We start from the raw sequence: 56,927 nt of genomic DNA on the forward strand, positions 1-56,927 counted from the left end.
CTTAAGTTGAACGACGCCGCGCTGGCGCGGTGTTCGTGCCGAACGACGTGTTAGATTGCATGACGCACCTTCGCGTGTTCATAGCCGACAATGGGGACTGCCGTCAGTATGAAGGCTCCATGAGCCGCCTGCTCATGCTCAATATTGCGCACTGCCCGTTCGTTGTTTTGCCGTGCTTCATCGATTGTGCACAGTGAATTGATGCCGTCCCAAATGCAATCGATGCGTGCCTCAAAACCAGGTGAGTGCCAGATGCCACCTTCCACGCGAACAATCACCAATCCGTAACTCGCAGCCTGAGTGCATACAACACGTGCCGCTGCAGGGGTGAGCTTCAACCACGAGCTTCCCTCCATTTCGAAGAATAGCTCCGGTTTGTCGTGAAGTGAGGCGCGGTCGACACTCATGCTATCTAACGATTTAAATGACCCGCGCCGAAGGCGTCGGTGTCGAATGGCGAGTTAAGTTCGCATACAGGGGATACACGCACACAATCGCCTTGAAAGGTACCATCATCATATTGTGATGACAAAAAAAGCTCATTGATATCGGCAGATAATCGCAGCACCTGATGGCCTTTATCGACATAGTCAAAGCAGATGTGTTTTCCGACCAATCCTGTCCAGTAGGAATGCGCACTGACATCGATGTGTTTTGTTACCCCGCCAGGCGAGAAAAATGACTCAGACCGGACCTCAATTGAGTATTGAAGCGGCTCGTTCCCCCACGAGACAAATTGTGATGTTCCATCAGCCATGTCCAGACGTACTTGCCCGTCGAGCTGATGCCATCCTGATGCCTCGTCGGCAGCAAAATACAGCTCCTCGAAGGGAAGCAGCTCGTAAGTAACGTGGCTCAGTATCATGCGAATTTAACTTGTTATAAATCGCAAAATGCCAATTTAACATGGCGAAGTGTCGTTTAACACGGCGATGTTGAATTAACGAAAATGGCTTGCCAGCTTGGGTTGTCATTTATATACTGTATTTATGTACAGTATTAACAAAAACACGAAATACGACAAGCCACCTTTGGTCTCGTCCAAACTACTGGATCAGCTTCGCGAGCGGCTGCGCTACCTGCATTACAGCCTACAGACAGAAAAGAATTATGTGTATTGGGTGCGCTGGTTTATCCGCTGGCATGGCATCCGCCATCCGAAAGACATGGGCGGCAAGGAGGTGGAAGCTTTTCTGTCCATGCTTGCTAATGAACGGAAGGCAGCTCCCTCTACTCACCGGCAGGCATTGAGTGCCCTGCTGTTTCTCTACAAAGAAGTGTTGGACATGGAGTTGCCTTGGATGCAGGACATCGGGCGCCCCATTCCAACCAAACGGATTCCCGTCGTCCTGACACCTGCGGAAGTCAAACAGGTTTTGGGATTGATGGATGGAGTTGCCGGTTTGCTGGCACGCTTGATTTATGGCACTGGCTTGCGCCTGCGGGAAGGCTTGTCATTGCGGGTAAAGGACATTGATTTCGATCGACGTGTAATCATTGTCCGCGAAGGGAAAGGCGGCAAGGACCGTGCGGTCATGCTGCCGGAGGTATTGAAGCCCGCTCTGAAGGAACAGCTCGCGTACGCGCGTGCAGTATGGGAAGCGGATCGGCAAGCCAACTTTCCGGGCGTGTATTTGCCGCATGCCCTGGAAGTCAAATATCCTCGGGCCGGACAGAGCTGGGCATGGCAATGGGTGTTTCCGTCGCCTACCGTGTCGCGCGATCCCCAAACCGGAATCATTCGGCGTCACTATTTGTATCCCGAACGCTTGCAGCGCGCGCTCAAGCATGCCGCTATTCACGCAGGCATTCAAAAACAGGTCAGCGTCCATATCCTGCGGCATTCATTTGCCACGCACTTGCTGCAAAGCGGGACTGACATCCGGACAGTGCAGGAACTCCTTGGCCACAGCGACGTGAGCACCACGATGATTTATACGCATGTGCTCAAGATAGCAGCTGGAACAACGAAGAGTCCGCTCGATACCCTGTCTTGATTCATGGCCTGAACGATAGATCAGCCATCGTTCATCCGCGCGGATGATGCTTCTCGTGCAGCTTCTTCAAACGCTCGCGCGCCACATGCGTATAAATCTGCGTGGTCGAAATGTCGGCATGGCCGAGCAGCAGTTGCACCACGCGCAGGTCGGCGCCGTGGTTCAGCAAATGCGTGGCAAAGGCATGGCGCAAGGTGTGCGGCGACATGGGCGCATTGATGCCGGCCTTGAGCGCGTATTTCTTGATCAGGGTCCAGAACATCTGGCGCGTCATAGCGCCCCCGCGGCCGGTGACGAACAGGGCATCGTCGGCCTGGCCCCTGAGGATGGCGGGGCGTGCCTGCTTGAGGTAGCGCTCGATCCAGCTGCGTGCTTCCTCGCCGAAAGGGACGAGGCGAGTCTTGCTGCCCTTGCCGGTGATGCGCAGCACGCCTTCGTTCATGCCGAGTTCGATCGACTTGAGCAGCACCAGTTCCGACACCCGCAAGCCGCTGGCATACATCAATTCCAGCATGGTGCGATCGCGCAGGCCGAGGGGGGTGTCCACATCGGGTGCGGCCAGCAGCGCTTCCACCTGCGCCTCGCTCAGGGTTTTCGGATGGCGCGGCGGCTGCTTTGCCGATTTCAGCCTGAGGCAGGGATCAGCGCTGATCTTGTTCTGGCGCAGTGCGAGCTGATAGAAGCGCTTGAAGGCGGCAAGACGACGATTGGCCGAACTGGCCTTGGTGCTGGCGTGCTTGGCGGCGAAGTAGGCATTCAGGTCGGCCGCCTCGGCCTGGTGCAGGGTCTTGCCGCGCTCGGCTTCCAGCCATCGCGCGAACAGGGTCATGTCGCGCCGGTAGGCATCGAGCGAGTTCTTCGCCAGCCCGTCTTCCAGCCAGAGCGTGTCGCAGAATTCGTCGATCTGGCCCTGGCTGGCAAGTACTGCTTCTGTCATCGGTATCCCTCGACGCCTTCATGGGCGAGCAGCCAGCGCTTGACGCCGAGATGAAAGCCGGTCTCATCGTCATGGTTGGCAAAGCCGCCAAGGCCGCCGGATGCGGTGACGCGGTGGCAGGGAATCACGAGGGGGAACCAGTTGGCGCCGCAAGCTTGGCCGACGGCGCGCGGGGCGGAACGAAGCATGCGCGCGACTGCGCCGTAAGTCAGCACTTCACCACGCGGAATGGAAGAAATGACATCCCAGACCCTGCGTTGGAAGGAAGTACCCACCTCGGCCAACGGCAAGTCGAATCGGAAGTCGGGTTGCGTGAAGTACTGTTCGAGCTGCCGCGCCGCTTGTTCGGCCAGCGGGTCCGTAGGTGCCTTTTCATCAAAATGCGGCGGCAGGTACACCAGTTCGCGCAGCAGGCCGGCTTCGGTCCGGATGCCGACAGCGCCGAACGGCGCCTTGACGATGGCGGAAAACAGGTCGCTGCGGGAGGAAGTGTTCATGGCGATAGGATAAAACAAAACCTGCCGGCCATGACAGCCCGGACAGGTTCTGCGCTGCATCCGGACGCACAAAATAAAAAAGCGCATCTCACGACGCGCCTCAAATTGCTGCATGTGTGTCCGGTGCCGCTTGTGTGGTTTGCAGACCGAGTCTGCAGCGGCTTTTTGGAACACACGTCTCCATTGCGGACGGTATCAATACCGTTTCTCGTCCCCTCCAATATCCTCCTTCAACGGAAGGCCGCAGCCTTTTGCAGGTCTGCGGCCTTAAAGTGGACTCATTTTATAAAATGAATTTTCACTTGTAAATCATGTTCGGCAGCCAGAGCGAAATCTGGGGCACGTAGGTGATCAGCAGCAGGAACACGACCATCGTCAGCAGCCACGGCATGACTGCCACCGTTAGTTCGGTAATGCCCATCTTGGTGATGCCCGAAGCCACGTACAGATTCAGGCCCACCGGCGGATGGCACATGCCGACTTCCATGTTCACCACGATCAGGATACCGAAATGGATCGGATCGATGCCGAGTTTCATTGCCACCGGGAACAGAATCGGCGCCATGATCAGAACGATTGACGACGGTTCCATCACATTACCGGCGAGCAACAACAGGATATTGACCACCAGCAGGAAGCCGATCACGCCCAAGCCCCGATCCGTGATGAATTGCGCCATCGCCTGCGGGATGTTTTCGCTAGTCATCAGGAACGAGAAAAGCACGGCATTGGTGATGATATACAGCAGCATGGCCGACATCGATGCCGAATCCAGCAGGACTTTCGACACCTGCTTCAAGCTCATGTCCTTGTAGACGAACACGGCGATGAAGAAGGCGTAGACGGCCGACATGGCGGCGGCTTCGGTCGGCGTAAAGGCGCCGGAATAAATGCCGCCCATGACGATCACGATCAGCAGCAGGCCCCAGGCGCTCTGGCGGAAAGCGCGGAAACGCTCACCCCAGGATGCCTTCGGCAGACGCGGATAGTTGTTCTTGCGTGCCAGGAACCAGGTTGTCATTCCGAGCATGACCGCCAGCATCACGCCCGGCACGACACCAGCCATGAACAGCTTGCCCACCGAGGTGTTGGTCGAGACCGAATACATCACCATCACGATCGATGGCGGGATCAGGATGCCGAGCGCGCCCGAAGTAGTAATCACACCCGCGCCGAAGCGATTCGGGAAGCCCTGCTTCACCATGGCGGGCAGCAGGATCGATCCGATCGCCACCACCGTTGCCGGACTGGAGCCCGAGACCGCGGCAAACAGGGCGCAGGCCAGTACGCCTGCCAGCGCCAGACCGCCGTGCCAGTGACCGACCATCGAGGTTGCGAAGTTGATCATCCGGCGCGCTACGCCACCATGCGTCAGGAAGTTCCCGGCCAGGATGAAGAACGGAATCGCCATGATCTCGAAGTTCTCGATCCCGGTAAAGAGCTTCAAGGCGACCGATTCGATCGGTACCTGGGTCATGGTAAACAGGAAGGTCAATACCGTCAGGCCGAGCGAAATCGAGATCGGCATGCCAGTCAGCATCAGCACGATCAGCAGAATGAAGATAATGGCGGCGTTCATGCGCGGTTTCCTTTGCGTTCCAGTTCTGCGATCTCTTCCTGCACTTCCTGCTCATCCAGTCCTTCCACGTGAGCGTGGTCGTGCTTGGGCAGTTCTCCGGTACGGATGAATTGCCAGGTCACTTGCAGGAAGCGGAACGACATCAGGTAAGAACCGAGAGGAATGGCCAGATAGACGATCCACATCGGCACCTCGAGGTCGGCCGATACCTGTTCGGTGTGCGCGATGGACCAGACGAACTTTGCGCCCAGGGTGCCGACGATCGCGGTGAACACTGCGCCAGCCAGCAGGCCGAACACGATGAACTTGTTGCGCCACGGTGTATTGAGTTTGTTGATCAGCACATCGACGCCGACGTGGATACCGGTGCGCACGCCGTATGCGGCGCCGAACTTGGCCATCCAGACGAACAGGTAAATCGTCAATTCCTGCGCCCAGCTGGTGTTGAGCTGGATGAGCTCGTCCTGCAGGACAGGAATTGGCAATCCCGATGCATAGCGATGCAGCACCGCGACAAAGGTGATGAGAGTGGCCAGTGCGATCAGCGTTGCGATCAGCCACTCCTCCAAATGATCCAGAAACTTCACGAAATCCCCTCGATATATCGGAACAGGAAAGACCCCTGCCGGCTTTCTCTGCCCCTGATGGTGCAGCGGCTTGCGCAGCGTTCCCGCCCGCAAGCCGCGTCATGTCAGGAAATTACAGCGCCGCATCCGCGTTGGCGTCGGATGCAGCGCCCAGGCATCAGTTCTTGAGCGATGCCGTTTCCTTGTTGATGGCGTCGATCAGATCCTTGCCAACACGGCTTGCCATCTGCTTCTGGACAGGCAGCAGGGCCTTGCGCCATTCAGCCTGTTCCTTTTCGGTCGGCTGATAGATCTTGGTCTTGCCGCTCTTGCGCACTTCTTCCAGCGCCCAGTCATTTTCCTTCTGGGCGATGTCGTTGGCGTACGTGGTCGCTTCCTTCATCGCGCCTTCGAGCGCGGTGCGGATGTCGGCCGGCAGTCCATCCCAGAACTTCTTGTTCACGATCACCGCATAGCCGAGGTAGCCGTGGTTGGTCATGGTCAGGTTAGATTGCACTTCATGCATCTTCTGGGTGTAGAAGTTGGAAGGCGGGTTCTCGGTGCCGTCTACCACGCCGGTCTGCAGCGCCTGGTACACCTCGGAGAAAGCCAGCACCTGCGGGTTGGCGCCCAGAGCACGCATCTGCGCATCGAGCACCTTGGACGACTGGATACGTACCTTCAAACCCTTGAGGTCGGACGGAGAATGCAGGGGCTTGTTGGCGGACATGACCTTGAAGCCGTTATCCCAGTAGGCCAGGCCAGTAATACCCTTGGATTCCAGCTTCTTGAACAGTTCCTTGCCAACCGGACCTTCCGTCACCTTGTACAGTGCCTGCTTGGTCGGGAAGATGTAGGGAATGTCGAACACTTCGAATTCCTTCACGCCGAGCGGGCCGAACTTCGCCAGCGACGGTGCCAGCATCTGCACTGCGCCCAGTTGCAGTGCTTCCAGCTCTTCCTTGTCCTTGTACAGCTGGCTGTTCGGGTAGACATCGACCTTTACGCGGCCCTTGGTGGCCTTTTCGGCGAGTTCCTTGAATTTCTCGGCACCCTTGCCCTTGGGCGTATCGGGTGCCACCACGTGGCTGAACTTAATTACGATGGGGGCCTCGGCAAATGCATTCGCGCTTACCAGTGCAGCAGCCGACAAAGCCAGCAAAACAGCTTTCAATTTCATTATTGACTCCGGAATGGTCGTTGAAACAAGGTCTTGCAATTTCGCGGTGTATTGTCATGATCCGAACAGGCATGCAACAAGTGTGGATAACCACAATTTCCGTCAGATGCATGAAATGGTCCGGCACTCGGATACACTAGCGCCACGATGATGGATTCAAGACCCGACAGATCATTTCGGCCACGCTGGCGCGGCCGCCGGCAGATATGGCGCTGGCTGCTGCCAACTTCGCTGGTCCTGCTGTTCTTGTCGACGCTGCTGTGGCTCCCCTGGCAGGCGCAGCGCATGGAAGCAAATGAGCGCCAGGAGCAGCTGATTGCCGATACGCTGTGGGTGGAGCAGGCGATCCGCTTCCAGCTCGGCCGCAATGAGGAAAGCCTGCGCCTGGTCGGCGCCGAAATCACGGCGGGCAGACTGCCGCCTGCCAAGTTCCAGGAACATGTCGCGACGCTGTTGCGCAATGACCGCGAAATCGAGTGGATCACCTGGCTTGACAAGAATGGCAAGCCGGTGGCGGCAAGCCACGACTTCCCCGCTTCGCTGGCCGACTATCCGGCCCCGTCGCAGGACACTTCCGAACAAGCTCGCACGAGGAAATCGCCGCAGTACAGCCAGCCGACCGCAGCACCCAGCAAATCCGAAGCAAAGTCCATGCACTATCATCTGCCGCTGTTCGTCAGAGACAGGTACATCGGCAGTCTGGTGACGAGTTACTCCCTGTCCAGCATCCTGGATGAAATGGTGCCATGGTGGTTCGCCCAGGATAATGAAATCGCATTGACCGATGCCGAAGACAACGTCCTGCAAAAGCGCGCAGCCGGCGGCCCCGGTCGCAATATCTATACGCACGGCAGAAGCCTGGACCTGCCCGGACTGACGCTCATCCTGCGCACCAATAGCGTAAAGAGCGCACCCAGGCTGCTGCCCAACCTGCTGGTGGGATCGGTGATCGCACTGAGCCTTGGCCTGCTGTGGAGCTTGTGGGCGCTGTGGCGGGACATCAACCGCCGCCTCGCGGCCGAAGGCGCCTTGCGCAAAGAAGTCGCCTTTCGCAGCGCGATGGAAAATTCGCTGCTGACCGGCCTGCGGGCACGCGACCTGGAAGGCCGCATCACCTATGTGAATCCCGCGTTCTCCGACATGGTCGGCATTCCCGCAGAGGATTTGGTGGGCAAGGCACCGCCCATGCCCTACTGGGCGCCAGAGGGCATGGAGGAATACCGGCTCCGCTTTTCCCAGGTCCTGTCCGGAGTAGCGACGCCGCAGTATGAAACGGTTTTCCAGCGCAGCAACGGGGAGCGCTTCCCGGTACTGATCTTCGAATCGCCGCTGGTCGATGCAAGCGGCCGGCAGACCGGGTGGATGGGTTCGATCCTGGACATCTCCGATCGCAAGCGCGTAGAAGAACTGAACCGGCAACAGCAGGAAAAACTGCAGGCGAGCGCCCGCCTGGCGACGATGGGCGAAATCGCGTCGACGCTCGCACATGAGCTGAACCAGCCGTTGGCAGCAATCTCCAGCTATACCACCGGGGCGCTGAACATGATCCTCCACGCTTCGTCGCAATCGCGCAGCATCGATGCAAGCATGCTGCAGCCTGCGCTCGAAAAGGCCAGCGCGCAGGCGCAGCGTGCCGGGCACATCATCCGCAGCGTGGCCGCCTTCGTGAAGAATCGCGAGCCCCTGCGCGAGGCGGTCACGATCGCCGCCGTGATCGACCGGGCGATGCCGCTGATCGAAATGCAGGCGCAGCGTTTCTTCGTGTCGGTCACCACCCACGTCGCACCCGACCTCCCCAGCGTGCGCGCTGACCGCACACTGCTGGAACAGGTATTGCTGAACCTGACGCGAAACGGCATTGAAGCCATGCAGCACGTGCCCCCTCTGCGCCGCATCCTGCGCATCACGGCGGAGCTGGAACAGGGGGACGACACGCAAAACGTGGTGGTGTCGGTGGTCGACCAGGGGCATGGCATCCCGGAGGAAGTGGCCAAGCGCCTGTTCTCGCCCTTCTTTTCGACCAAGGCGGAAGGGATGGGCATGGGATTGAACATCTGCCGCACCGCGGTCGAGTTCCACGGCGGCACGCTCGAGCACACCGAGAATCCGCAGGGCGGCACCATCTTCCGGTTCTCGCTGCCCGCGCTCCATCAGCCTCTGCCCAAGAAGAAATCGAGGCCAACAACTGCCGCAACAAGCTAGCTAGCCAATGCCGGCTGCGTTCAACTGATACAATCGATTTCCTGCCAGGGTGGACAAGGCGTCTTCCGGCAGGCCTGACTGATTAGATTGGCTGGAAACTGAATGTTGCACATAGTCGATGACGAAGAGGCGATCCGCGATTCCCTCGCCTGGCTGGCCGAGTCGAGAAAAATTGCCGCCACCGCTTACGAAAGCGGCGAAGCGTTCCTTGCGATGCTCGAGCACAAGGCCGCTTTCGATCCGCTGGGCGAGTGCATTCTGCTCGATGTGCGCATGCCCGACGTGAGCGGCGTCGCCCTGTTCGATCTCCTTGCGTCACGCGAACTGACCCGGCAGTTGCCCGTCATTTTTCTCACCGGCCATGGTGATGTGCCGATGGCTGTCGATACCCTGAAGCGCGGGGCTTTCGATTTCTTCGAAAAGCCATTCAACGACAACACGCTGATGGACCGGGTAGAGGAAGCCCTCGCCGCTTCGCAAAAGGCAAGCGCGAGTGCCGCGGTGCAGGCGCGCCTCGCTGCCCTGTCCGCCAGGGAGCGGGAAGTCCTCGATCTCATCCTCGAGGGCAACATGAACAAGGTCATCGCCGACAAGCTCGGCATCAGCATGCGTACCGTCGAGGTGCACCGTGCGCACATATTCGACAAGATGAATGTGAAGACGGCGGTGGAGCTGGCGCGAATGCTGAAATAAGCCGGACGCGCGAACAATACTCCGGCAGTGCCTGCGCAGAATCAGGAACGCCAGTAACATCTTCGGGTTTCCATTTTCTCCACTGCATCTCCATGTCTCTCGCCGCCATCCTCTTCCCGGACTTCACCCTGATCCTGCTCGGTTTTCTTCTCATGAGGATCACCGACTGGGGGCAACCTTTCTGGTCCGGCCTGGAGAAGCTGGTCTATTACGTCCTGTTCCCGGTGCTGCTGTTCTACTCCACTGCTCGCACACCGTTCGACTTCGCCAGCGCGGGCAAGCTGCTGCAGGTTGCACTGTTTGCAACGGGTTGCGGCATTGCGCTCGGCTGGCTGGCCAAGCCCCTGTTCAGGAGCGGTCCCATGGTATTCGAATCCGGCGTGCAGACGGCCTTCCGCTTCAATTCCTACATCGGCCTTGCGATCGCGTCGCGCCTTGGCGGAGAACAGGGTACCGCACTGATGGCGCTGATCGTGGCTTTTGCCGTCCCGCTCTGCAATTTCGCCGCGGTACATGCGCTGGTCCACAAGAGCGGCGGCCTGTTGGCGGAACTGGTCAGGAATCCGCTGATCGTCGCAACCGCAAGCGGAGTCCTGTTCAATTTGCTGGGCCTGCATTTGCCTGAAGTGGTCGCGGCGACGATGTCGCGCATTGCAAATGCGTCGATTGCAGTGGGATTGATCGCGGTCGGCGCCGGGCTGCGCCTGTCGGGCCTGCATGAGGCAAAGGGACTGGCAGCCTATTTCATTGCAGTCAAGCTGCTGGCCTTGCCGCTGATTGCTTATGCGGCAGGCAGCTGGGTCGGATTGACAGCCTTGCAAATGCAGATCGTCATCATGTTCTGCGCCCTGCCGACTGCGTCGACTGCCTATGTGCTCGCGGCCCGGATGGGCGGGAACGGCCCCTTCGTCGCCTTCCTTATTTCGGCCGGCACTGCGTTGTCGGCCGTGACGCTGCCGCTGTGGCTCAGCCTGGTGCGCTAGCGCCTGTCATTGTTTGTGGTGCTGGGCGAGCGCCCACGCCACATGCTCCCTGACCAGCGCGGATTCATGATCGGCGCGTGCCCCGAGCGCTGCCACGATTGCTTCTGAATCCGGTGCCCCGTGCGCCGCATTGCCCAGTCCCACTGCGAGATTGCGCAGCCAGCGCTCATGGCCGATGCGCCGGATCGGGCTGCCTTCCAGCTTGCGGTTGAACTCATCCTCCGACCACGCGAACAGTTCCACCAGGCTGGCGCTGTCCAGGCCGTTGCGCGCATCGAAATCCGGAATTACGGCGCGCTGCGCAAACTTGTTCCAGGGGCAGATCAACTGGCAATCATCGCAGCCGTAGACCCGGTTGCCGATCAGCGGCCGCAACTCGACCGGGATGCTGCCCTTGAGTTCTATCGTCAGGTAGGAAATGCAGCGACGCGCATCGAGCCTGTAGGGCCCGACGATAGCCTGCGTCGGACAGACATCGATGCATGCGCGGCATTGGCCACAGTGCGCCGTCACCGGCTCGTCCACCGGCAAGGGCAGGTCGGTGAACAACTCGCCGAGGAAAAACATCGAGCCGGCTTCACGGGTCAGCAGCAGGGTATGCTTGCCGCGCCAGCCGAGGCCGGATTTGCCCGCCAGCTCTTCTTCCAGCACCGGCGCCGAATCGGTGAACACGCGGTAGCCGAAATCGCCGACTTCGTTCCGAATGCGTTCGGCCAGCTGCTGCAGGCGCGCACGCAATACCTTGTGATAGTCACGCCCGCGCGCATATACGGAAATGACGGCCGCCGACGGATCCTGTATGCGCTTCAGCTCGCGCGCGCGCCACTCGTCCCCGGCATCACGCGGCAGGTAATCCATGCGCGCCGTGATCACGCGCACCGTTCCCGGCACGAGTTCCGCCGGTCGCGCACGCTTCATTCCGTGCGCTGCCATATAATCCATCTCGCCGTGATGTCCGGCATCGAGCCATGCTTTGAGGCCGGGCTCCGCATGTGCCAAGTCCACATCGGTGATGCGAACGTCGGCAAAGCCGAGCTCGCGCCCCCATGCCTTGATCGTCACGGCAAGTGCAGATAAATTGTCATTCATAAAAACCAAGTTCCCGCAAGGGCAGGAAGCGCGCAGGCGCATTTGCGGTACAAAGCACCATTTTACGAGATGCAGCACTTCAAGACCCACCTCCACGACGAAGCTGGCACGGCCGCCATGGGCGCAGCGCTGGCGCGCGCGCTGGTGCCGGGGCTGGTGATTTACCTGCACGGTGAACTCGGCGCCGGCAAAACGGCACTCACGCGCGCCCTGCTGCATGCCGCCGGCCATGCGGGTGCGGTCAAGAGCCCGACCTATACGCTGGCCGAGCCCTATACCGTGAGCCTCGCGGGCCAGCCCCTACATGTCATCCATTTCGACCTGTATCGCATGGCCAGTCCGGAAGAATTCCTTGATGCCGGATTTCGCGATCATTTCAATGAACAGAATGTATGCATCGTAGAATGGCCGGAAAAGGCCGCTCCGGTGTTGCCCTCGCCCGACGTCGATGTGTTCCTCACGGTTGCCGGTGCAGGGCGTGATATAGAATTGCAAGCGTTGTCCGAACAAGGAACTCGATGCCTCGACCGACTGAATTTCGCACCCAACCTCTGACATCCCGGGCGCGCCGTACTCTCCTCAAGGCCGGCGGCACACTTCTCGTTTCCGTATTTGCATCGCTCCCGGCGCGCGCTGCGCAAATCCTTGCCGTGCGCGTGTGGCCGGCGGATGACTATACCCGCGTGACCCTCGAGAACGACACCGACCTGAAGGTCAATCATTTCATCATCAAGAATCCGGAGCGGCTGGTCGTCGACATCGAAGGCATCGACCTGAATCCGACCCTGAAGGAGCTGGTTGCGAAGATCCAGCCGAATGATCCGTACATCAGACAGGTGCGAGTCGGCCAGAACCGGCCGAATGTGGTTCGCCTGGTATTCGACCTGAAGGAAGAAGTCGATCCCCAGGTGTTTACGCTGGCGCCGATCGGTGAGTACAAGCATCGCCTGATATTCGACCTGTATCCGGTCAATGCGCTGGACCCGATCGCCGAGCTGATCAAGAAGGGCGAATGGGCGCGGGATGACGGAATGACGGTCAAGCCGCCCGCAGTGGTGGCTGAGCCGGAACCGATGCCAACCCAGCCGGATCTTCCCGCATCAAAAATCGGGCGGGCCGACAAGCCATCCACCTTGAGCCGCATGATCACGATTGCGCTCGATCCCGGCCATGGCGGCGAAGATCCGGGCGCGCTGGGACGCGGCGGCAGCCGCGAAAAGGACGTGGTACTGGCCATCGCCAAGCGACTCAAGGCGAAGATCGAGCAGCAGCCGAACATGCGCGTGATGCTGACTCGCGACGGCGATTATTTCGTACCGCTCAATGTGCGGGTACAGAAGGCGCGCAAGGTCCAGGCCGATCTGTTCGTCTCCATCCATGCCGATGCCTTCGTTGAAGCCCGCGCGCGCGGCTCCTCGGTATTCGTGCTCTCGGAAAAAGGCGCCAGTTCCACCGCCGCCCGCTGGCTGGCCAACAAGGAAAACGCGGCCGACCTGATCGGCGGCATCAACATCAAGAATCATGATCGCCAGCTCGCGAGCGTGCTGCTCGATCTGTCGACCACGGCGCAAATCAATGACAGCCTGAAGCTGGGCAAGGCTGTGCTGAACGAGATCGGCGGCATCAACCGCCTGCACCGGGGAGATGTTGAACAGGCAGGTTTTGCTGTTCTGAAGGCGCCGGACATTCCCAGCATCCTCATAGAAACCGCCTTCATCTCCAACCCGGAAGAAGAGGCGAAACTGACGGACGAGAGCTATCAGAACCAGATGGCGGATGCGGTGCTGAATGGCATCAAGAAGTATTTCGCGAAGAATCCGCCCCTGGCAAAGAACAGGATGACCTGACGCCACTGGCGGCCAAGGGCATCACGCACGCCGGACCAACAAAAAAGCCCGCATTCTTGCGGGCTTTTTTTATGCTCATGGTGAGGATTCACCCGGCACGGCGCGGCCACATCCGCCTGCACAGCTTCCACACCGCTCCGAGTGCGAGCGGTATCACTGCAGCGCCGACACCTACCAGCACGATGGTATTCAGATGATCGCGGATGACAGGGATATTGCCGAAGAAGTACCCCCCTGCCACGAGGCCGACTACCCAGACCACTGCGCCGATGATGTTAAAGAACTGGAACTTGGCGAAGGTCATTGCCGATACGCCGGCAACAAACGGGGCAAAGGTACGCACGATCGGGATGAAGCGCGCAAGGATGATGGTCTTCCCGCCGTGATTTTCGTAGAACGCATGCGTTTTTTGCAATGCCGCCTTGTCCAGCCACTTGTAGTCATGGGTGAACACCCGCTGCCCGATGGCTCTGCCTATCCAGTAGTTCACGGTATTTCCGGACACAGCGGCAATGATCAGCAAGGCCATCAGCAACCACACATTCATCGCACCGGATGCACAGAATGCTCCTCCGATGAACAACAGCGTATCCCCGGGCAGAAAGGGCAGCACTACCAGGCCGGTTTCACAGAAGACGATGGCAAACAGCACGATATACACCATCGTTCCGTACTGGGCGATCACGGTGCCGAGATATTTATCGACATGCAGGATCATGTCGAAGAATTGCATGAAGTCCATTGCCTCTCCAGTGAATTTCCGGTCGCATCATACACTAGGAACTTGGCGGAAATATGTATGGCGCGCAAACAAAGTACGAAAGCCCGCGAATCGTTCTCATGCCGTATTGCGTCGCTTACCGGTCAAGCAAGGCCACTCGCGCCACGGCTCAACGCCTTAGATGCGTGAATCATCCGCGATGTAAGCCGGAAGATGCCCAGAGCCACATGCCGACGGGCGTTATAATTTCTCGATGAACGCGCGCCAGAATCCCCATCGCCCCATCCAGGCCCTGTCCGACCAGCTGATTTCGCAGATCGCAGCGGGAGAAGTCGTCGACCGCCCGGCCGCAGTCGTGAAGGAATTGCTGGAGAACGCACTCGATGCCGGCGCCACTCAGATTACGGTACGCATCGAGCAGGGTGGGATCAAGCGGATCGCAATCACCGACAACGGGCGCGGGATTGCACCGGAACAGTTGCCGCTTGCATTGGCGCGGCACGCCACGTCGAAAATCGCTTCCCTGTCCGACCTGGAAAACGTGGGCACGCTCGGGTTTCGCGGCGAGGCGCTTGCATCGATTGCATCGGTGGCGCAGCTTACCCTGACGTCGCGCACCGCCGATGCGGCGCACGCCTGGGAAATCACGGGCGACCACACCAGCCAGCCAACGCCTTCGTCCGGCGCGCCCGGCACCACGGTGGATGTGCGCGACCTGTACTTCAATACTCCGGCGCGCCGCAAATTCCTGAAGTCGGAACAGACCGAGTTCGGCCATTGCGCCGAAGTCGTGCGCCGCATCGCGCTCTCCCGCCCTGACGTGGCATTTTCACTGTCGCACAATGGCAAGACGGTCGAACACTGGCAGGCCAGCCCGACCGACAAACGCAGCTCGCACATCCTCGGCAGCGAGTTTGCCAATGCGCGTCTGGCATTGGATGAAGCCGCAGGCCCGCTGCACCTGCACGGGCATATCGGTCTGCCGACCGCCTCCCGGACGCGCGCCGATTCGCAATATTTTTATGTCAACGGCCGCTTCGTACGCGACAAGCTGCTCACGCACGCGGTGCGCGCGGCTTATCAGGATGTCTTGCACGGTGACCGCTATCCGTCGTATGTGCTGGCCCTCGATCTCGATCCGGCCCTGGTCGACGTCAATGTGCATCCCTCGAAGATCGAAGTGCGTTTCCGCGACAGCCGTGCCGTGCATCAGTTCGTGTTCCACGCCGTCAGCCGGGTGCTGGCCCAGACGTCCGCCACAGCGCACGGCACGGCGCCGGCACCACTGCCGCCCAACCCGGGTGCGCTGCCCTGGATGCGCGAACAGAAACAGGCGTCTTTCGGCGCGCAATTCACGGCCGCCCCCGGAGTAGCGCAAACGCTCGCCGATTACGGAGCACTGTTTACCGGCACCGCGTCTGCAACGCCGGAAGCTTACCAACCGGCTTCCATGCCCCTTGTTCAGGCAGGCACCACCTCACCCTCGCCGGCAGAAGAATTCCCGCTCGGCTTCGCCCTGGCGCAATTGCACGGCATTTACATCATTGCGCAAAACACCAAGGGCCTGGTCCTGGTCGACATGCATGCCGCGCATGAACGCATTCTTTACGAACAGCTCAAGAATGCGCTGGATGAAGGCGCAATGCAGGTCCAGCCTCTGCTCATCCCGGTCACCTTCCATGCAGATCCGGTGGAAGTCGGCACCACGGAAGAAAACCAGGCTGCACTGCAATCGCTCGGATTCGACATCAGCGCCCTGTCGCCGACCACACTTGCGGTGCGTGCCATACCGGTACTGCTGAAGAATGCGGATGCGCAGACCCTCGCGCGCGATGTTCTGCGCGACGTGCGCGAATTCGGCGGCTCGCGGGTGCTGGTCGAGCGGCGCAATGAATTGCTCGGCACCCTGGCCTGCCATACTGCCGTGCGCGCCAACCGGTCACTGACCGTGCCCGAGATGAATGCCCTGCTGCGCCAGATGGAAGCTACCGAGCGGGCTGACCAGTGCAATCACGGCCGGCCGACCTGGGTGCAGCTGGCACTGTCGGATCTCGACAGGCTGTTCCTGCGCGGACAATAAGGCGTGCTGCTGCATCAATTACCGAAATGAGCGCACAGAAAAAACCCGTGGCGATCGCACTCATGGGACCGACCGCGTCCGGCAAGACCGCGGCCGCGCTGGAGATTGCCCGCCACCTGCCGGTGGAAATCATCTCGGTCGATTCCGCCCTGGTCTACCGCGGCATGGATGTCGGCACCGCCAAGCCCTCGCTCGAGGAACGCGCCGCCGCGCCCCATCATCTGATCGACATCCTCGATCCGACCGAAGCTTATTCGGTGATGCAATTTCGCGAAGATGCATTGCGACTGGTGAGCGAAATCAGCGCACGCGGCAAGCTGCCCTTGCTGGTGGGCGGCACCATGCTGTATTTCAAGGCCTTGCAGGAAGGCTTGGATGCGCTGCCGCCGGCGGATCCTGACATTCGCAGGCAACTGGATGAAGAAGCGGCCGCAGTGGGAATGCCAGCCATGCATGCCAAATTGGCCACCATCGACCCGGAAACGGCGGCACGGCTGAAGCCGAACGATTCCCAGCGCATCCAGCGCGCATTGGAAATTTTTGCATTGACCGGCCAGCCGATGTCCGAGCTGCTGGCAAAAGCGCCCAAGGCCGAACTGCCCTTCGACCTGGTGTCGATCTCCCTTGAACCTTCCGACCGCAGCGTACTGCACGCGCGCATCGCGCAGCGCTTCGATGCCATGCTCGATCCTGTCACAGGCGGGCTGCTCGACGAAGTGCAGGCATTGCGTGCCCGCGGCGACCTCCACCTCGGCCTGCCTTCCATGCGCTGCGTCGGTTATCGCCAGGCATGGGAATATCTCGATGGCGCTTACGACCGGACCGCCTTGCGCGAAAAAGGCATTGCCGCGACGCGCCAGCTGGCAAAACGGCAATTGACCTGGCTGCGCTCCATGCCGGGGCGGCTCATGGTCGACTGCACCGGCAACGATCCGGTTCGCGACGTCATGGCCGCGCTCAACAAGGCGTCTGGCGGGCTTTGAGACGGCAAGCGGCCGGGGCAAAGGGTGCCATCAGTCAAATCTTGACAGCGGTAACGAAAAAAAGCATAATACGCGGCTCTTTTGGTGATATAGCTCAGCTGGTTAGAGCACAGCACTCATAATGCTGGGGTCGGTGGTTCAAGTCCACCTATCACCACCAAGAATTCGATGGGCTACGAATGACTTCGTAGCCCATTTTGCTTTTTGACCGCGTGCCAAAGCAATTGCCCTGAGGGATCGAGTGATTGGCAACATGCAAAACCGCTCGCTCTCATTCCTTCTCGCACGTCCGGCATGTGCCTTTTCCGCGCATGCCGGATGGTATAATTTCGAGACTTTTACACCGTCCCCGGCAGCATAATCAAGGCGAAATCAGGCCGGACTTGATTCAGCGCGAGACGGAGCATGCGGCTCCTTCTTTCAGGACGGTGGACAATGCGCATGCAACCTCTTCACTCGCGGCATTTTTTGCAATTTCCTTCCTGTTCAGAAACGGTGCTCAAGATGCGGATCCAGCGTTTTCTTATTGCTATTTTGTCTGCGGCCATCATGCTTCCGGCTTTGGCCTTCGAACGTCCGTTTCCGGCAGGCGCCAAGCGCGGCAAAATGACGCCGGCCATGTATCCGTCAATCATCATGGATGGCAAGACGCGCCGCCTGTCAGCTGGTGCGCGTATCTGGAACCAGAACAACACCATCGACATGCCGGCATCGCTGCGCGGAAATAATCTTGTTGTCAATTACACGGAAAATGCCCAGGGCGAAATCGACCGTGTCTGGATATTGAGCCCGGAAGAGGCGCGCAAGCCGGCGCCGAAGCCGGTGAACGCTTCCCAGTAAAGCCATGCCGAAAAAAGTATTCATCAAGACCTTCGGCTGCCAGATGAACGAGTATGACTCGGACAAGATGGCAGATGTGCTCAATGCCTCCGAAGGCCTCGTCAAGACCGAAACACCGGAAGAAGCGGATGTGATCCTGCTGAACACCTGCTCGGTGCGAGAAAAGGCACAGGAAAAAGTTTTCTCCGACCTCGGCCGGCTGAAAGAACTGAAACAGAGCAAGCCCGATCTGGTGATCGGCGTCGGCGGCTGCGTCGCGTCGCAGGAAGGTGCCGCGATCGTCAAGCGCGCGCCTTATGTCGATGTGGTGTTCGGCCCGCAAACCCTGCACCGCCTGCCGGAACTGATCCACCAGCGTCGTGCCACCGGCCGCTCGCAGGTCGACATCAGCTTCCCGGAAATCGAAAAGTTCGACCATCTCCCGCCGGCGAAAGTCGAAGGCGCCACCGCTTTTGTATCCATCATGGAAGGCTGCAGCAAGTACTGCAGCTATTGCGTCGTGCCGTATACGCGCGGCGAGGAAGTGTCGCGCCGTTTCGAGGATGTGCTGACCGAAGTGGCGAGCCTTGCCGATCAGGGCGTCAAGGAAATCACCCTGCTTGGCCAGAACGTGAACGCTTACCGCGGCGAAATGGCGGATGGCGAAATTGCGGACTTTGCCCTGCTGATCGAATACATCGCCGAGATCGACGGGATCGAGCGCATTCGCTTCGTCACCAGCCATCCGAAGGAGTTCACCCAGCGCCTGATCGATACCTATGCCAAGGTGCCGAAGCTGGTCAACCATCTCTACCTGCCGGCGCAGCATGGTTCTGATCGCATCCTGATGGCAATGAAGCGCGGTTATACCGCCCTCGAATATAAATCCGTGATCCGGCGCCTGCGCGACGTGCGGCCGGATATTTCTGTCTCCAGCGATTTCATCGTCGGCTTTCCCGGCGAGACCGAGGCCGACTTCGAAGCGCTGATGAAGCTAATTAACGACATCGGCTATGACAACAGCTTCAGCTTCATCTTCAGCCCGCGCCCCGGTACGCCGGCCGCCAATTTGCCGGACGACACGCCGCATGAAGTGAAGCTGCGCCGCCTGCAACACCTGCAAGCCACCGTGGAAGCCAATGCGCAGAAGATCAGCGAAGGCATGGTCGGCACCACGCAGCGGATCCTGGTTGAAGGTCCTTCGAAGAAGGATCCGCAGGAGTTACAGGGACGCACCGAAAACAACCGGGTTGTGAATTTTGATCCCGGTCAAGATGCGGCGCACCTGATTGGCCAACTCGTCGATGTCAAGATCGCAAAAGCATTTCATTATTCGTTGCGCGGAGAACTTGTTGGCAAACAATGAATCTCATGGCGAAACGACACTAAATCCATTTTGAAAACACCCTCCCAGACCTTTCATTTCATTCCCGAGCCGGTAGACAACAAAAGGCTCGCGCACCTGTGCGGGCCGATGGATGAAAATCTCCGGCAAATTTCCGCCGCGCTCGATGTCACCATTTTCCGGCGCGGTGAGAAATTCGTGGTAAGCGGCGACAACGCCGCACGCGCGCTCGAACTGCTCGAACAGTTTTACGAAATCGCGGACGACCCGATTTCCGTCGAAGACATTCAATTGGCCCTGGTCGAGCAGAGGGCGGTTTCGGAAAGCGACGACCGGCCTGAATCGGAAGCCGAGGAAGCGCCGGAAGAACAGGCGCCCGTCCTGAAAACCCGACGCAACGATTTGCGCGGCCGCACACCGCACCAGACCCAGTACATCAAGTCCATCCTCGAACATGATGTGACTTTCGGCGTCGGCCCGGCCGGCACCGGGAAAACCTATCTCGCCGTTGCCTGCGCAGTCGACGCTCTCGAGCGCGATGCGATCAAGCGCATCGTGCTCACGCGCCCTGCCGTCGAAGCCGGCGAACGTCTCGGCTTTCTGCCGGGCGATCTGGCCCAAAAGGTCGACCCCTATCTGCGCCCCCTGTACGACGCCTTGTACGATCTGCTCGGTTTCGACCGCACGCAGAAGATGTTCGAAAAGCAGGTAATCGAGATTGCGCCACTGGCCTACATGCGCGGCCGCACCCTGAACCATGCCTTCATCATTCTTGATGAAGCACAAAACACGACGCCGGAACAGATGAAAATGTTTCTGACGCGCATAGGCTTCGGCAGCAAGGCGGTAGTGACAGGCGACATCACGCAGATCGACTTGCAGCACAACCAGAAGAGCGGCCTGATCGACGCGCTGCAGGTGCTCGGCAATGTGCGCGGCATCGCTTTCACCCGCTTCACCAGTGCCGACGTGGTACGACATCCGCTCGTCGCCCGCATCGTCGATGCCTATGAAGCGGCCAATCCTAGCCAGCGCGCGCTAACCAGACATGCCGGCAAAAAGAAATAGCCTGACCCTGTCTGTCCAGTATCCGGACCCGCGACTCAAGGAAATCATCCCGCGCAGCAAGTTGCGCCGCTGGGTGCAGGCGGCACTGTTCGCGCCGGCCGAGCTGGCGATCCGCTTCGTGGATGCAGAAGAAGGCCAGATGCTCAACCGCGATTACCGCGGCAAGGATTATGCGACCAATGTCCTGACCTTCGCCTACACCGAAGACGAAGACAGCGAAGTGACGCAGGCCGACATCATCCTGTGCACCGACGTGCTGCAGCGCGAAGCGACGGAACAGGGCAAGCCGCTGGAAGCGCATGCCGCCCATCTCGTCGTGCATGGCGTACTGCATGCACAAGGCTATGATCACGAGGACGAGGACGAAGCGGCCGAGATGGAAGGGCTCGAAGTTGACATCCTGGAAAAACTCGGCTTCGCCAATCCCTATGCTGTGCATTGATCCTGATGAAGGCTGCCGCTTTTTTGAGCTTCCCTGCGCATTGTTGTATCCTATTATTTGGTAGATTACTTTTCCGACAACGGCTTTTTGCCATATGCAAGATCACCCTAGTAGCGTCAAGCTAATTGACGCTAAACCCCAAAGGTCATTGTTTGAAAAACTGACCGCCCTCATTTCCCCTGAGCCTGAAAACCGCGCCGAACTGCTCGACATCCTGCATGACGCGCATGAGCGCAAGCTGATCGATGCCGATGCGCTTTCGATGATCGAAGGCGTATTCCAGGTATCCGACCTGACCGCACGCGACATCATGGTGCCGCGCCCCCAGATGGATGTGATCGACCTGACCAAGCCGATCGAAGAATGGATGCCATACGTGTTGAAAACCGCGCATTCGCGGTTTCCCGCCATCGAAGGCGACCGCGACACGGTGGTCGGCATCCTGCTGGCGAAGGACTTGCTGCGCTATTACGCCGAAGAATCCTTCAATGTCCGCGACATGTTGCGCCCTGCCATCTTCATCCCGGAATCGAAGCCCCTGAACGTGCTGCTGCGCGATTTCCGTGCCAACCGCAATCACATGGCGATCGTAGTGGATGAATACGGCGCGGTTTCCGGCTTGCTCACCATCGAAGACGTGCTCGAACAAATCGTCGGCGAGATCGAGGACGAATACGATCTGGATGAAGACAAGGACAACATTCTTCCCGTCAGGGATGGCAAACTGGGCACGCGCTGGCGCGTCAAGGCCCTGACCGAAATTGACCAATTCAACGAAACCTTCGGGACCAGTTTTTCGGACTCCGATGTCGTCACCATAGGTGGCCTGGTCGCCCACGAACTCGGCCGAGTGCCTCGCAAGGGCGACGTGTTCGAGATCGACGGCTTCCGCTTCGAGGTGGTCCGCGCCGACGCCCGGCAAGTGCATGTTCTCCTGGTAGAGAAATTGCCGGAGATGCCGGCGCAGCAAGCTTCCTGACCCGGGATCTATCCGACAAGAATCTCCAGGCGGACAAACCGCCTGGATTCCGGCATGCGACAATTGCTGCCGTTTCCCTGATGCCCTATTGACTGCGTGAATATCCGCCCATCCGCCCCATTGCCGCTCACCTTGCTCCTTGCACTGGCTCTGGGCGCGCTGAATGTGTTCGCATTCGCTCCCTTCAATTTCTGGCCCCTGCAGATCGCAACGCTCGCACTGGTCTGCTGGATGCTGCTGCGCGCGCCGTCGCCGAGAGCGGCCGCGTGGATAGGCTGGGCTTATGGGAGCGGCTGGCTCGTCGCCGGTGTGCACTGGCTGTACATCAGCATGCACCGCTACGGCGGCATGCCGGGATGGATGGCAGTTCTGGCCGTCGTCATTCTGGGGGCCGGTTTGGCCAGCCTCTGCGGGCTGGCAACGGGTGGCACCGCATGGCTGCGGCAGCGCTGGTCGCTGTCGCCAGCCGTGACTGCCCTGCTGGTTTTTCCTTCTGCCTGGGCCCTCTCGGAATGGACGCGCGGCTGGATATTCACCGGCTTTCCCTGGGTAAGCTCGGGTTATGCCCACAATGTCGGGCCGCTCGCGGGCTTTGCGCCTGTCATCGGCGTCTATGGACTGGCCTGGATTTCCGCATTGGCCGCGGGATGCCTGGCCCTGCTGCCATATCGAAAAGCCGCCATCGGATTGCTCGCGCTCATTCTGGCCGGCGGCATCGGGCTGAAATCCGTCGCATGGACCGAGCCGAATGGCGAGCCGATTTCGGTACGCTTGCTGCAAGGCGACGTGCCGCAGGAAATGAAATTCGCGCCCGAGCAGATCGAAGCGACCCTGAAGCTGTATTACGACATGATCAGCGCGGCACCAGCCGATCTGATCGCCACGCCGGAAACCGCAATTCCGCTGCTGTCGAGCCAGCTGCCGCCAGATTACCTGGGTGCGCTGCAAGACTTCGCGCAGAAATCGAACAGCCATCTGGTTCTCGGCCTGCCCATGCGCGATGGACCCCAGCAATATTCGAACAGCGTCCTCGGCCTCTCGCCGCAAGCAGCCGCCGGCGCGCCCTACTATCGCTATGACAAGCACCACCTGGTGCCCTTCGGCGAATTCATTCCGCTCGGCTTTCGCTGGTTTGTCGACATGATGCATATTCCGCTGGGCGATTTCCATCGGGGCGCATTGCTGCAGCAGCCATTTTCGGTGCGAGGCCAGTGGATCATGCCGAACATCTGCTACGAAGACTTGTTCGGCGAAGAAATCGCGGCCCAGCTGGCTGTCAGCCGCTCGCCCGGCGTGCCGCAAGCCACGATACTCTTGAACGTTTCCAACATCGCCTGGTTTGGCGATTCGATCGCCTTGCCGCAGCACTTGCAGATTTCGCAAATGCGCGCGCTCGAAACCGGCCGCCCCATGCTGCGCGCCACCAATACCGGCGTCACTGCCGTCATCAATCCCGAGGGCGAGGTGGTGAAGCAGCTGCCGCCTTTCCAGCGCGGGACGCTGAGCGCGCTGGTACAAGGCTACAAGGGCTTGACGCCCTATAGCCGCTACGGCAATGCCCCCGTCATCACATGGGCGCTCCTGATGATCGTACTGGCGGGACTATTGCGCCGCACCAAGGACGGCAAACCGCATCAGCACGATAAAACCCGTTAAAATCTCGGGTTTGGCGAACCACTCCAACTCCTTGCCGCCCTGGCGCCGGGACGGGAACACAACATGCTCACATTTCAACAAGTCATTCTCAAGCTGCAAGAGTATTGGGATGCGCAAGGCTGCGCCCTGCTCCAGCCCTACGACATGGAAGTCGGCGCAGGCACGTCCCACACCGCGACCTTCCTGCGCGCGATCGGCCCGGAGCCCTGGCGCGCCGCTTATGTGCAGCCCTCGCGCCGACCGAAGGACGGCCGCTACGGCGAAAACCCGAATCGCATGCAGCATTACTACCAGTACCAGGTGGTGCTGAAGCCGGCGCCGGAAAACATCCTCGACCTCTACCTTGGCTCGCTGCAAGCGCTCGGACTGGACCTGAAGCAGAACGATGTGCGTTTCGTGGAAGACGATTGGGAAAATCCGACGCTGGGCGCCTGGGGTCTTGGCTGGGAAGTCTGGCTGAACGGCATGGAAGTGACGCAGTTCACGTATTTCCAGCAGGTCGGCGGCCTCGACTGCAAGCCGGTGCTTGGCGAGATCACCTACGGCATCGAGCGCCTGGCGATGTACTTGCAGGGCGTCGAGAATGTCTACGACCTGGTATGGACCGAATGGGAAGAACATGGCGTGACCCGACGCCTGACCTATGGCGACGTATTCCACCAGAACGAAGTCGAGCAATCGACCTACAACTTCGAGCATTCCAACACCGAATTCCTGTTCTCGCTGTTCGGCAACTACGAAGCCGAGGCCAAGCGCCTGATGGAAGTGTCGCTCCCGCTGCCAGCCTATGAAATGATCCTGAAGGCAGCACACACCTTCAACCTGCTGGACGCGCGCGGCGCGATTTCGGTGACCGAGCGCGCCGCCTACATCGGACGCATCCGCAATCTTTCACGCGCGGTGGCGCAGGCCTACTACGAGTCGCGCGAAAAGCTGGGCTTCCCGATGTGCGGGGATGCGCGCCAGGCGGCATGAACGAGATCAGAACTCCAGGAATAACAACAAAGCCCGGTAAGGACGGGATAAACGCAGATTAAACATGAACCAGACACTGCTAGTCGAACTGCTTACCGAAGAACTTCCGCCCAAGGCGCTCGCGAAGCTGGGCGATGCATTTGCCTCCGCAATTTTCAATGGCCTGAAATCGCGCGACTTTGTCGAAGGCGATTCGGTGGCGACCGCCTATGCCACACCACGCCGCCTGGCAGTTTCGATTACCCGGGTGAGGCCTGTGTCGCCGGACAAGACCATCCGCGAAAAGGTCTTGCCGGTCGCAGTCGGCCTGAATGCCGAAGGCCAGCCGACTGCGCCCCTGCTGAAGAAGCTTGCCGCGCTGGCACAGGCTGCACAGCGCGCCGAAATCAAGCCGAGCGAACTCGAACGTGCCATCGACGGCAAGACGGAAAGCCTGTTCTTCACCTATACCGCGTCCGGCATCGCCCTGCATCTCGGGCTGCAGGCCGCACTGGATGACGCGCTTGGCAAGCTGCCGATTCCGAAGCTCATGAGCTATCAGCGCCCGGACGGCAGCACGGTGCAATTCGTGCGCCCTGCGCACAAGCTGATTGCACTGCATGGCAATACCGTCGTGCCGGTCGCAGTCCTCGGCCTGAGCGCAGGCATGACGACGCTGGGGCACCGTTTCCTGGCGCCGGGCGAGTTGTCCATTGCGCAGGCGAACGAGTATGCGCCGACGCTGGAAGCCGAGGGCAAGGTCATCGCCAGCGTGGCAGCGCGCAAGGAAAGGATACGTGCAGCCTTGCTCGACAAGGCCGGTGCCGACCAGGTATTGATGCCGGAATCCCTGCTGGACGAGGTCAGCGCGCTGGTGGAATGGCCGGTGGTGTATGAGTGCCATTTCGAGGAAGCATTCCTGTCGGTGCCGCAGGAATGCCTGATCCTGACAATGCAGACCAACCAGAAATATTTCGCACTGACCGACGCCAATGGCCGCCTGCGTTCGCGCTTTTTGATCGTCTCCAACCTCGAGACTGCCGATCCGCAGCACATCATCGGCGGCAACGAGCGCGTGGTGCGCCCGCGCCTGTCGGATGCGAAATTCTTTTTCGAGCAGGACAAGAAAAAGAAACTGGCAGACCGCCTGCCGGGTCTGGCCAATGTCGTCTATCACAACAAGCTCGGCACCCAGGCGCAGCGCACGGCGCGCGTGCAGGCGCTGGCTGGCAAGATCGCCGCTGCACTCGGTGCCGACGTCAAGCTGGCCGAGCGTGCCGCACTGCTGGCGAAGGCCGACCTGCTGACCGACATGGTGGGCGAGTTCCCGGAACTGCAGGGCATTATGGGCACGTACTATGCGCGCCATGACGGCGAGCCCGAAGAAGTGGCGCGTGCGATTTCCGAACATTACCAGCCGCGCTTCGCCGGCGACGCCTTGCCGGCTACTCAGAGCGGCACCGTCGTCGCGCTGGCCGACAAGCTGGAAACCCTGGTCGGCATCTGGGGAATCGGATTGCAGCCGACCGGCGAAAAGGATCCGTTCGCATTGCGCCGTCATGCGCTCGGCGTGCTGCGCATGCTGATCGAAAAGCGCCTGCCTCTGGCGCTGTCCGGCCTGCTGCGCGACACCGCCCAGCTGTTTGCCGGCAATGCCAGCTTCAAGGATCCGACTGCCGAGCTTGCCGCCTTCATGCTGGACCGCCTGCGCGGCCTGCTGCGCGAACGCGGCTTCGCGCAAAATGAAATCGAAGCCGTCGTGGCGCAAAGCCCGGACCGCCTGGACAACATCATCGAACGCCTGGATGCGGTGCAGGCCTTTGCCGCCCTGCCGGAAGCCGAGTCGCTGGCCGCGGCCAACAAGCGCATCACCAACATCCTGAAGAAGACCGAAGGCGTGGCTGGTGCGGTGCAGCCCGGCCTGTTGAAGGAATCCGCCGAGGAAAGTCTGTATGCAGCGATGCTGCAGCTGAAGCCGCAGGTGGATGCAGCGTTTGCGAAGGGCGACTTCACCAGTACGCTGAAGATGCTGGCGCACTTGCGCAATCCGGTCGACGCCTTCTTCAACGACGTGATGGTGATGGCCGAGGATGAGCAATTGCGCAACAACCGCATCGCGCTCTTGTCCGGCCTGCATGGAATGATGAACCAGGTGGCCGACATCTCGAAGCTGGCCGCCTGACGTCTTTGAGCTGCAATGAAACTGATCATCCTCGATCGTGACGGCGTCATCAACCACGACTCGGACGCCTTCATCAAGAGCCCGGATGAATGGATTCCGATCCCGGGCTCGCTGGAAGCCATCGCCCGCCTCAACCAGGCCGGCTACCGGGTTGTGGTGGCCACCAATCAGTCGGGCGTCGCGCGCGGCCTGTTCAGCATGCTGACCCTGAATGCCATCCATCAGAAGCTGCATGAATCCGCCAAGCTGGCGGGCGCCGACATCGATGCGATTTTCTTTTGTCCGCATGCGGCCGACGACAACTGCGACTGCCGCAAACCCAAGTGCGGCATGCTGCATGAGATCGGCAGGCGCTTCAACGTCAGCCTGAAAGGCGTACCTAACGTCGGCGATTCCCTGCGCGACCTGCAGGCCGGCTTCGTCGTCGGCTGCGCCCCTTACCTGGTATTGACGGGCAAGGGAGAAAAGACTAGGACGAAAGGCGGCCTGCCGCCGGGCACTATAATCTTCCCGGACCTCGCCGCCGTCGTCGATCATTTGCTGGCACGCCCTGTCGACGCGCAGGCCGTGGCCTGACGCACAGGCGAAACCTTCCGCTCCTCATATATCCTGGAGATCCGATGTCGCGCATCAATCTGTTCCTGCGGTCCCTGGCATTCATGATGCTCATGACCATTGCAACCCTTATCTGGGCAACCATGTGCTTTTTGTTTGCCCCGTTCCCCTACAACCAGCGCTACTATCTCACCACGCGCTGGAACGTGTTCGTGATCTGGGCAGCGAAGGCTATCTGCGGCATCCGTTATCAGATCAAGGGCTATGAAAACCTGCCGGACGCGCCGGTGATCCTGCTGTCCAAGCACCAGTCCGCATGGGAGACGATTTTCTATTGCTTCACCATGCGCCGTCCGCTGGTGTATGTGTTCAAGAAGGAGCTCCAGTACATTCCGTTCTTCGGCTGGGGCATCGCCTTGCTGCGCATGATCCCGATCGACCGCAGCAAGACCAAGGACGCATTTGCGCAAGTGGTGGAACATGGCAGGAAACGCCTGGCCGACGGCCAGTGGATCATTATGTTCCCGGAAGGTACGCGCATCCCGGTCGGACAGAAAGGCAAATACAAGACTGGCGGCGCACGCCTCGCCGTCGAGACCAATACCACCGTCGTGCCGATCGCGATGAATTCCGGCGAATGCTGGCCGCGCAATTCCTTCATCAAGAAACCGGGCGTGGTGACTGTCTCGATCGGCCAGCCGATTTCGCCGGAAGGGCTGACTCCGGCCGAATTGATGCAGCGTGTTGAAAATTGGATAGAATCCGAGATGCGCGAAATTTCTTCGCCCGGCATTTATTCCGACGACCACCTTCCGAACACCCTTGAAGCTGCTACGCCTGACTCCGCCTGATCCCAACCAGCTCGCACTGCAGCTCGACTTCTTTGCTCCCGAAATTCCTTCGCAGCCGGCGATCGACCGTCCGGCTCCGGAACAGCGGCCCGGGCCGCGCGCCCAGTTTCCGGAAGAGGCGCTGCAGCCATCCGCAGGCCCTGCCGGAAAACAGGGCGCGCAAGGCAGGCGCCGCATCCACGTGCTTGATCATGTCCTCGAATACCAGCTGCTTCGCTCCAAGCGGCGCACAATCGGGTTTCTGATCGACGAGGAAGGCTTGCGCATCACCGCGCCGAAATGGGTGCCGCTCGCCGAAATCGAAAGTGCGATCCGCGAAAAGCAGCGCTGGATCTTTGCCAAGCTCAAGGAGCGCCGCGAGCGTTCCGCGCGCCGTCTGCGGCCGGAAATGCAGTGGCGCGACGGGGCAACGCTGCCCTATCTAGGCAGCGACATCACGCTGCGCATTCTTGCCAACCAGGCCGCCGGCATCGCCTATGACGGCGCGACGGGCGAACTGACCGTGAGCCTTCCCCCGGATGCGGGCGAGCAGCAGTTGAAAGACCGGGTGCAGGGATGGCTGCAGGCGGAAGCGAAGCGCATCTTCGCCGAGCGCCTGCCGGCGTATGCGGACAAGCTCGGCGTGCGCTACCACTCTTTCGCCCTGTCGTCCGCCACCACGCAATGGGGCTCCTGCACCATCGATGGCAAGATACGCCTGAACTGGCGCCTGATTCATTTCGCCCTGCCACTTATCGATTACGTGATTGCCCATGAATTGGCGCACCTGCGCGAGATGAACCACAGTCCGCGCTTCTGGGCGACGGTGCAATCAGTCTTTCCGGAATTCCAGGCAGCGAAAAAGGAATTGCGCGACCACGCGCCGGAGACCTTGCCCGTTTTCTGAGGCGAGAGCCGAACCGGCGCACCTATTAAGTTATCGCAAAGAAAAAACAGTCCGGGGGAGCGGAACGTCGCCCCGGATTCCGCCTCGCCGCAGTCGCATGGCATGTCTCCTGTCTGGCAAACGCCCTCGCCCGCTTCAATCTTCCCTGCAACAGGAAAGAGCGGAAATCACAGGTTGGTTTGAGCGCCGCTCAAGAAACCTCGCTGGATGAATTCGATCTTGTAACCATCGGGATCGGTGACGAAGGCTATCACCGTGGTGCCGCCCTTGACCGGCCCGGCTTCGCGCGTGACATTGCCGCCGGCAGCCTTGACCGCTTCGCATGCCTTGTAGGCATCTTCCACTCCGATCGCAATATGACCGTAGGCGGTGCCCATCTCGTATTTGTCGACGCCGTAGTTGTAGGTCAGTTCCAGCTCGGCATGTTCCGGATTGCTGCCGTAACCGAGAAAGGCCAGAGAGTACTTGTATTCGGGGTTGTCGCTGGTACGCAGCATTTTCATGCCCAGCACGCGAGTATAGAAATCGATGGAACGCTGCAGGTCGCCGACGCGCAGCATGGTGTGAAGAATACGCATATCAGTGCTTTTCCTAAGACTTGATGGGAAAAGCAGATTGTATTCCTGTTCACCCTTCCCTGCCGCGCCCGCTTCCTTGATTGCTCACAAGCGATTTGCCAGTGCCACGAATTGTTCCAGGGGCACTTCTTCCGGCCGCGCCTGCGGATTGGCGCCGGCAGCAAACAGATCCTCTTCGTCCAGCAATCCGGCAAGGCAATTGCGCAAGACCTTGCGCCGCTGCGAGAAGGCCTTGGTCACCACCTGCTCCAGCTTCGCTCCATCGCAGGCGAGAGGCTGTGCGACCGGGATCATGCGCACGATCGCCGACTCCACCTGGGGCGGCGGATCGAATGCCTCGGGGGGCACGATGAACATCAGTTCCATGTGGTAGCGCCACTGCAGCATGACCGACAAGCGGCCATAGGCCTTGCTGCCGGGTTCCGCCACCATGCGCTCCACCACTTCCTTCTGCAGCATGAAATGCTGGTCCTGCACCCGGTCTGCGATGTCGGCCAGGTGGAACAGCAGGGGCGTGGAAATGTTGTACGGCAGGTTGCCGACCACGCGCAGCTTCCTGCCAGGCGCAAGCGGGATCGATGCGAAATCGAATTGCAGCGCATCGCCGGCATGGATGATCAGCCGGGCAGGGTCGAAGTTCTTCTGCAGGCGCGCCACCAGATCGCGGTCCAGTTCGACCACATGCAATTGCTCCAGCGATTCGAGCAGCAGCCGGGTCATGGCGGCCAGCCCGGGGCCGATTTCGACCATGACATCCGCTGGCTTGGGGTCGATGGTGCGGATGATGTCGTGCAGGACAGATTGGTCGGTCAGGAAGTTCTGACCGAAGCGTTTGCGTGGAATATGTTTCATGTGGTTCAGGCGGAACGGGATGCTGCCGCCATCTGCGCCGCTACCCGGATGGCTTCCAAGATGCTGCCATGGTCCGCGCGCCCCAGTCCCTGTGCCGCAAGATCGAGCGCAGTGCCATGGTCCACCGAGGTGCGGATGATGGGCAGGCCGAGGGTGATATTGACGCCGCGGCCGAAGCTCGCATGCTTCAATACCGGCAAGCCCTGGTCATGGTACATCGCCAGCACGCAGTCGGCCCGCTGCAGATATTTCGGCTGGAACAGGGTGTCGGCCGGATAGGGTCCGGTGACGTCGATGCCTCTGACTTGCGCGGCTTCGAGCACCGGGGTGATCACATCGATTTCTTCCCGCCCGAGATAGCCGCCTTCGCCGGCATGCGGATTGAGGCCAGTGACCAGGATACGCGGTTGCGCCAGGCCGAACTTCTTCTGCAGGTCCGTATGCACGATTTCGATGGTACGCAGCAATCCGTCGAAGGTGATGGCATCGGACACCTCCTTGAGCGGCAGGTGGGTGGTCGCAAGCGCGACCCGCAGCAGCGGATCGCCACCGGCCAGCATCATCACCACCTGCTCCGTGCCGGTCTGCTGCGCGAAATATTCGGTATGCCCGGTGAAAGGCACGCCGGCATCGTTGATCGTGCTTTTCTGGAGCGGTGCGGTGACGATCGCGTCGAAACGCTTCTGCAGCGCGCCTTCGATCGCGACATCCAAAGTCTGCAACACCGCGCGCCCGTTTCTTGCATCCAGTTTCCCCGGCGTGACGGGAATCTCCACGGGACAGTCGATGACCGCGATGTGATCGGCGGGAAGCGCAGGCATGCCGTCATTGCGCCATGCCTGCACCGACAATGCACTCAGACGGATTGCCGGATCGATGTCGTTGGCCAGCATGGCCAGCAGGGCGGCATCGCCTAGCAATACCGGATTGATCGAGGCGCGCATCTGCCAGGCGGCCTTGATGGAAATCTCGGGCCCTATGCCGGCAGGTTCGCCGCAGGTGATGGCAATGGTCGGACGCTGACTCACGCTGGTCTGGGTCAAGGCTCAACTCGCATCGACATTGTCGAAGCGGTATTCGACATAGGCGCGGTCGCGCAACTGGCGCAACCAGTCCTGGGTGGCTTCCTCGAGTTTGCGCTCGCGGATGGCCTGGCGGGCAAGGAGGCGCCGGCGCTCCTGGGGCACGTCCTGGGTTTTGCGCTCCAGCACCTGGATCAGGTGGTAGCCAAAAGGCGATTCGATGGGTTCGCTGATTTCGCCAGGCTTCAGGCCATTCATCGCACGCTCGAATTCCGGCACCGTGTCGCCAGGATAAATCCAGCCGAGGTCGCCTCCGCGCGATGCAGACAAATCGTTGGAATACAGTTTGGCCAGGTCTTCGAACTTGGCGGCCTTGTTATCCAGGCGCTCTTTCAGTTCGACCAGCTTGCGGCGCGCATCCGCGGCCGACACGATCTGGGAGGTCTTGATCAGAATATGGCGCGCATGGGTCTGCTGCACCGCCTGGGCATTGGCCTTCATGATGCTGGCGCCACGCTTGCCGACCAGCTTCAGGATATGGAAGCCATTGGCGCTCTTGACGATGGGCGACACCTCCCCCGGCTGCAGGTTGGCGACCGCATCCATGAACAACTGCGGCAGCCTGTCCTGGTTGCGCCAGCCGAGATCGCCACCGCTCAATGCGTCGCTCGAATCGGAATAGGTCGCAGCCAGTTTCGCGAAGTCGCCACCGTCCTTCAGCTGACTCATGACTTCTTCCGCGCGCTGGCGGCGTGCCGCGATCTGTTCGGGGGAAGCATTTTCCGGTATGCGGATCAGGATCTGCGCGAGGTTGTATTCCTGCTGCGCCTGGGCGGAGCCGGCTTCCTCGGCGAGGTAATTGTCCACTTCCGATTCGGTAATCTGAATCTTGTTGTCGACTTCCCGTTCACGCAGACGCTGCATGATGATTTCCTCGCGCACCTCTTCACGGAAGCGATTGAATGGTATGCCTTCGCGCTCGAGCTGGTTGCGCAAGTCCTGCAGCGACATCTTGTTTTGCTCGGCGATGCGGGAAACCGCGCGGTCGAGCATGATGTCATCGACGCGAATGCCGTATTCCTTGGCAAGCTGCAGCTGCGCCTTGTCGACGATCATCCTTTCCAGCAACTGCCGCTGGAATTCTCCCTGAGGCGGCATCTGCACGCCCTGGTTGCGCAAGCGGCGCTCCACCGAGCGCATTCTGTCGATGAATTCCTGGCGTGTGATCACTTCATTGTTGACCACCGCAAGAATTGCGTCGGCCAGCACCGGCTGTTGCCGGCGCGAGCCGGCCTGGCTGGATCCGGATGAAGCATTGTCCTGGGCTCCGGCATTCGCCGCCGTCCCGAGGATCGCGCAAATCAGAAGCACTGCGAGGCTGATGCGTCGCCCGGGTTTCCCGGCATTGCGCATAGTCTGAAAAATTTCCATGAGCTGACAAATTCCTTAAGGGTTGCTCGGCGTGCTGATCAGCTGGTAGCCGGGAATGCTGGTGCGCAGCACCTCCAGGGGATTCGACCCCACTCGCGCCAGTCCGGTCAGTTCGAGCTGGAAAAACAGTGATGTGGAGGATTGCCCGGTCCCCGTCGCCGTCTGTTGGCTGACCACACGGAAAATCCAGCAATCCGCCTTGTACTCGACTCCCAGCAATCCTTCCGCGACCTTATCGTCCGGCAAGGAATAGTTGATGCGCCCTACGCCATACCAGCGTCTTGCGATCGGCCATTGGGCCGATACATCGACTTGTTCCAGATTGTTCAGCAGGTCGCGGCGGTATTGCAGGTTGAGCACTTTCTTGGGCGCGGGCTGCCAGCGTATGCTGTGGCTGGCGCGCTGAGTAGTGCTCAGGTTTTCACTGTACTGCACATTGGTGTCGATGCCAATGGCGGGTGTGATCTGCCCGGATGCCGAGAGCAGCAAGTCGGAACGGCTGTCGTTGCTTATCACCGCTTGGGTTGGCGGGAAAGGCGGCAGCGTTACGCGCTGGTCTTCGAAGTAGAAACGCTGCCCGATGGCGAAGCGCATGCGTTCCGCGCCACTCGATTCGATATAGCGCGATACCAGTGCGCCGGTCAATTGGTTGGCATCGCTGATGCGGTCATTGCCGACGAAGCGGTTCTCGCTGAACAGCTGCGCAAAGCTCAGGTCGGCCAGGGCGCTGTCGAAGTTCGGCAGCCTGCTCTGGTCGCGGAAGGGCGTGTACACATAGAACAGCCGAGGCTCGAGCGTCTGCGACATGGCCCGGCCAAAAAATTGGGTGTCGCGCTCGAACACCAGGCCGCTGTCGATCGAAAAGGTCGGCACGACGCGCGAAGGTTCGGATGGCATGCCGGGTACGGTATCGTCCAGATAATACTTGGTGGCGTGCAGAGAGACTTTCGGCGTGATGAAAAAGCCAGGCTGAATGATGGGATAGCTGAATTTCGGATTGACCACGATCCGGTTGCCCGGCGTGATAGGTTCGCCGGTCAAGCGGAACTGGTCCGGATGCGTGAACCGCGTCACTTCCGAATCGACTGCCCAGTCGAAGCCCATGAGGTCCTGCCGTCCGGCGTGGAAATTCACCTGCGGCATGCGATCGTATGGCCGTTCGATCGGTGCCGCCGGATCCTGCAGCACCTGGTAATTCGTGGCCCGCAGGCCGGCGCTCCAGAAGGAGCTGCTGTAGTTGAGATTCACATCACGCAACAGCAGGCGCTGGATGGTGCCGGTAGTGCTATGCGAAAAATCGGTCGGATAGTTGTTGTCGGAGGCCGTGTTGATATTCCATCCGAATGCCAGGCCAGGTGCAAGCGTCTGAGTGTGCGTCGACGAGACTGCATAGCGGGTAATGCCAGCCTGCCTGTCGTCAGGCAAGATTTCCGCCCGTGTCTGGCCGGCATAGGTCTCGCCCAGGTAGCGGCCTTCGGCACCAAGCTGCAGGCCGCGTCGGGAAATCAAGTTGGGATACAGGGTCAGGTCCCGGTTCGGCGCGATATTGAAATAATACGGCTGCATGATTTCCAGGCCGCCCTTGCTGGTCGTGCCGATGGTCGGTGGCAGGAAGCCGGACTTGCGCGCATCGGACAAGGGAAAGGACATGGCCGGCGTACCGAGGATGGGCACGCCCTTGAAGTAGACAATGGTGGTCGAGGCCGTCCCGACATCGCGTGCGGTATCAAGGTTGAGCCTGCTTGCCTTGAGATACCAGTCCGGATCCGGCCCTTCGCAGGTACTGTAGGTGCCCTCGGTGATGACTGCCCGTTCCTGCGATTCGAAATCGATACGTTCTCCCCTGCCCTGTGCATTATTGAGTTCCAGCTTGTAGCTTGGGTTGGTGACATAGCCCTGGCCGGCATCGATCTTCAGCCTTATCTCGTCACCGGCATAACGGTCCTTGAAGCGGCTCATGCGCACATTGCCGGTCGCGTCGACTTCATCCTGCAGGACATCGTAAGTTGCCTTGTCGGCATTGATGGTCAGCTCACCGCGCGTGATTTCAACGTTCTCTTCCAGAATGATTTCGCGGTCGGGACGGCCGCTCATGCGCTCCGCGCTGACCCTGACCGGTGCATTCTTGTCATCGGCCCCGGGGCGCTTTTCCGTGGATTGCGCATTGGCAAGCACCGGCATCCATGCAGCCGCAACCAAGGCCGGCATCAGACGAAGCATGAAACGAGGTTGAGAAGAGGCGAGAGACCGGGTCATGAAAAGGTCGACAGGCGATTTTTTGACTTGAATCCCTTATTATATGGGAACTCATTGCTCCCAAACGCATACTCCAGGTTGCTTCATGTCTTTAAACAATTCTCCTGATCTTCGCCTCACCCAGTTAAAGCAGTGGCTGGCAGATCTGCCAGCCAATCCGGTACAGACGGATTCCATCCGCCCCGCTTCTTCCGACGCCAGCTTCCGCCGCTATTTCCGCGTCGACGGTTCTGACGGCAACACCTATATCGCGATGGACGCCCCACCGCCACAGGAAGATGTGCGCCCCTTCATCCATGTGGCCGAGGTGTTTGGCAAGACGGGGGTTTCCGTCCCGCACATCCTTGCCCAAGATGTTGAACGCGGCTTTCTGCTGCTTACCGATCTCGGCACGACCACTTATCTGGGTCAGTTGAATCCGGACACCGCACACAAGCTGTATCTGGATGCGATCGATGCATTGATCCTGATCCAGACCCAGAGCAAACCGGGCATGTTGCCGGAATACGACCGGGCATTGCTGCTGCGCGAACTGATGCTGTTCCCCGATTGGTATATCGGCAAGCATCTCGGCGTTACGTTGTCAGATGCGCAGACCGCCGAACTGAACAAGGTATTCGATGCCATTCTTGCCAACAACTTGGCTCAACCTCAAGTTTATGTGCATCGCGACTATCATTCGCGCAACCTGATGGTGCAGTCGAAAGGCAATCCCGGCATTCTCGATTTCCAGGATGCGGTCTATGGCCCGATCACCTATGACCTGGTGTCGCTGCTGCGCGACGCCTATATCCAGTGGGATGAAGAAATGGTGCTTGACTGGACGATTCGTTACTGGGAGCGCGCCCGACGCGCCGGCCTGCCGGTCAGCCATGATGTCGATGCCTTCTACCGCGACTTCGAATTCATGGGCATTCAGCGCCACCTGAAGGTGCTCGGAATTTTTGCTCGGCTTTATCATCGCGACGGCAAGGATGGCTATCTGAAGGATTTGCCGCTGGTCATGGAATACACCCGCAAGGCGGCGAGCCGTTACAAGGTCCTGATGCCGCTGGTAAAGCTGCTCGACCAGCTGGAAGAAAAGGCGCCGCAAGTCGGTTATACCTTCTGATTCAACAGATCATTTGCCGCGCCGGCACGATGGAACCGCGCAAGTCGTGCCGCGCTCAACCTCTCCAGTATCGAACCCGATGAAAGCCATGATTTTTGCCGCCGGGCGCGGCGAGCGGATGCGTCCGCTGACCGACCACTGTCCGAAGCCGCTGCTGGAGGTGCGCGGCCGGCCGCTGATCGTCTGGCACATCCTGAACCTGGTGCGCGCCGGCATCAATGACATCGTGATCAACCATGCGCATCTCGGCCACATGATCGAGGAAGCGCTCGGCGACGGTTCGCAATTCGGCGCCCGCATCACCTATTCCGCCGAAGGCACGGCGCTGGAAACGGCGGGCGGCATTGCCAAGGCGCGCCATCTGCTCGGCGACCAGCCCTTCGTGGCGATCGCGGCCGACGTGTATTGCCCCCACTTCGATTTCGAGCAAGTAAAAGAAACGCTGGAAGACTATGATATGTGGGGCAATCCGCATGCGCATGACAAGCGCGACGTCGCCTGGCTGTACCTGGTCAAGAATCCGGCACATCATCCGAAAGGCGATTTCGCCCTGAACAGCTTTTCCATTGCCAATGAAGGCGAGCCGCGCTACACCTTTTCCGGCATCGGCGTGTACCGGCCCGAAATCTTCGATGCCATCACGCCCGGCCAATCCGCGCCGCTCGCGCCCATCCTGCGCGAATATGCATCCCGCGGCCAGGTCGGCGGGGAAATCTATCGCGGCGACTGGACCGATGTCGGCACGCCGGAACGACTGGCGCAATTGAATGGATAAAACCATGAATGCACTGATGAAGACTTATGCAGCCCGGCGCGCCAGGCTGATCGAACAGATGCAGGCCAAGGGCGGCGGCATCGCCATCATCCCGACTGCGCCGGAAGTCATGCGCAACCGCGACGCCGACTATCCCTACCGGCATGACAGTTATTTCTACTACCTGTCCGGCTTCACCGAACCGGAAGCGGTGATCGTGCTGGTCGCCGGCAAGAACAACCAGTCCATCCTGTTTTGCCGCGACAAGAACCTGGAGCGCGAAATCTGGGATGGTTACCGTTACGGCCCGGAAGCAGCGCGCGAAGCCTTCGGTTTCGATGCCGCTTTCCCTATCGATGCCCTGCATGCCGAAATGCCCAAGCTGATGGCGGACGCGCCGGCATTGTTCTTTGCCCTGGGCAGCGACGCGAAGCTCGATGCCCAGGTACAGCAATGGCTGAACGCGGTGCGCATGCAATCGCGCGCCGGCGTCACGGCCCCGGCGGCAATGCACGACGTACATGTGCTGCTGGATGAAATGCGGCTGATCAAGGACGCGGAAGAAATCGCCGTCATGAAGCGTGCCGCCGCGATTTCCGTGGAAGCGCATCGGCGCGCCATGAAAATCTGCCGCCCCGGCTTGCGCGAATATCACCTGGAAGCGGAATTGCTGCATGAATTCCGGCGCCAGGGTTCGCAATTCCCCGCGTACGGATCGATAGTCGCCACCGGCGCCAATGCATGTGTGCTGCACTACCGCGCGAGCGATGCGGAAATCAGGGATGGCGACCTCGTGCTGATCGACGCCGGCTGCGAGCTCGATGGCTATGCATCCGATATCACCCGCACGTTTCCGGCAAACGGCAGGTTCAGCGGCCCGCAAAAAGCCTTGTATGAAATTGTGCTGGCATCACAGGCCGCGGCCATTGCCGAAACCGCGCCCGGCAAGCGCTTCACCGACGGTCATGACGCCGCAGTGCGCGTGCTGGCGCAAGGCATGCTCGACACCGGCCTGCTTGACCGGAAAAAAGTCGGCACGCTGGATGAGGTAATCGCCCAGGGCGCCTATCGCCAGTTCTACATGCACCGCACCGGACACTGGCTGGGCATGGATGTGCATGACGTCGGCGAATATCGCGAAGCGTCGGCAGACAGCGGAGAAAGGCCGTGGCGCAAGCTGCAGCCGGGCATGGTCCTCACGGTCGAACCCGGCATCTATGTCCGACCGGCGGAAGGCGTCCCGGAGCAGTTCTGGAACATCGGCATCCGCATCGAAGACGATGCCCTGGTGACCGCCACGGGCTGCGACATCATCACCAGCGATGCGCCGAAGACCGTGGCCGATATTGAAGCGCTGATGCGGCAATAAGAGACCGATGACAACCGGGTCGATGACAACCGATTTCGACATCGCGATCTGCGGCGCCGGCCCGGTCGGGCTTGCGCTGGCGCTGCTGCTGGCCAAACGCGGCGTTCCCGCAGGACGGATCGCCCTGATCGATGCGAAGACGCGCGAGCAGGCAGCCAAGGATCCGCGCTCGATCGCGCTGTCTTACGGCAGCCGCCAGATCCTGGCAGACATCGGCGCCTGGCCGATTGCCGCCGATCCCATTCATGAAATCCATGTCTCGCGCCGCGGCCATTTCGGCCGCACCATGATCAGCCGCGACGATTATGCACTGCCCGCGCTCGGCTATGTCACCCGCTATGGCGCATTGGTGGATGCCCTGGACTCTGTCGCACGACGTACAGGTGCCGCAGTATTCCGCCCCGCCCACCTTGAGTCGGCAATCGAACGCGAGGAACGCGTCGATCTGACATTTTCGAACGGTAGCCAAGCCAGTGCACAAATCCTGGTGCAGGCCGAAGGTGGCGTATTCTCGGAACAGAACGCGAAAGCTCGCCGCCATGATTACCGGCAGATCGCCATCGTCGCCCATGTGAAAGCGAGCGCACCGATTGCGCATCGTGCATTCGAGCGCTTCACCGGAGAGGGCCCGCTGGCCATGCTGCCACAGGACGACGGCTATGCGCTGGTATGGTGCATGCGCCCGGAAACGGCTGCACGGCTGTCAGCGCTCGACGATACCGGATTTCTTGCGGAACTGCAGGAAGTCTTCGGTTCACGCCTTGGGCGCTTCATCTCGGTATCGCAGCGCAACGCCTATCCCCTTGGCCTGAACGCGGGAACATCAGTTTCAGCAAGGATGGTCGCCATCGGCAATGCCGCGCAAACCCTGCATCCGGTTGCCGGCCAAGGCTTGAACCTTGGCTTGCGCGACGCTACAGTCCTGGCGCGACTGCTGGCGCAGGACCTGTCTCCGGCAGCGCTCACGCGCTTCACTCTGGACCGCAAGGCCGACCGCGGCCTGACCATCCGTCTGACCGATACCATGGCACGCGTATTTGCCAGCGCACCGGATGGCGCGCTGTCGCAGTCGGCGCTCGGCCTGTCACTCGGCCTGATCGATGCATTTGCGCCCGCCAAGCGCGTGCTCGCCGAGCAGATGATGTTCGGCTGGCGATAAAAAAAGCCGCGCAAGCGCGGCTTTTTTCTGTTGATGCGCAAGGTGATCAGGCAGCTTTCAGCGCCGCCAGCACCTCGTCCAGCATCTTCTTCGCATCGCCGAACAGCATGCGGTTGTTTTCCTTGTAGAAGAGCGGATTGTCGACGCCGGCATAGCCGGATGCCATGCTTCGCTTCATCACGATCGAATGCTTGGCCTTCCACACTTCCAGCACCGGCATGCCGGCGATCGGGCTGGTCGGATCTTCCGCCGCCGAAGGATTGACGATGTCATTCGCACCGATCACCATCGCCACATCGGTATCGGGGAAATCCTCGTTGATCTCATCCATTTCCATCACGATGTCGTAAGGCACCTTGGCTTCGGCCAGCAGCACGTTCATGTGGCCGGGCATGCGACCCGCGACCGGATGGATGCCAAAGCGTACGTTCACGCCCTTCTCGCGCAGCAGCTTGGTGATCTCATACACCGTATGCTGCGCCTGCGCGACCGCCATGCCGTAGCCCGGCACGATGATCACGTTCTTGGCTTCGCGCAGCATTTCCGCTGTCTCGACGGCGGTGACCGGTACCACTTCGCCCGCGGGCTCGGCGGGACCTCCCTTGGCTGCGGGCTTGCCACTATCGGAACCGAAGCCGCCGGCGATCACGCTGATGAAATTGCGGTTCATTGCGCGGCACATGATGTAGGAAAGAATCGCGCCGCTGGATCCGACCAGTGCGCCGGTCACGATCAGCAAGTCGTTCGACAGCATGAAGCCGGTCGCCGCCGCCGCCCAGCCGGAATAGCTGTTGAGCATGGACACGACCACCGGCATGTCGGCGCCGCCGATCGCCATCACCATGTGGATGCCGAACAGAAGCGCGATCACCGTCATCACGACAAGCGGCAGCATGCCGTCGCTGATCGATTCAGCGCGGATGAATTGCACGCCGAACCAGATCACGACCAGCAGGCCGATCAAGTTGAGCCAGTGGCGCCCCGGCAGCAGCATTGGCTTGCCGCCGATGCGCGCCGACAGCTTGCCGAATGCGATCAGGGAGCCTGAGAAGGTGACGGCGCCGATCAGGATGCCGATATAGATTTCCAGTTCATGGATGGTCTTTTCCGCACCGCTGAAATTGGCCGATGCGGCCGGATCAATGTAGCTGGCATAGCCGACCAGTGCAGCCGCGAGGCCGACCAGGCTGTGCATCAACGCAACCAGCTCCGGCATCTGCGTCATCTGCACCACGCGGGCGGCATACAGGCCGATCGCCCCGCCGACCACCATGGCGCCGACGATCCAGGGAATGCCGGCAGAAGTGACATGCGGACCGAATACCGTGGCCAGCACGGCGATGGCCATGCCGATGATGCCGTAGAGGTTGCCGCGGCGTGAGGTCTCCGGATTGGAAAGACCGCCAAGGCTGAGGATGAACAGGATGGTCGCGCCGAGGTAAGCGACGGTTGTGAGGCTTCCGGACATTGTTATCGCTCCCTTATTTGCGGAACATCGCCAGCATGCGGCGGGTCACGGCGAAACCGCCGAACATGTTGATGGTGGTCAGCACGATGCCGAGGACGGCGAGCCAGCGGATCCAGCTGTCCGGCCGCGCCAGTCCTTCGGAGATCGGCGGCGCGATCTGTACCAGCGCGCCGATGGCGATGATGCTGGAAATCGCATTGGTCACGCTCATCAGGGGCGTATGCAAGGCCGGCGTGACATTCCACACCACCATGTAGCCGACGAAGCAGGCCAGCACGAAGACAGTGAAGTGTCCGAGGAAAGCGGCGGGCGCATACGCGCCGATGATCCAGAACAGCACCGCTGCCACGCCGAACAGGATGGCGATGCGGCTGCCGGATGCCGGGGCGCTCGGGGCTCCATGGCCATGTGCCTTGGACGGCGCAGCGACCGCCGGTTTGGCCGCGGGTGCGGCTGCCGGCGGCAGCTTGGGCGCCGGCGGCGGCCATGTGATCTCTCCGTCCTTGATGACGGTCAGGCCGCGAATGGCATCGTCTTCCATATTGACGTCAATGATGCCGTCCTTGTTCTTGCACAGCTCCTCGGTCAGGCGCAGCAGATTGTTCGAATACAGCGTCGAGGACTGCTTCGACAGGCGGCTGACAAGATCGGTGTAGCCGATGATGGTCACGCCGTGCTTCACCACCGCCTGGCCGGGCTCGGTCAGTTCGCAGTTGCCACCCTGTTCGGCTGCCATGTCAACGATGACGCTGCCCGGCTTCATGCTCTTCACCATGTCGGCAGTGATCAGCTTGGGCGCCGGCTTGCCGGGGATCAGGGCGGTCGTGATGATGATGTCCACCTCCCTGGCCTGCTTGGCGTACATCTCGCGTTGGGCCTGCTGGAAGCCCTCGCTCATCACCTTGGCGTAGCCGCCACCGCCGGAACCCTCTTCCTCGTAATCGACCTTGACGAATTCGCCGCCCAGCGACACGACCTGGTCTGCCACTTCAGCACGGGTGTCATTGGCGCGCACAATGGCGCCGAGGCCGACGGCAGTGCCGATTGCGGCTAGGCCGGCGACGCCCGCGCCGGCGACGAAGACCTTGGCTGGCGGAATCTTGCCGGCTGCGGTCACCTGGCCGTTGAAGAATCGGCCGAAGGCGTTCGCAGCTTCGATGACGGCGCGATAGCCGGCAACACCGGCCATGGAAGTCAGCGCATCCATTTTCTGGGCCCGGCTCAACGTGCGCGGCAGCGAGTCAATCGCCAGCACGGTCGCCTTCTTCGCCGCCAACTGTTTCATCAGTTCGGCGTTCTGCGCCGGCCAGATGAAGCTGACCAGGGTGCCGCCTTCGCGCATCAGGCCCACTTCTTCCGGGCTGGGGCCGCGCACCTTGAAGACGATGTCGGAGCCGGCCCACAGCTTGGCCGCGCCATCGACGATCTGCGCGCCAGCCGCCCGGTAGGCATCGTCGCTGAAGTTTGCCGCATCGCCCGCGCCGGATTCGACGGCGACCGAGAATCCAAGCTTGATGAGCTTTTCGACGACCTCGGGAACGGTGGCAACCCGCTTTTCATCCGGAAAGACTTCCCGTGGTACTCCTATCGTTAGAGGCATACGCTTTCCCTTCGCTTATATATAAATGTTGTTCTGTTTGACGGGACCCGGGCCGTGCAGCCCATCTTGCTTACTGCTGTTTCTTTATCCCCTTGATCCGGTTCTTTTCATCGACGAACACGATTTTCGGCACATACGTCTCGACCTCGGATTCATTCATCGGCGCATAAGTGCAGATGATGAGCAGGTCGCCAAGATGCGCGCGGCGGGCTGCCGCACCATTGAGGGAGATCTCGCCGGTTCCACGCTTGCCCTTGATGGCATAGGTGGAAAAGCGTTCACCATTGTTGACATTGTAAAGTTCGATCTTTTCGAATTCCCTGATGTCTGCGGCTTCCAGCAGGTCCTCGTCGATGCCGCAAGAACCTTCGTAATCCAGGTCGGCCTGCGTGACTTTCGCACGGTGAATCTTCGACCTGAGCATGATGCGTTGCATTATTTCTCCTAAATACCCAAACTTTGCCGCAAACGGTTTTGCGGCTTCCAATTCATTGCCGGATTAGGCCATTCCCGGTCGTTCATCCGCCAGGTGCTTCCGGCGGCATCGAACCGATCGCCCTGGCCAAAGGCGACAATTCTTACTGGAATCTTACATGCAAACTGGAATTCGAAACGGCCGCTCGCAATTCGAAAGCCCGATGCTTGCCAAGATGAAAAGGCAGAAGAATAAGATGAAAACCGTGCCAAGCAAACAATTGTGATGTTTTTTTGATTAATCACCAAATGTTTCTTGCAAAATCACTATCGAATCTCAAGGCTTGAACAAGAAGCGAAGTTAAAAATGTTCAGTTCGGAAATTTTTTCCCATTGCGCGGATCCAATTGCATGTCAGCATGAACCGCACGCCCGGCAGGTGCGCGGTAAAATGGCGCCCAATTTCGAGAGATACCATGTCTGATATTTGGAAACCTTCTGTGACGGTAGCGGCCGTGATCGAGCGCGAGGGCCGTTTTTTGCTGGTCGAAGAAGAAACCAGCGACGGCATTCGCTTCAACCAGCCAGCCGGCCACCTCGACCCGAATGAAACCCTGGAACAGGCGGTCACGCGCGAAACGCTGGAAGAAGCAGCATATGATTTCGTGCCCACGGCACTGGTCGGCATGTATATGGCGCGCTATGTGTCCTCGCGTACTGGCCTGGAAGTCACTTATCTGCGTTTTGCATTCTGCGGCGAACTCGGCCGCGAGCATGACCGCCCGCTCGACACCGGCATCCTGCGCACAGTCTGGATGACGCGCGAGGAAATGCTGGCCTGTCAGGACAAGCACCGCAGCCCGCTGGTGCTGCGTTGTGTCGACGATTATCTGGCAGGCAAGCGTGCGCCGCTGTCCCTGCTATACACCCATCAGGATGCGGCGCATGCCTAGTAAGAAGGTTGTCATCGGCATGTCGGGCGGCGTCGATTCCTCGGTCTCCGCCTGGCTGCTCAAGGAACAAGGTTATGAAGTCGTCGGCCTGTTCATGAAGAACTGGGAAGACGATGACGATTCGGAATACTGTTCGACCCGTCAGGACTGGATCGATGCGGCGAGCGTGGCCGACGTGGTCGGCGTCGATATCGAAGCAGTCAATTTTGCTGCCGAATACAAGGACCGGGTGTTTGCCGAATTTCTGCGGGAATACCAGGCCGGACGCACGCCGAATCCCGACGTGCTGTGCAACGCCGAAATCAAGTTCAAGGCTTTCCTCGACCACGCGATGAAGCTGGGTGCCGACCTGATTGCGACCGGCCACTATGCCCGGGTGCGGGAAGTGGATTCGGGGCCGCATGCCGGCCGCTTCGAATTGCTGAAAGCACTGGATGCGAGCAAGGACCAGAGTTATTTCCTGCATCGTCTCAATCAGGCGCAGCTGTCGAAAACCCTGTTCCCGCTGGGCGAGATCCCCAAGACGGAAGTGCGTAAGATCGCCGAAAAGCTGAAGCTGCCGAATGCGAAGAAGAAGGACTCGACCGGCATCTGCTTCATCGGCGAACGGCCTTTCCGTGAATTCCTGAACCGCTATCTGTCGTTCAAGCCCGGCCCCATGAAAACACCGGACGGCACGACCGTCGGCAACCATGTCGGCCTGAGCTTTTACACGATAGGCCAGCGCAAGGGCATCGGCCTTGGGGGCATGAAATCGCACAAGAATGCCGATGGCAATCACGACGCCTGGTACGTCGCGAAAAAGGATGTCGAGAACAATACGCTGTATGTCGTACAAGGCCACGACCATCCCTGGCTGTTGTCTTCGGCATTAGGCGCGAGCCAGGTCAGCTGGATCGCGGGCGTGGCGCCGGAACAGGATCAGCTCTCTGCAAAAACCCGCTACCGCCAAGCCGACGTGCAATGCATGTTTTCCGCACAGCATGACGACAGCTTTGCATTGCACTTCCGGGATCCGCAATGGGCGGTTACGCCGGGCCAATCTGCCGTACTTTATGACGGCGACGTCTGCCTCGGCGGCGGCATTATCGATACCGCGACCCCGGCTGCCTGATGCAGGTCCGGGCACAACCCCGGATCCATCAGAGGCACTAATCTCCGGCCTTCATTGTCAAACAGAGCGCATCCTGCACCGGGCCGCACGGCCCGGTCGGTCTTTCCACATCCATTCCGGGGCATGCAATGAAAGGTGACGCCAACATCATCCGGCTGCTGAATGCGCAATTGACCAACGAACTCACCGCGATCAACCAGTATTTCCTGCATGCGCGGATGTACAGGCACTGGGGTCTGGAAAGACTCGGCAGCAAGGAATACGACGAGTCGATCGAGGAAATGAAGCATGCCGACAAGCTGATCAATCGCATCCTGATGCTGGATGGCTTGCCCAATCTGCAGGCATTGAACAAGCTGATGATCGGCGAATCGACTCCGGAAATGCTGGAATGCGATTTGAAGCTGGAACAGGCTTCGCAAATCACGCTCAAGGACGGGATTGCCGCATGCGAAGCGGCGAAGGATTATGTATCGCGCGAGATATTGCGGGAAATCCTCGACGATACTGAAGAACACATCGAGTGGGTGGAAACCCAGCTCGAGCTGATCAACAAGGTTGGCCTGGAAAATTATCTGCAATCGCAAATGGGCGACGATAGCAGCGACTGAAGCTTCACATCCGTTCACAAAAAAGCAGGCGGACCTTGCGGCACGCCTGCTTTTTATTTATCCCGGCCGTGCTTATGCCTGCGGGACCGTGTCCTTGAAGGAAGGTCGGTCCGACAGCCTGTCGAACAGCTTGGCGAGATTCGGATATTCCTCGCGCCAGCCGATTTCCGGGAAGCGGAAAGACAGCCAGCCAAGCGCGCAACCAACGGCAACGTCCGCCAGGGTGTAGTGAGTGCCGGCGCAGTATGGAACACCATCCTTCAATCCGGCGGACATCGCCTTCAGGCCGGCCTGCACCTTCAGCATCTGGCGCTTGATCCAGTCTTCGCTCTGCTGCGCTTCCGGACGCTGGGTGCGCTCGAGGCGGATCAGGACGGCGGCATCGAGTACGCCATCAGCCAAGGCTTCCCAGCATTTGACTTCCGCGCGTTCGCGTCCGTTCGGTGGAATCAGCTTGCCGACCGGCGTCATGGTATCGAGATATTCGACGATGACCCGCGAGTCGAACATCGCGCCGCCATCTTCCATGATCAGGCAGGGCACTTTTCCGAGCGGGTTGGATTGCTGGATTGTGGTTTCGGGACTCCAGACGTTTTCCAGAACAAGCTCATAGTCGAGCTTCTTTTCCGCCATCACGATGCGGACTTTGCGCACATAGGGACTGGAGAGGGAGCCGATGAGTTTCATAGATCCGTATAGTAAAAATTGGCAAAAATTATAACATTGAGATATGTCACGGGATTGGACCGGGCATTGTTGGCCGCTTCTCGGGCGAAGTCAATTCGGCCAATCCGCAAATGGTAAAATGCCGCCTTTCCGACCATTCCAGCATGTCCCCGGTCGCAAGGCAATCCCCGCAATATTGCCCACCGCTTTCATCCATATCAAGGTTTTACACCATGTCGCTTTCCACCCTTTCCGCCCTTTCGCCTCTCGATGGCCGCTACGCCGCCAAGACCGACAAGCTGCGCCCGCTCCTTTCGGAAGCCGGCTTCATGCATCACCGGGTCAAGGTGGAGATCGCCTGGCTGCAAGCCTTGTCCGAGGCCGGCTTCGCGGAAATCAAGCCCTTTTCCGCCGCCTCCAGCACGCTGCTGCAAAAGCTGGCGAACGAATTCAGCGAAGCCGATGCAGAGCGCATCAAGGCGATCGAGGCCGTCACCAATCACGATGTCAAGGCGGTTGAGTACTGGCTGAAGGAAAAGGTCAAGGATGTTCCGGAACTGGTCGCGGCCTCCGAGTTCATCCACTTCGCCTGCACCTCGGAAGACATCAACAACACTTCGCACGGCATGATGCTGAAAGCCGCGCGCGATACGGTTCTCCTGCCCGCGCTGCAGGCGCTGATCGCAAAGCTTACCGAACTGGCGCACGAGCATGCGGATGCCCCCATGCTCTCGCGCACGCATGGCCAGCCGGCGAGCCCGACCACGCTCGGGAAGGAAATTGCCAATGTGGTGGCGCGCCTGAAGCGCGCAGAGAAGCGGATCGCCGATGTCGAAATTCTCGGCAAGATGAATGGTGCGGTCGGCAACTACAATGCGCACCTGTCCGCCTACCCCGGCTTCGACTGGGAAGGCTTTGCGCGCAAAGTGGTCGAGCAGCGTCTGGGACTGGTCTTCAATCCCTACACCATCCAGATCGAGCCGCATGACTACATGGCCGAACTGTTCGATGCCTTCGCCCGCGTGAACACCATTCTGCTCGACCTGAACCGCGACATCTGGGGCTATATCTCGCTCGGCTATTTCAAGCAGCGCACCAAGGCCGGAGAAATCGGATCGAGCACGATGCCGCACAAGGTCAATCCGATCGACTTCGAAAACTCGGAAGGCAACCTCGGCCTGGCCAATGCAGTATTGAAGCACCTGTCGGAAAAATTGCCGGTGTCGCGCTGGCAGCGCGACCTGACGGACTCCACCGTGTTGCGCAATATCGGCGTGGCGCTCGGCTACACCCTGCTGGCCTATGACAGTTGCCTGCGCGGCCTGAACAAGCTGGAAGTGAATCCGGGCCGGCTGGCGGAAGACCTGGATGCGACCTGGGAAGTGCTGGCCGAGCCGGTGCAAACCGTGATGCGACGCTACGGCATTGAAAATCCGTATGAACAGCTGAAGGAACTCACGCGCGGCAAGGGCATATCACGGGAAGCGCTGCGCGAATTCATCGGAAAACTGGCCATCCCGCAAGAGGCGAAGGAACAGCTGCTGGCCATGACCCCGGCAAATTACATCGGAAAAGCGGCCGAACTGGGGCACCGGATCTGATCTTTCCACAACACTGACACGTCGCGGCTGATCCGGAGCTTCCGGCGCCGCGGCTTTTTTTCTGCTATATTAGTTCTAGTTAAAACTAATTGCTAAAAAGAACACCCATGCCACGCTACACCTTGCCCGCGATCGTGCTGCACTGGCTGCTTGCCCTGCTGATCATCTCGGCGTTTGCGCTGGGCGTAACGATGGTGGATATCCCGGGCCTGACGCCGACCAAGCTCAGGTATTTCTCATGGCATAAATGGCTGGGCGTCACTGTGCTGGCACTGGCCTGCCTGCGCCTGCTCTGGCGGCTTGCGCATAGGCCACCTGCCTATCCTTCCGCCATGCCTGGCTGGCAGCAGAAATCCGCGAAACTACTGCATGGTCTGCTGTATGTGCTGATCTTCGCCGTCCCCATATCTGGCTACTTCTACAGCCTGGCTGCCGGCGTACCGGTGGTCTATCTCGGCGTGCTGCCCCTGCCGGTATTGATGGAACCGAGCCCGGAATGGAAGCCGGTCCTCAAGCAAGTCCATTACAGCTTCAACATGGTGCTGCTCGGCGCTTTCATTCTGCATGTAGGGGCGGCGCTCAAGCACCAATTCATTGACCGGGATGGCGTGTTCAAGCGCATCCTGCCCTGAATAACATTTTCAAGAAGGCATTCCATGCAGATTCACTCCATCCGGCGAAGCATCATCTTAGGAAGTGCCGCGCTCGCACTGGCCATTCCCGCCATCGCTGCCATGCTCAAGACCGATGCGGCCAAAAGCAGCGTCTCCGCCGTGTTCCAGCAAATGAACGTGCCGGTCGAAGGCAAATTCCGGAAATTCAATGCCCAGATCGATTTCGACAATGCGAAGCCTGAGGGATCGAAGGCCATGGTGGAAATCGATGTCGCCAGCTTCGATCTCGGCGATCCCGAGTACAACAAGGAAGTCCAAAAGAAGGAATGGTTCGATGCCGCGAGGTTCCCGAAAGCGAGCTTCGTCTCCAGCATGCTGAAACCGAACGGTGCAGGCAAGTTCGACGTCGTCGGCAAGCTCACCATCAAGGGCAAGACCGCCGATGTGCGCTTCCCCCTGACGCTGAAAAAGGAAGGCGGCAACCAGGTTTTCGAAGGCACCCTGCCGATCAAACGACTCGCCTTCAACATCGGCGAAGGCGAATGGAAAGACACTGGCATGGTCGCCGATGAAGTCCTCATCAAGTTCCGCGTCGTCACGACGCAATAATCCGTCGCAACCGCGTCTCTCAACCAAGGAGTCCCCTAATGCAAGTCAAGCTCATCGCCGCCGCCCTTCTGGCCATCGGCACCTCGTCCGCCTTTGCCCAGACCTACAACATCGAGCCCAACCATACTTATCCGAGCTTTGAAGCCGACCACATGGGTATCTCGGTCTGGCGCGGCAAGTTCACCAAGACCAGCGGCAAGATCACGCTTGACCGTGCCGCGAAAACCGGCACTGCGGACATCACGATCGATGCCAACTCGCTCGATTTCGGCCATGCCAAGATGAACGAGCACGCCAAGGGCAAGGACATGTTCAATGTCGCGCAATTCCCGACCATTACCTACAAGGGCAAGTCCATGAAGTTCGAGGGCGACAAGCCGGTCGCGCTGGAAGGCGAGATGACGATGCTCGGCGTGACCAAGCCGCTTACCCTCGTGATCAACAAGTTCAAGTGCATTCCGCATCCGATGTTCAAGCGCGAAGTATGCGGCGCCGATGCCAGCGGCGAGTTCAAGCGCACCGATTACGGCCTGAACTATGGCGTCGAAAAGTTCGGTTTCTCTCCAGACGTGAAACTTCAGATCCAGGTCGAAGCGCTCAGGGCCGACGACTGATCACGCATCGCACACTACCCGGGCCGGTGTTCCCATACCGGCCTTTTTTTCGTATTCGCCATCTGCAGCAATTCAGCAATCATGAAAGCCCGCTACCTGCGCAGCATCCGCCTGCTTGCGGAGTGCTACCACGCCTTCGAACAATTGTCTTCCTCGCATGTCCGTACGCTTGGACTGACGCCGGCGCAATTCGATATCATTGCGACCCTGGGAAACACGTCCGGGATGTCGTTCAAGGAACTGGGAGAGAAGACCCTGATCACCAAGGGCACGCTTACAGGCGTGGTTGACCGGCTGGAAGGGAGGGGTTTGGTCAGGCGCGCCACAAAAACCGAGGACCGGCGCAGCACCATCGTGCAGCTGACGAAGGCAGGCGAGCGTGAATTCGAGCGCATCTTCATTCCGCACGTGGACTTCTGCAAGGAAAAGTTCCTGGACTACAGCGAGGAAGAGTTCGTAGCGCTTGACAAGGAACTGGCAAAACTGAAATCCCGACTGGAGGAAGCGGTTACCCGGCTTCATGTCTGAAGCAGGAGGCAGTCGGGACAAGGCGCACACCGCAACAAAAAAGCCGGCGCAAAGGCCGGCTTTTTCAATTACGCCTCAGAGGCGTCGTACGTCGTTTCACACCACTGCGCCGCCGGCCTCATCCTTGCTCTTGGCCGGCTTGATCATGTCTTCGCGCTTGATGCCGAGCCACATGGAAACCGCAGCCGCCACGAACACCGAGGAATAGACGCCGAACAGGATGCCGATGGCGAGCGCGATCGAAAAATAATGCAGGGTTGCACCGCCGAACAGCATCATCGACAGCACCATCATGAGGGTCGAGCCGTGAGTGATGACAGTGCGTGACATGGTGCTGGTGATCGCATGGTTGAGCACCGCGGGCGTGTTCAGTTTTCCAAAGCGGCGGTCGCGGAAGGTCTCCCGCACCCGGTCGAACACCACCACTGACTCGTTCACCGAGTAACCCAGCACGGCCAGCACTGCCGCCAATACCGTCAGCGAAAACTCCCACTGGAAGAAGGCGAAAAAGCCGAGGATGATCACCACGTCGTGCAGGTTCGCGATGATGGCGGAAACCGCGAACTTCCATTCGAAGCGGAACGCGAGGTAGATCATGATGCCGATCACCACTGCCAGCAGGGCCATCAGGCCGTCATGCGCCAGCTCCTCGCCGACCTGCGGACCGACGAATTCGACGCGCTGCAGCCGGACCGAATCATCCTGCGCCTTCAGCGCCGACATCACTTTTTCGCTTTGCTGGGCGGAGCTCACGCCTTTCTGCGACGGCAGGCGGATCATCACATCGCGCGCCGTGCCGAAGCTCTGCACCTGGCTGTCGGTATAGCCCAGGCCTTCGACAGCACCGCGAATCTTTTCCAGTTCCGCGGGTTTCGCATAGGTGACTTCGATCACCGTGCCGCCGGTGAACTCGATTGACAAATGCAGTCCCCGGTGCAGCAGGAAAAATACCGCGGCAACAAACGTCAGGGCCGAAATCACATTGAATACCAATGCGTGGCGCATGAAGGGAATATCTTTTTTAATCCGGAAAAACTCCATTGCATTCCTTCCTTTCGCGGATTCCTGACAGTGCCCGGCGGTGAATTGCGCCAGCTTCTGCCAGGAACGCTATGTTTAATGTCCTGCGTCCCTGCAAGCAAAGACGGAATCAGGCACTTGGCACTCAGTCTCAGGCATTCGGCTTCCAGACCTGCCCGATCGACACACCGGCGAGCTTCTTCCTGCGGCCGTACCAGAGGTTCGCGATGCCGCGCGAAACGAAGACGGAGGAGAAGATCGAGGTCAGGATGCCGAGGCAATGCACGACCGCAAAACCGCGGATCGGGCCGGAACCGAAGATCAGCAGGCCGAGGCCGGCGATCAGCGTGGTCACGTTGGAGTCCAGGATGGTCGCCCAGGCGTGTTCGAAACCACCCGCGATGGCCGCCTGCGGCGACTTGCCGCCGCGCAGCTCTTCCCGGATCCGTTCATTGATCAGCACATTGGCATCGATCGCCATACCGAGCGTGAATGCAATAGCGGCAATGCCCGGCAAAGTCAATGTTGCCTGTAGCGTCGACAGGACGGCGATCAGCAGCAGCAGGTTGACCGCCAGCGCGATCACGCTGAACATGCCGAACAGGTGGTAATAGATCACCATGAACACCGTGATCGCGGCAAAGCCGTACAGGGTCGACTTGAAGCCTTTTTCAATATTGTCCGCGCCAAGCTGCGGTCCGATGGTCCGCTCTTCGATGATTTCCATCGGCGCCGCCAGCGAGCCAGCGCGCAGCAGCAGGGCGAGGTCGTTGGCCGCTTCGGTCGAGCCCATGCCGGTGATCTGGAAGCGCGAACCGAGCTCGTCGCGGATGGTGGCGACCGTCAGCACTTCGCCCTTGCCCTTTTCGAACAGCACGATCGCCATCAGCTTGCCGATCTTGTCGCGCGTCGCTTCACGCATCCTGCGGCCACCGTCGCCGTTCAGGTCGATGCTCACCGACGGCTCGTGGTACTGATCGAAACTGGCGGTGGCATTGGCAATGTATTCGCCGGTGATCACCGGGTCCTTGTACAGCACGACCGGTGCGCCCTTGCCCACCTTGAACAATTCGGAGCCGAAGGGGACGGCTGCGGTTTCTTCGGTACCGCGCATGACCGATTCATCGACCATCCGCACTTCCAGCGTTGCCGTGCGGCCGATGATGTCCTTGGCGCGCGACACGTCCTGCACGCCCGGCAGCTGCACCACGATCCGGTCCGCGCCCTGGCGCTGGATCACCGGCTCGGCTACGCCGAGTTCATTCACCCGCTTGGACAGGGTGGAGATGTTCTGCTGTACCGCGGCTTCCACCGTCTGTGCCAGGGTCTGAGGCCGCAGGGTGGCAACCAGCGTGAGCTCCGTGCCATCGGTTCCATCGGCCAGCGCCAATTCGGGCAGTTGGGAAGCCAGGACATCTTTTGCCTTTTCCCGCGTTTCCGGCTCGCGGAACTTGATGTCGATGGCATCGCCATTGCGGCTGATGCCGGCGTGACGCACATTCTTGTCGCGCAGCACGCTGCGCACGCTGGCCTGCAAGCCCTGGATACGCTTGTTCATGACCGCCCTGGTATCCACCTGCATCAGGAAATGCACGCCCCCGCGCAGGTCGAGGCCGAGATACATCGGCAGGGCATGGATGTTCTGCAACCACTGCGGCGTGTTCGACAGCAGGTTGAAGGCAACGACGTACGTCGGGTCGGAAGGATCGGTGTTCAATTCCTGCTCGAGCACCGACTTGGCCCTGAACTGGATATCGGGATTGTCAAAACGTGCCCGCACCGATCCATGGGTGGCGCCTGCATCGTAAAAAATGCCGCTGGCGCGCATATCGTGCTTTTGCAGCGCCTGCTCGACTCTTGCGAGCATCGAGCTGTCCACCTTGACCGTGGCCTTGGCGCTGCTGATCTGGACGGCTGGCGACTCGCCATAGAAGTTCGGCAATGTGTACAGCACCCCGAACAGCAGGGCGATGACAATGATGATGTATTTCCAAACGGGATAGCGATTCATGATTTCAGCGTTCAGTATTGGGCATCGGCAAGAGCCTGCGCAGCATGCGTGCGCAGGCTCTTCCGGGTGCGGGCGTCTGATCTGCTCAGATCGATTTCAGTGTGCCTTTTGGCAACAGGGTCGAGACTGCGCTCTTCTGTACGGCGATTTCGGTACCATCGGCCACTTCGAGCAGGATATAGGCATCGGCGACCTTTGACACTTTACCGAGGACGCCGCCGGCAGTGATCACTTCATCGCCCTTGGCCAGGGCATCGATCATCGCTTTCTGTTCCTTCTGGCGCTTCATCTGCGGGCGGATCATCAGGAAGTACAGCACCACGAACATCAGGATGATCGGCAAAAAGCTCATCAGGCTACCTTCCACACCTGCGGCCTGGGTTTGTGCATATGCATTGGAAATAAACACGGGTTGCTCCATTTCTTTTGATGAATAACCCGGCATTTTAGCATCGGGATATCGGGTTTCTACGCTAAATCAGGTTGACAGAGAGTGTCATGCCCTGTTTTGCGGACCGCGTTCGCGCCAGAAGGGATTCAGCACCAGGAGCGGGACGCACCGCAGTGCCAACACTGCAAGCGGCACGACACCGCGCGGCGCCCTTCTGGTGCGAACCCTGCGGGCAGTCCCGCACACCAATCGCCTGCGGCGTTGCGGCTTCTTGCCCCAGCACCACTACGTCGCGCCGCCGCGCCTTGCATTCGACCGGTTTGCGGGGCTGCGCGGCCGAAAAACAGAAAATGGCATTCTCTAGACGCCCCTTGCCCGATCGGCATGGAAACGGACGACGAAGGCCTGGAACTGGCCGGCATCGATGGCGGCGCGCATCTCGCGCATCAACTGCAGGTAATAGTGCAGATTGTGTATGGTATTCAGCCGCGCGCCGAGGATTTCGCCGGCCCGGTGCAGGTGGTACAGATAGGCGCGGGAAAAATTGCGGCATGTGTGGCATTCGCAGGTTTCATCCAGCGGCAGCTCGTCATCCTTGTAGCGTGAATTCTTGATCTTGATGTCGCCGAAGCGGGTGAAGATCCAGCCGTTGCGCGCATTCCGTGTCGGCATCACGCAATCGAACATGTCCACGCCGTTCGCCACACCGGCCACCAGGTCTTCCGGCGTGCCCACACCCATCAGGTAATGCGGCTTTTGTTCCGGCAGGCGTGGTCCGACATGCTCGAGGACCCGCATCATTTCTTCCTTCGGCTCTCCGACCGACAGGCCGCCGATGGCGACGCCGTGGAATCCGATTTCTTCCAGCCCGGCCAGCGATTCGTCGCGCAGGTGTTCGTACATCCCGCCCTGCACGATGCCGAACAGGGCATTCGGATTTTCACCCTTGTCGAATTCATCACGCGAGCGCTTTGCCCAGCGCAGCGACATGCGCATCGACTTTGCCGCCTCGGTTTCGGTCGCCGGGCGGCCATCGATCGAATACGGCGTGCATTCGTCGAACTGCATCACGATGTCGGAATTCAGCACGCGCTGCACCTGCATGGAGACTTCCGGCGACAGGAACAGCTTGTCGCCATTGATCGGCGAAGCGAACTTGACGCCTTCCTCGGTGATCTTGCGCATCGCGCCCAGCGAAAACACCTGGAAGCCGCCGGAATCGGTCAGGATCGGCTTGGTCCAGCCCATGAAGCGGTGCAGGCCGCCGAATTTGGCGAGCACGTCTAGGCCGGGACGCAGCCACAGATGGAAGGTATTGCCGAGGATGATCTGGGCATCGATTTCATGCAATTCCTGCGGCGACATCGCCTTGACGGAACCATACGTCCCGACCGGCATGAAGATCGGCGTCTCGATCACGCCATGGTTGAGAGTCAGGCGGCCACGGCGGGCCTTGCCATCGGTTTTCAGAAGTTTGAATTCAAGCATCAGGAAGTCCGGGTTAACAACATCGCATCTCCGTAGCTGAAGAAGCGGTAGCGCTGCTCGATCGCGTGGGCATAAGCGGCGCGGATCCGCTCATAGCCGGCGAACGCCGACACCAGCATCAGCAGGGTCGACTTGGGCAGATGGAAATTGGTGATCAATCTGGTCACGGTCTTGAAGGCATAACCGGGCGTGATGAAGAGTTCGGTGTCAGCGCTGCCTGCCTTGAGCACGCCCGATTGAGAAGCCGATTCCAGCGCACGCATGCTGGTGGTGCCGACCGCGATCACGTCGCGCCCGGCTGCCTGGGCTGCGCGCACTGCCGCCGCCGTCTCTTCCGAGACGGTGTACCACTCGCTGTGCATCTTGTGCTGCGACAGGTCTTCGTGGCGCACGGGCTGAAAGGTGCCGGCACCGACATGCAGGGTGATGAAGGCGAGGTTGACGCCCTTGCTGCGCAGGCGATCGAGCAGGGTCTGGTCGAAATGCAAACCGGCGGTCGGTGCCGCGACCGCGCCCGGCTGTTTCGCATAGACGGTCTGGTAACGCTGTTCATCGTAGCTGTCGGCCGCATGCTCGATGTAAGGCGGCAGCGGCAGGCGACCATGGGCTTCGATCAGTTCGAACACATCCGAGGGAAAGCCCAGTGTATAAAACTCGCCAGCGCGCTCGCCGACCGTCACGTCGAAGGCATCCGCCAGACGAATCCTGCTGCCGGCGTGCGGCGACTTGGACGCACGCACCTGGGCATGCACCGTGCGGTTGTCGAGCACCCGCTCGATCAACACCTCGACCTTGCCGCCGGTTTCCTTGACGCCGAAGAAGCGCGCCTTGAGCACGCGGGTATCGTTGAATACCAGCAGGTCGCCCGGTTGCAGCAAATCGACAACATCGGCAAACGAGCGGTCAACCAGTCGATCCTGACCAACCTCGAGCAGGCGCGATGCGCTGCGCTCGGGCAGCGGCGTCTGGGCGATCAGTTCTTGCGGCAATGTAAAGTCGAAATCGGAAAGCGAATACATGGGACTGGTCACAGGAGTGCGCGGGGACGGCCGGTCTTGAAAAGATGGCCATAAAAGATAGCCATTCAAGCGGCTGTCCGTACAATGGCGGTCATGCTCAAGCATGACCGTTTTTGATTAGAATCGTTTCACCAACGCCGCGCAACGAAAACAATCGAACCCGTTATTTTACCTCTTGCCGACCGATTTACGGCCTGATATGCCTGCACCGACAAAAAAGGCCGCCCCGGCCCGGAAAAAGAACAGGAGCGAAGACAAGCTCGCGAAGCTCGGGCTGCGTTCGGACATGGACCTTGTGCTGCATCTGCCGATGCGCTACGAGGATGAAACCGAAATCGTGCCGATCCGCGAAGCCGGCTTCATGGCGGGCACACCGAGCCAGGTGGAAGGGGTGGTCGTCTCCTGCGACATCCAGTACCGGCCGCGGCGCCAGCTGGTCGTGACCATCGCCGACGATTCCGCCCAGCTGGTAATGCGCTTCCTGAATTTCTATGGCAGCCAGGTCAAGCAGCTCGAGGCGGGCACTCGGGTGCGTGCCCGCGGTGAAGTACGGCACGGTTTCTTCGGCGCCGAAATGGTTCAC

At 59.8% G+C, this 56,927-nt stretch carries 56 protein-coding genes and 1 tRNA gene (1 of these 57 running past the window's edge); 33 read left to right on the forward strand and 24 right to left on the reverse strand.

From position 1 onward, the window contains the following. Positions 1–50: 50 nt before the first annotated feature. A complete protein-coding gene (locus tag HGHM_RS00010) occupies positions 51–407 on the reverse strand; it encodes a colicin immunity protein (RefSeq protein ID WP_026075546.1) in 357 nt (118 codons plus the stop codon). Positions 408–412: 5 nt separating this feature from the next. Continuing rightward, positions 413–865 carry a hypothetical protein gene (locus tag HGHM_RS00015; protein ID WP_019139445.1) on the reverse strand — a complete coding sequence of 151 codons (453 nt, stop codon included), beginning with the start codon at positions 863–865 and terminating at the stop codon, positions 413–415. 124 nt (positions 866–989) lie between these two features. Between HGHM_RS00015 and HGHM_RS00020 the strand changes: the two genes are divergently transcribed. Then, positions 990–1,997 (forward strand): integron integrase, encoded by a 1,008-nt coding sequence (locus tag HGHM_RS00020; protein ID WP_019139446.1) that lies wholly within the window; start codon positions 990–992, stop codon positions 1,995–1,997. Positions 1,998–2,028: 31 nt separating this feature from the next. Here the strand turns inward: HGHM_RS00020 and xerD are convergent, their stop codons facing one another. From xerD to HGHM_RS00045, 5 genes are all read right to left on the reverse strand, one after another. Further along, positions 2,029–2,934: a site-specific tyrosine recombinase XerD gene (gene xerD, locus HGHM_RS00025; protein WP_019139447.1), complete on the reverse strand. Its 906-nt coding sequence runs from the start codon at positions 2,932–2,934 to the stop codon at positions 2,029–2,031. Further along, complete coding sequence (locus HGHM_RS00030; RefSeq protein ID WP_026075548.1) at positions 2,931–3,431, reverse strand: methylated-DNA--[protein]-cysteine S-methyltransferase; 501 nt, start codon at positions 3,429–3,431, stop codon at positions 2,931–2,933. Before HGHM_RS00030 ends, xerD begins: the two co-directional genes overlap by 4 nt. 298 nt (positions 3,432–3,729) lie before the next feature. Next, the gene (locus HGHM_RS00035; RefSeq protein ID WP_019139449.1) at positions 3,730–5,010 is read right to left on the reverse strand and encodes a TRAP transporter large permease; all 1,281 of its coding nucleotides are present in this window, start codon (positions 5,008–5,010) and stop codon (positions 3,730–3,732) included. Continuing rightward, positions 5,007–5,597, reverse strand: a complete 591-nt coding sequence (locus HGHM_RS00040) for a TRAP transporter small permease (RefSeq protein WP_019139450.1) — start codon at positions 5,595–5,597, stop codon at positions 5,007–5,009. The genes HGHM_RS00035 and HGHM_RS00040 overlap by 4 nt, the downstream gene beginning before the upstream one ends. 157 nt (positions 5,598–5,754) lie before the next feature. After that, on the reverse strand, positions 5,755–6,756 hold the full coding sequence (locus tag HGHM_RS00045; RefSeq protein WP_019139451.1) for a TRAP transporter substrate-binding protein: 1,002 nt from the start codon (positions 6,754–6,756) through the stop codon (positions 5,755–5,757). Between the two features lie 147 nt (positions 6,757–6,903). Here HGHM_RS00045 and HGHM_RS00050 point away from each other — a divergent pair, with 147 nt between their 5' ends. The 3 genes from HGHM_RS00050 to HGHM_RS00060 all read left to right on the forward strand — a co-directional run bounded on the left by HGHM_RS00050 (position 6,904) and on the right by HGHM_RS00060 (position 10,634). Beyond that, a complete protein-coding gene (locus HGHM_RS00050; protein WP_019139452.1) occupies positions 6,904–8,958 on the forward strand; it encodes a PAS domain S-box protein in 2,055 nt (684 codons plus the stop codon). A 102-nt stretch (positions 8,959–9,060) separates the two neighbouring features. Continuing rightward, positions 9,061–9,651, forward strand: a complete 591-nt coding sequence (locus tag HGHM_RS00055; RefSeq protein ID WP_019139453.1) for a response regulator transcription factor — start codon at positions 9,061–9,063, stop codon at positions 9,649–9,651. Positions 9,652–9,743: 92 nt separating this feature from the next. Beyond that, positions 9,744–10,634 (forward strand): AEC family transporter, encoded by an 891-nt coding sequence (locus tag HGHM_RS00060; protein ID WP_019139454.1) that lies wholly within the window; start codon positions 9,744–9,746, stop codon positions 10,632–10,634. 6 nt (positions 10,635–10,640) lie between these two features. On the opposite strand, the gene queG is transcribed toward HGHM_RS00060, so the two are convergent. Then, on the reverse strand, positions 10,641–11,723 hold the full coding sequence (gene queG / locus HGHM_RS00065; RefSeq protein WP_019139455.1) for a tRNA epoxyqueuosine(34) reductase QueG: 1,083 nt from the start codon (positions 11,721–11,723) through the stop codon (positions 10,641–10,643). A 69-nt stretch (positions 11,724–11,792) separates the two neighbouring features. On the opposite strand from queG, the gene tsaE reads away from it, so the two are divergent. Together tsaE and HGHM_RS00075 are read left to right on the forward strand one after the other, a co-directional pair. Further along, complete coding sequence (gene tsaE, locus HGHM_RS00070) at positions 11,793–12,278, forward strand: tRNA (adenosine(37)-N6)-threonylcarbamoyltransferase complex ATPase subunit type 1 TsaE (RefSeq protein WP_026075549.1); 486 nt, start codon at positions 11,793–11,795, stop codon at positions 12,276–12,278. Continuing rightward, positions 12,242–13,570 carry an N-acetylmuramoyl-L-alanine amidase gene (locus HGHM_RS00075; protein ID WP_026075550.1) on the forward strand — a complete coding sequence of 443 codons (1,329 nt, stop codon included), beginning with the start codon at positions 12,242–12,244 and terminating at the stop codon, positions 13,568–13,570. Before tsaE ends, HGHM_RS00075 begins: the two co-directional genes overlap by 37 nt. Positions 13,571–13,658: 88 nt before the next feature. Here HGHM_RS00075 and HGHM_RS00080 read toward each other — a convergent pair whose 3' ends face one another. Further along, positions 13,659–14,312: a VTT domain-containing protein gene (locus HGHM_RS00080; protein WP_019139458.1), complete on the reverse strand. Its 654-nt coding sequence runs from the start codon at positions 14,310–14,312 to the stop codon at positions 13,659–13,661. Positions 14,313–14,544: 232 nt separating this feature from the next. Here HGHM_RS00080 and mutL point away from each other — a divergent pair, with 232 nt between their 5' ends. The 14 genes from mutL to HGHM_RS00150 all read left to right on the forward strand — a co-directional run bounded on the left by mutL (position 14,545) and on the right by HGHM_RS00150 (position 29,091). After that, the gene (mutL, locus tag HGHM_RS00085) at positions 14,545–16,371 is read left to right on the forward strand and encodes a DNA mismatch repair endonuclease MutL (RefSeq protein ID WP_019139459.1); all 1,827 of its coding nucleotides are present in this window, start codon (positions 14,545–14,547) and stop codon (positions 16,369–16,371) included. A gap of 26 nt (positions 16,372–16,397) precedes the next feature. Beyond that, on the forward strand, positions 16,398–17,354 hold the full coding sequence (miaA, locus tag HGHM_RS00090; RefSeq protein WP_019139460.1) for a tRNA (adenosine(37)-N6)-dimethylallyltransferase MiaA: 957 nt from the start codon (positions 16,398–16,400) through the stop codon (positions 17,352–17,354). An 83-nt stretch (positions 17,355–17,437) separates the two neighbouring features. After that, positions 17,438–17,514, forward strand: a tRNA-Met gene (locus tag HGHM_RS00095). Between the two features lie 389 nt (positions 17,515–17,903). Beyond that, a complete protein-coding gene (locus tag HGHM_RS00100) occupies positions 17,904–18,194 on the forward strand; it encodes a hypothetical protein (protein WP_245549131.1) in 291 nt (96 codons plus the stop codon). A 4-nt stretch (positions 18,195–18,198) separates the two neighbouring features. Beyond that, complete coding sequence (gene miaB, locus HGHM_RS00105; RefSeq protein ID WP_019139462.1) at positions 18,199–19,539, forward strand: tRNA (N6-isopentenyl adenosine(37)-C2)-methylthiotransferase MiaB; 1,341 nt, start codon at positions 18,199–18,201, stop codon at positions 19,537–19,539. 27 nt (positions 19,540–19,566) lie between these two features. Then, positions 19,567–20,586 (forward strand): PhoH family protein, encoded by a 1,020-nt coding sequence (locus HGHM_RS20285; protein WP_051155274.1) that lies wholly within the window; start codon positions 19,567–19,569, stop codon positions 20,584–20,586. Beyond that, on the forward strand, positions 20,567–21,028 hold the full coding sequence (gene ybeY / locus HGHM_RS00115; protein WP_019139464.1) for an rRNA maturation RNase YbeY: 462 nt from the start codon (positions 20,567–20,569) through the stop codon (positions 21,026–21,028). The genes HGHM_RS20285 and ybeY overlap by 20 nt, the downstream gene beginning before the upstream one ends. Positions 21,029–21,122: 94 nt before the next feature. Continuing rightward, the gene (locus HGHM_RS00120) at positions 21,123–22,007 is read left to right on the forward strand and encodes an HlyC/CorC family transporter (protein WP_026075551.1); all 885 of its coding nucleotides are present in this window, start codon (positions 21,123–21,125) and stop codon (positions 22,005–22,007) included. Between the two features lie 96 nt (positions 22,008–22,103). Next, positions 22,104–23,663 carry an apolipoprotein N-acyltransferase gene (gene lnt, locus HGHM_RS20290; protein WP_245549132.1) on the forward strand — a complete coding sequence of 520 codons (1,560 nt, stop codon included), beginning with the start codon at positions 22,104–22,106 and terminating at the stop codon, positions 23,661–23,663. Positions 23,664–23,726: 63 nt separating this feature from the next. Beyond that, positions 23,727–24,638, forward strand: coding sequence for a glycine--tRNA ligase subunit alpha (gene glyQ, locus HGHM_RS00130; RefSeq protein ID WP_019139467.1), 912 nt, complete (start codon positions 23,727–23,729; stop codon positions 24,636–24,638). A gap of 64 nt (positions 24,639–24,702) precedes the next feature. After that, on the forward strand, positions 24,703–26,799 hold the full coding sequence (gene glyS / locus HGHM_RS00135; RefSeq protein ID WP_019139468.1) for a glycine--tRNA ligase subunit beta: 2,097 nt from the start codon (positions 24,703–24,705) through the stop codon (positions 26,797–26,799). Positions 26,800–26,814: 15 nt separating this feature from the next. Next, positions 26,815–27,375: a D-glycero-beta-D-manno-heptose 1,7-bisphosphate 7-phosphatase gene (gmhB, locus tag HGHM_RS00140; protein WP_019139469.1), complete on the forward strand. Its 561-nt coding sequence runs from the start codon at positions 26,815–26,817 to the stop codon at positions 27,373–27,375. Positions 27,376–27,419: 44 nt separating this feature from the next. Further along, positions 27,420–28,205, forward strand: coding sequence for a lysophospholipid acyltransferase family protein (locus HGHM_RS20295; protein ID WP_019139470.1), 786 nt, complete (start codon positions 27,420–27,422; stop codon positions 28,203–28,205). After that, positions 28,177–29,091 (forward strand): M48 family metallopeptidase, encoded by a 915-nt coding sequence (locus HGHM_RS00150; protein WP_019139471.1) that lies wholly within the window; start codon positions 28,177–28,179, stop codon positions 29,089–29,091. The genes HGHM_RS20295 and HGHM_RS00150 overlap by 29 nt, the downstream gene beginning before the upstream one ends. 167 nt (positions 29,092–29,258) lie before the next feature. On the opposite strand, the gene gloA is transcribed toward HGHM_RS00150, so the two are convergent. From gloA to HGHM_RS00175, 5 genes are all read right to left on the reverse strand, one after another. Next, positions 29,259–29,669 carry a lactoylglutathione lyase gene (gene gloA / locus HGHM_RS00155; RefSeq protein ID WP_034348339.1) on the reverse strand — a complete coding sequence of 137 codons (411 nt, stop codon included), beginning with the start codon at positions 29,667–29,669 and terminating at the stop codon, positions 29,259–29,261. A gap of 84 nt (positions 29,670–29,753) precedes the next feature. After that, the gene (gene rsmA, locus HGHM_RS00160; RefSeq protein ID WP_019139473.1) at positions 29,754–30,521 is read right to left on the reverse strand and encodes a 16S rRNA (adenine(1518)-N(6)/adenine(1519)-N(6))-dimethyltransferase RsmA; all 768 of its coding nucleotides are present in this window, start codon (positions 30,519–30,521) and stop codon (positions 29,754–29,756) included. 5 nt (positions 30,522–30,526) lie between these two features. Further along, complete coding sequence (gene pdxA / locus HGHM_RS00165; protein ID WP_019139474.1) at positions 30,527–31,564, reverse strand: 4-hydroxythreonine-4-phosphate dehydrogenase PdxA; 1,038 nt, start codon at positions 31,562–31,564, stop codon at positions 30,527–30,529. Positions 31,565–31,567: 3 nt separating this feature from the next. Next, complete coding sequence (locus HGHM_RS00170) at positions 31,568–32,974, reverse strand: peptidylprolyl isomerase (RefSeq protein WP_019139475.1); 1,407 nt, start codon at positions 32,972–32,974, stop codon at positions 31,568–31,570. A 15-nt stretch (positions 32,975–32,989) separates the two neighbouring features. After that, the gene (locus HGHM_RS00175; RefSeq protein WP_019139476.1) at positions 32,990–35,194 is read right to left on the reverse strand and encodes an LPS-assembly protein LptD; all 2,205 of its coding nucleotides are present in this window, start codon (positions 35,192–35,194) and stop codon (positions 32,990–32,992) included. Positions 35,195–35,315: 121 nt separating this feature from the next. On the opposite strand from HGHM_RS00175, the gene HGHM_RS00180 reads away from it, so the two are divergent. The 4 genes from HGHM_RS00180 (at position 35,316) to HGHM_RS00195 (ending at position 39,623) form a co-directional block, all read left to right on the forward strand. Continuing rightward, positions 35,316–36,341, forward strand: coding sequence for an aminoglycoside phosphotransferase family protein (locus tag HGHM_RS00180; protein WP_019139477.1), 1,026 nt, complete (start codon positions 35,316–35,318; stop codon positions 36,339–36,341). 79 nt (positions 36,342–36,420) lie between these two features. Beyond that, entirely contained in the window at positions 36,421–37,116 is a 696-nt protein-coding gene (gene murU / locus HGHM_RS00185) for an N-acetylmuramate alpha-1-phosphate uridylyltransferase MurU (RefSeq protein ID WP_026075553.1), read from the forward strand. 4 nt (positions 37,117–37,120) lie between these two features. Next, on the forward strand, positions 37,121–38,464 hold the full coding sequence (gene pepP / locus HGHM_RS00190) for a Xaa-Pro aminopeptidase (protein ID WP_019139479.1): 1,344 nt from the start codon (positions 37,121–37,123) through the stop codon (positions 38,462–38,464). Between the two features lie 22 nt (positions 38,465–38,486). After that, a complete protein-coding gene (locus HGHM_RS00195; RefSeq protein WP_019139480.1) occupies positions 38,487–39,623 on the forward strand; it encodes a UbiH/UbiF/VisC/COQ6 family ubiquinone biosynthesis hydroxylase in 1,137 nt (378 codons plus the stop codon). A gap of 46 nt (positions 39,624–39,669) precedes the next feature. Here HGHM_RS00195 and pntB read toward each other — a convergent pair whose 3' ends face one another. From pntB to HGHM_RS22970, 4 genes are all read right to left on the reverse strand, one after another. Further along, entirely contained in the window at positions 39,670–41,091 is a 1,422-nt protein-coding gene (gene pntB / locus HGHM_RS00200) for a Re/Si-specific NAD(P)(+) transhydrogenase subunit beta (RefSeq protein WP_019139481.1), read from the reverse strand. A gap of 13 nt (positions 41,092–41,104) precedes the next feature. After that, positions 41,105–42,691, reverse strand: a complete 1,587-nt coding sequence (locus HGHM_RS00205; RefSeq protein ID WP_019139482.1) for a Re/Si-specific NAD(P)(+) transhydrogenase subunit alpha — start codon at positions 42,689–42,691, stop codon at positions 41,105–41,107. Positions 42,692–42,761: 70 nt separating this feature from the next. Further along, positions 42,762–43,127 (reverse strand): aspartate 1-decarboxylase, encoded by a 366-nt coding sequence (gene panD, locus HGHM_RS00210; RefSeq protein WP_019139483.1) that lies wholly within the window; start codon positions 43,125–43,127, stop codon positions 42,762–42,764. Positions 43,128–43,135: 8 nt separating this feature from the next. Further along, positions 43,136–43,411, reverse strand: a complete 276-nt coding sequence (locus HGHM_RS22970; protein WP_148415278.1) for a hypothetical protein — start codon at positions 43,409–43,411, stop codon at positions 43,136–43,138. Between the two features lie 170 nt (positions 43,412–43,581). Between HGHM_RS22970 and HGHM_RS00220 the strand changes: the two genes are divergently transcribed. The 3 genes from HGHM_RS00220 to bfr all read left to right on the forward strand — a co-directional run bounded on the left by HGHM_RS00220 (position 43,582) and on the right by bfr (position 45,783). Then, a complete protein-coding gene (locus HGHM_RS00220) occupies positions 43,582–44,058 on the forward strand; it encodes an NUDIX hydrolase (protein WP_026075554.1) in 477 nt (158 codons plus the stop codon). Continuing rightward, positions 44,051–45,172, forward strand: a complete 1,122-nt coding sequence (gene mnmA, locus HGHM_RS00225) for a tRNA 2-thiouridine(34) synthase MnmA (RefSeq protein ID WP_026075555.1) — start codon at positions 44,051–44,053, stop codon at positions 45,170–45,172. Before HGHM_RS00220 ends, mnmA begins: the two co-directional genes overlap by 8 nt. A gap of 128 nt (positions 45,173–45,300) precedes the next feature. Continuing rightward, entirely contained in the window at positions 45,301–45,783 is a 483-nt protein-coding gene (bfr, locus tag HGHM_RS00230; RefSeq protein ID WP_019139487.1) for a bacterioferritin, read from the forward strand. A 72-nt stretch (positions 45,784–45,855) separates the two neighbouring features. On the opposite strand, the gene HGHM_RS00235 is transcribed toward bfr, so the two are convergent. Then, positions 45,856–46,470, reverse strand: coding sequence for a glutathione S-transferase N-terminal domain-containing protein (locus HGHM_RS00235; RefSeq protein WP_019139488.1), 615 nt, complete (start codon positions 46,468–46,470; stop codon positions 45,856–45,858). A gap of 212 nt (positions 46,471–46,682) precedes the next feature. Between HGHM_RS00235 and purB the strand changes: the two genes are divergently transcribed. From purB to HGHM_RS00260, 5 genes are all read left to right on the forward strand, one after another. Beyond that, positions 46,683–48,050: an adenylosuccinate lyase gene (gene purB, locus HGHM_RS00240; protein WP_019139489.1), complete on the forward strand. Its 1,368-nt coding sequence runs from the start codon at positions 46,683–46,685 to the stop codon at positions 48,048–48,050. A gap of 107 nt (positions 48,051–48,157) precedes the next feature. Then, positions 48,158–48,682: a cytochrome b gene (locus tag HGHM_RS00245; RefSeq protein WP_019139490.1), complete on the forward strand. Its 525-nt coding sequence runs from the start codon at positions 48,158–48,160 to the stop codon at positions 48,680–48,682. Between the two features lie 24 nt (positions 48,683–48,706). Then, entirely contained in the window at positions 48,707–49,273 is a 567-nt protein-coding gene (locus HGHM_RS00250; protein WP_019139491.1) for a YceI family protein, read from the forward strand. Between the two features lie 38 nt (positions 49,274–49,311). Further along, on the forward strand, positions 49,312–49,887 hold the full coding sequence (locus HGHM_RS00255; protein ID WP_019139492.1) for a YceI family protein: 576 nt from the start codon (positions 49,312–49,314) through the stop codon (positions 49,885–49,887). Positions 49,888–49,968: 81 nt separating this feature from the next. Next, the gene (locus HGHM_RS00260) at positions 49,969–50,415 is read left to right on the forward strand and encodes a MarR family winged helix-turn-helix transcriptional regulator (RefSeq protein WP_019139493.1); all 447 of its coding nucleotides are present in this window, start codon (positions 49,969–49,971) and stop codon (positions 50,413–50,415) included. 96 nt (positions 50,416–50,511) lie between these two features. Here HGHM_RS00260 and secF read toward each other — a convergent pair whose 3' ends face one another. The 5 genes from secF to queA all read right to left on the reverse strand — a co-directional run bounded on the left by secF (position 50,512) and on the right by queA (position 56,344). Continuing rightward, positions 50,512–51,456 (reverse strand): protein translocase subunit SecF, encoded by a 945-nt coding sequence (gene secF / locus HGHM_RS00265; protein WP_019139494.1) that lies wholly within the window; start codon positions 51,454–51,456, stop codon positions 50,512–50,514. Between the two features lie 130 nt (positions 51,457–51,586). After that, positions 51,587–53,446: a protein translocase subunit SecD gene (gene secD / locus HGHM_RS00270; protein WP_019139495.1), complete on the reverse strand. Its 1,860-nt coding sequence runs from the start codon at positions 53,444–53,446 to the stop codon at positions 51,587–51,589. Positions 53,447–53,531: 85 nt separating this feature from the next. Beyond that, entirely contained in the window at positions 53,532–53,867 is a 336-nt protein-coding gene (gene yajC, locus HGHM_RS00275) for a preprotein translocase subunit YajC (protein ID WP_019139496.1), read from the reverse strand. Between the two features lie 330 nt (positions 53,868–54,197). After that, the gene (gene tgt / locus HGHM_RS00280; protein WP_019139497.1) at positions 54,198–55,325 is read right to left on the reverse strand and encodes a tRNA guanosine(34) transglycosylase Tgt; all 1,128 of its coding nucleotides are present in this window, start codon (positions 55,323–55,325) and stop codon (positions 54,198–54,200) included. Further along, on the reverse strand, positions 55,325–56,344 hold the full coding sequence (gene queA, locus HGHM_RS00285; RefSeq protein WP_026075557.1) for a tRNA preQ1(34) S-adenosylmethionine ribosyltransferase-isomerase QueA: 1,020 nt from the start codon (positions 56,342–56,344) through the stop codon (positions 55,325–55,327). Before queA ends, tgt begins: the two co-directional genes overlap by 1 nt. A gap of 199 nt (positions 56,345–56,543) precedes the next feature. Between queA and recG the strand changes: the two genes are divergently transcribed. After that, on the forward strand, positions 56,544–56,927 hold the 5' portion of the coding sequence (gene recG, locus HGHM_RS00290; RefSeq protein ID WP_019139499.1) for an ATP-dependent DNA helicase RecG. It continues 1,701 nt past the right edge of the window; the window shows 384 of its 2,085 coding nt (coding positions 1–384); the start codon lies at positions 56,544–56,546; the stop codon falls past the right edge of the window.

Source organism: Noviherbaspirillum massiliense JC206 (assembly GCF_000312045.1).
In the GTDB taxonomy this organism is placed as follows: domain Bacteria; phylum Pseudomonadota; class Gammaproteobacteria; order Burkholderiales; family Burkholderiaceae_D; genus Noviherbaspirillum; species Noviherbaspirillum massiliense.

Coding starts and splice junctions, on each gene's coding strand:
- HGHM_RS00010 (WP_026075546.1), bottom strand. CDS start 407: ATGAGTGTCGACCGCGCCTCACTTCACGACAAACCGGAGCTATTCTTC.
- HGHM_RS00015 (WP_019139445.1), bottom strand. CDS start 865: ATGATACTGAGCCACGTTACTTACGAGCTGCTTCCCTTCGAGGAGCTG.
- HGHM_RS00020 (WP_019139446.1), top strand. CDS start 990: ATGTACAGTATTAACAAAAACACGAAATACGACAAGCCACCTTTGGTC.
- xerD (WP_019139447.1), bottom strand. CDS start 2,934: ATGACAGAAGCAGTACTTGCCAGCCAGGGCCAGATCGACGAATTCTGC.
- HGHM_RS00030 (WP_026075548.1), bottom strand. CDS start 3,431: ATGAACACTTCCTCCCGCAGCGACCTGTTTTCCGCCATCGTCAAGGCG.
- HGHM_RS00035 (WP_019139449.1), bottom strand. CDS start 5,010: ATGAACGCCGCCATTATCTTCATTCTGCTGATCGTGCTGATGCTGACT.
- HGHM_RS00045 (WP_019139451.1), bottom strand. CDS start 6,756: ATGAAATTGAAAGCTGTTTTGCTGGCTTTGTCGGCTGCTGCACTGGTA.
- HGHM_RS00050 (WP_019139452.1), top strand. CDS start 6,904: ATGATGGATTCAAGACCCGACAGATCATTTCGGCCACGCTGGCGCGGC.
- HGHM_RS00055 (WP_019139453.1), top strand. CDS start 9,061: ATGTTGCACATAGTCGATGACGAAGAGGCGATCCGCGATTCCCTCGCC.
- HGHM_RS00060 (WP_019139454.1), top strand. CDS start 9,744: ATGTCTCTCGCCGCCATCCTCTTCCCGGACTTCACCCTGATCCTGCTC.
- queG (WP_019139455.1), bottom strand. CDS start 11,723: ATGAATGACAATTTATCTGCACTTGCCGTGACGATCAAGGCATGGGGG.
- tsaE (WP_026075549.1), top strand. CDS start 11,793: ATGCAGCACTTCAAGACCCACCTCCACGACGAAGCTGGCACGGCCGCC.
- HGHM_RS00075 (WP_026075550.1), top strand. CDS start 12,242: ATGCCTCGACCGACTGAATTTCGCACCCAACCTCTGACATCCCGGGCG.
- HGHM_RS00080 (WP_019139458.1), bottom strand. CDS start 14,312: ATGGACTTCATGCAATTCTTCGACATGATCCTGCATGTCGATAAATAT.
- mutL (WP_019139459.1), top strand. CDS start 14,545: ATGAACGCGCGCCAGAATCCCCATCGCCCCATCCAGGCCCTGTCCGAC.
- miaA (WP_019139460.1), top strand. CDS start 16,398: ATGAGCGCACAGAAAAAACCCGTGGCGATCGCACTCATGGGACCGACC.
- HGHM_RS00100 (WP_245549131.1), top strand. CDS start 17,904: ATGCTTCCGGCTTTGGCCTTCGAACGTCCGTTTCCGGCAGGCGCCAAG.
- miaB (WP_019139462.1), top strand. CDS start 18,199: ATGCCGAAAAAAGTATTCATCAAGACCTTCGGCTGCCAGATGAACGAG.
- ybeY (WP_019139464.1), top strand. CDS start 20,567: ATGCCGGCAAAAAGAAATAGCCTGACCCTGTCTGTCCAGTATCCGGAC.
- HGHM_RS00120 (WP_026075551.1), top strand. CDS start 21,123: ATGCAAGATCACCCTAGTAGCGTCAAGCTAATTGACGCTAAACCCCAA.
- glyQ (WP_019139467.1), top strand. CDS start 23,727: ATGCTCACATTTCAACAAGTCATTCTCAAGCTGCAAGAGTATTGGGAT.
- glyS (WP_019139468.1), top strand. CDS start 24,703: ATGAACCAGACACTGCTAGTCGAACTGCTTACCGAAGAACTTCCGCCC.
- gmhB (WP_019139469.1), top strand. CDS start 26,815: ATGAAACTGATCATCCTCGATCGTGACGGCGTCATCAACCACGACTCG.
- HGHM_RS20295 (WP_019139470.1), top strand. CDS start 27,420: ATGTCGCGCATCAATCTGTTCCTGCGGTCCCTGGCATTCATGATGCTC.
- gloA (WP_034348339.1), bottom strand. CDS start 29,669: ATGCGTATTCTTCACACCATGCTGCGCGTCGGCGACCTGCAGCGTTCC.
- rsmA (WP_019139473.1), bottom strand. CDS start 30,521: ATGAAACATATTCCACGCAAACGCTTCGGTCAGAACTTCCTGACCGAC.
- HGHM_RS00170 (WP_019139475.1), bottom strand. CDS start 32,974: ATGGAAATTTTTCAGACTATGCGCAATGCCGGGAAACCCGGGCGACGC.
- HGHM_RS00175 (WP_019139476.1), bottom strand. CDS start 35,194: ATGCTTCGTCTGATGCCGGCCTTGGTTGCGGCTGCATGGATGCCGGTG.
- HGHM_RS00180 (WP_019139477.1), top strand. CDS start 35,316: ATGTCTTTAAACAATTCTCCTGATCTTCGCCTCACCCAGTTAAAGCAG.
- murU (WP_026075553.1), top strand. CDS start 36,421: ATGAAAGCCATGATTTTTGCCGCCGGGCGCGGCGAGCGGATGCGTCCG.
- pepP (WP_019139479.1), top strand. CDS start 37,121: ATGAATGCACTGATGAAGACTTATGCAGCCCGGCGCGCCAGGCTGATC.
- HGHM_RS00195 (WP_019139480.1), top strand. CDS start 38,487: ATGACAACCGATTTCGACATCGCGATCTGCGGCGCCGGCCCGGTCGGG.
- pntB (WP_019139481.1), bottom strand. CDS start 41,091: ATGTCCGGAAGCCTCACAACCGTCGCTTACCTCGGCGCGACCATCCTG.
- HGHM_RS00205 (WP_019139482.1), bottom strand. CDS start 42,691: ATGCCTCTAACGATAGGAGTACCACGGGAAGTCTTTCCGGATGAAAAG.
- panD (WP_019139483.1), bottom strand. CDS start 43,127: ATGCAACGCATCATGCTCAGGTCGAAGATTCACCGTGCGAAAGTCACG.
- HGHM_RS00220 (WP_026075554.1), top strand. CDS start 43,582: ATGTCTGATATTTGGAAACCTTCTGTGACGGTAGCGGCCGTGATCGAG.
- mnmA (WP_026075555.1), top strand. CDS start 44,051: ATGCCTAGTAAGAAGGTTGTCATCGGCATGTCGGGCGGCGTCGATTCC.
- bfr (WP_019139487.1), top strand. CDS start 45,301: ATGAAAGGTGACGCCAACATCATCCGGCTGCTGAATGCGCAATTGACC.
- HGHM_RS00235 (WP_019139488.1), bottom strand. CDS start 46,470: ATGAAACTCATCGGCTCCCTCTCCAGTCCCTATGTGCGCAAAGTCCGC.
- purB (WP_019139489.1), top strand. CDS start 46,683: ATGTCGCTTTCCACCCTTTCCGCCCTTTCGCCTCTCGATGGCCGCTAC.
- HGHM_RS00245 (WP_019139490.1), top strand. CDS start 48,158: ATGCCACGCTACACCTTGCCCGCGATCGTGCTGCACTGGCTGCTTGCC.
- HGHM_RS00250 (WP_019139491.1), top strand. CDS start 48,707: ATGCAGATTCACTCCATCCGGCGAAGCATCATCTTAGGAAGTGCCGCG.
- HGHM_RS00255 (WP_019139492.1), top strand. CDS start 49,312: ATGCAAGTCAAGCTCATCGCCGCCGCCCTTCTGGCCATCGGCACCTCG.
- HGHM_RS00260 (WP_019139493.1), top strand. CDS start 49,969: ATGAAAGCCCGCTACCTGCGCAGCATCCGCCTGCTTGCGGAGTGCTAC.
- secF (WP_019139494.1), bottom strand. CDS start 51,456: ATGGAGTTTTTCCGGATTAAAAAAGATATTCCCTTCATGCGCCACGCA.
- secD (WP_019139495.1), bottom strand. CDS start 53,446: ATGAATCGCTATCCCGTTTGGAAATACATCATCATTGTCATCGCCCTG.
- yajC (WP_019139496.1), bottom strand. CDS start 53,867: ATGGAGCAACCCGTGTTTATTTCCAATGCATATGCACAAACCCAGGCC.
- tgt (WP_019139497.1), bottom strand. CDS start 55,325: ATGCTTGAATTCAAACTTCTGAAAACCGATGGCAAGGCCCGCCGTGGC.
- queA (WP_026075557.1), bottom strand. CDS start 56,344: ATGTATTCGCTTTCCGATTTCGACTTTACATTGCCGCAAGAACTGATC.